This window comes from Paenibacillus favisporus (assembly GCF_040545415.1).
Taxonomy (GTDB): domain Bacteria; phylum Bacillota; class Bacilli; order Paenibacillales; family Paenibacillaceae; genus Paenibacillus_AQ; species Paenibacillus_AQ favisporus.
Genome location: NZ_JBEPLV010000001.1, coordinates 57672 through 115342 on the forward strand (window position 1 = coordinate 57672; position 57671 = coordinate 115342).

Annotated in this window: 53 protein-coding genes and 1 pseudogene (2 of these 54 cut by a window edge); 36 read left to right on the forward strand and 18 right to left on the reverse strand. The window is 55.3% G+C overall.

The genetic code is table 11. From position 1 onward, the window contains the following. The 6 genes from ABID47_RS00320 to ABID47_RS00345 all read left to right on the forward strand — a co-directional run. Positions 1-772: the 3' portion of an aminopeptidase gene (locus ABID47_RS00320; protein ID WP_354494430.1), read on the forward strand. The gene continues 179 nt to the left of window position 1, outside the view; 772 of the gene's 951 nt are visible here — the last part of the coding sequence; its start codon lies off the left edge, out of view; its stop codon occupies positions 770-772. A 47-nt stretch (positions 773-819) separates the two neighbouring features. Further along, the gene (locus ABID47_RS00325) at positions 820-1680 is read left to right on the forward strand and encodes an NADPH-dependent oxidoreductase (protein WP_354494432.1); all 861 of its coding nucleotides are present in this window, start codon (positions 820-822) and stop codon (positions 1678-1680) included. A 19-nt stretch (positions 1681-1699) separates the two neighbouring features. Next, positions 1700-2221, forward strand: coding sequence for a nitroreductase family protein (locus ABID47_RS00330; RefSeq protein ID WP_354494434.1), 522 nt, complete (start codon positions 1700-1702; stop codon positions 2219-2221). Then, positions 2202-2525: a DUF6092 family protein gene (locus tag ABID47_RS00335; RefSeq protein ID WP_354494436.1), complete on the forward strand. Its 324-nt coding sequence runs from the start codon at positions 2202-2204 to the stop codon at positions 2523-2525. The genes ABID47_RS00330 and ABID47_RS00335 overlap by 20 nt, the downstream gene beginning before the upstream one ends. A 140-nt stretch (positions 2526-2665) precedes the next feature. Continuing rightward, positions 2666-3229: a GNAT family N-acetyltransferase gene (locus ABID47_RS00340; protein ID WP_354494438.1), complete on the forward strand. Its 564-nt coding sequence runs from the start codon at positions 2666-2668 to the stop codon at positions 3227-3229. 122 nt (positions 3230-3351) lie between these two features. Beyond that, a complete protein-coding gene (locus tag ABID47_RS00345) occupies positions 3352-4662 on the forward strand; it encodes a replication-associated recombination protein A (RefSeq protein ID WP_116229383.1) in 1311 nt (436 codons plus the stop codon). Positions 4663-4811: 149 nt separating this feature from the next. On the opposite strand, the gene mnmA is transcribed toward ABID47_RS00345, so the two are convergent. Beyond that, a complete protein-coding gene (mnmA, locus tag ABID47_RS00350; protein WP_341013333.1) occupies positions 4812-5936 on the reverse strand; it encodes a tRNA 2-thiouridine(34) synthase MnmA in 1125 nt (374 codons plus the stop codon). Between the two features lie 402 nt (positions 5937-6338). On the opposite strand from mnmA, the gene cymR reads away from it, so the two are divergent. Beyond that, positions 6339-6758 (forward strand): cysteine metabolism transcriptional regulator CymR, encoded by a 420-nt coding sequence (gene cymR / locus ABID47_RS00355; protein ID WP_076169637.1) that lies wholly within the window; start codon positions 6339-6341, stop codon positions 6756-6758. A gap of 163 nt (positions 6759-6921) precedes the next feature. Here the strand turns inward: cymR and ABID47_RS00360 are convergent, their stop codons facing one another. Next, entirely contained in the window at positions 6922-7257 is a 336-nt protein-coding gene (locus tag ABID47_RS00360) for an AMP-dependent synthetase and ligase (protein WP_116229384.1), read from the reverse strand. Positions 7258-7425: 168 nt separating this feature from the next. Between ABID47_RS00360 and ABID47_RS00365 the strand changes: the two genes are divergently transcribed. From ABID47_RS00365 to ABID47_RS00415, 11 genes are all read left to right on the forward strand, one after another. After that, entirely contained in the window at positions 7426-8568 is a 1143-nt protein-coding gene (locus ABID47_RS00365) for a cysteine desulfurase family protein (protein ID WP_354494441.1), read from the forward strand. A 160-nt stretch (positions 8569-8728) separates the two neighbouring features. Next, positions 8729-9250: a PRC-barrel domain-containing protein gene (locus tag ABID47_RS00370; protein ID WP_076169640.1), complete on the forward strand. Its 522-nt coding sequence runs from the start codon at positions 8729-8731 to the stop codon at positions 9248-9250. A gap of 13 nt (positions 9251-9263) precedes the next feature. Beyond that, positions 9264-9470, forward strand: coding sequence for a hypothetical protein (locus ABID47_RS00375; RefSeq protein WP_076169641.1), 207 nt, complete (start codon positions 9264-9266; stop codon positions 9468-9470). Between the two features lie 415 nt (positions 9471-9885). Continuing rightward, positions 9886-10917 (forward strand): AI-2E family transporter, encoded by a 1032-nt coding sequence (locus ABID47_RS00380; protein ID WP_397334147.1) that lies wholly within the window; start codon positions 9886-9888, stop codon positions 10915-10917. Between the two features lie 396 nt (positions 10918-11313). Continuing rightward, positions 11314-13938: an alanine--tRNA ligase gene (gene alaS / locus ABID47_RS00385; RefSeq protein ID WP_354494444.1), complete on the forward strand. Its 2625-nt coding sequence runs from the start codon at positions 11314-11316 to the stop codon at positions 13936-13938. A gap of 203 nt (positions 13939-14141) precedes the next feature. Further along, positions 14142-14402 carry an IreB family regulatory phosphoprotein gene (locus ABID47_RS00390; RefSeq protein ID WP_076169644.1) on the forward strand — a complete coding sequence of 87 codons (261 nt, stop codon included), beginning with the start codon at positions 14142-14144 and terminating at the stop codon, positions 14400-14402. A 9-nt stretch (positions 14403-14411) separates the two neighbouring features. Next, positions 14412-14828 carry a Holliday junction resolvase RuvX gene (gene ruvX, locus ABID47_RS00395; RefSeq protein WP_354494446.1) on the forward strand — a complete coding sequence of 139 codons (417 nt, stop codon included), beginning with the start codon at positions 14412-14414 and terminating at the stop codon, positions 14826-14828. A gap of 11 nt (positions 14829-14839) precedes the next feature. Beyond that, positions 14840-15151 (forward strand): DUF1292 domain-containing protein, encoded by a 312-nt coding sequence (locus ABID47_RS00400; RefSeq protein WP_076169646.1) that lies wholly within the window; start codon positions 14840-14842, stop codon positions 15149-15151. Continuing rightward, entirely contained in the window at positions 15144-15455 is a 312-nt protein-coding gene (locus ABID47_RS00405) for a DUF1292 domain-containing protein (protein WP_116229388.1), read from the forward strand. Before ABID47_RS00400 ends, ABID47_RS00405 begins: the two co-directional genes overlap by 8 nt. A 111-nt stretch (positions 15456-15566) precedes the next feature. After that, on the forward strand, positions 15567-16634 hold the full coding sequence (gene mltG, locus ABID47_RS00410) for an endolytic transglycosylase MltG (RefSeq protein WP_354494449.1): 1068 nt from the start codon (positions 15567-15569) through the stop codon (positions 16632-16634). A 176-nt stretch (positions 16635-16810) separates the two neighbouring features. Continuing rightward, entirely contained in the window at positions 16811-17413 is a 603-nt protein-coding gene (locus tag ABID47_RS00415) for a DUF1349 domain-containing protein (protein WP_354494451.1), read from the forward strand. A gap of 170 nt (positions 17414-17583) precedes the next feature. On the opposite strand, the gene ABID47_RS00420 is transcribed toward ABID47_RS00415, so the two are convergent. From ABID47_RS00420 to ABID47_RS00435, 4 genes are all read right to left on the reverse strand, one after another. Further along, positions 17584-18309 (reverse strand): HAD family hydrolase, encoded by a 726-nt coding sequence (locus ABID47_RS00420; protein WP_354494453.1) that lies wholly within the window; start codon positions 18307-18309, stop codon positions 17584-17586. 44 nt (positions 18310-18353) lie between these two features. Continuing rightward, entirely contained in the window at positions 18354-19391 is a 1038-nt protein-coding gene (locus ABID47_RS00425) for a zinc-dependent alcohol dehydrogenase (protein WP_354494455.1), read from the reverse strand. A gap of 56 nt (positions 19392-19447) precedes the next feature. After that, entirely contained in the window at positions 19448-20686 is a 1239-nt protein-coding gene (locus ABID47_RS00430) for an aspartate aminotransferase family protein (RefSeq protein WP_354494457.1), read from the reverse strand. Positions 20687-20784: 98 nt separating this feature from the next. Continuing rightward, positions 20785-21984, reverse strand: coding sequence for an MFS transporter (locus ABID47_RS00435; protein WP_354494459.1), 1200 nt, complete (start codon positions 21982-21984; stop codon positions 20785-20787). A 456-nt stretch (positions 21985-22440) separates the two neighbouring features. Here ABID47_RS00435 and ABID47_RS00440 point away from each other — a divergent pair, with 456 nt between their 5' ends. Both ABID47_RS00440 and ABID47_RS00445 read left to right on the forward strand, forming a co-directional pair. Further along, positions 22441-24615: a methyl-accepting chemotaxis protein gene (locus ABID47_RS00440; RefSeq protein ID WP_354494461.1), complete on the forward strand. Its 2175-nt coding sequence runs from the start codon at positions 22441-22443 to the stop codon at positions 24613-24615. A 227-nt stretch (positions 24616-24842) separates the two neighbouring features. Continuing rightward, positions 24843-26621, forward strand: a complete 1779-nt coding sequence (locus ABID47_RS00445) for a peptidoglycan D,D-transpeptidase FtsI family protein (protein ID WP_354494463.1) — start codon at positions 24843-24845, stop codon at positions 26619-26621. On the opposite strand, the gene ABID47_RS00450 is transcribed toward ABID47_RS00445, so the two are convergent. Further along, the gene (locus tag ABID47_RS00450) at positions 26587-27744 is read right to left on the reverse strand and encodes an AI-2E family transporter (protein ID WP_076169654.1); all 1158 of its coding nucleotides are present in this window, start codon (positions 27742-27744) and stop codon (positions 26587-26589) included. The genes ABID47_RS00445 and ABID47_RS00450 overlap by 35 nt on opposite strands. Positions 27745-27940: 196 nt before the next feature. Between ABID47_RS00450 and ABID47_RS00455 the strand changes: the two genes are divergently transcribed. Beyond that, positions 27941-29353: a polysaccharide deacetylase family protein gene (locus tag ABID47_RS00455; protein ID WP_354494465.1), complete on the forward strand. Its 1413-nt coding sequence runs from the start codon at positions 27941-27943 to the stop codon at positions 29351-29353. A gap of 210 nt (positions 29354-29563) precedes the next feature. On the opposite strand, the gene ilvD is transcribed toward ABID47_RS00455, so the two are convergent. Beyond that, on the reverse strand, positions 29564-31249 hold the full coding sequence (gene ilvD, locus ABID47_RS00460; protein ID WP_181152987.1) for a dihydroxy-acid dehydratase: 1686 nt from the start codon (positions 31247-31249) through the stop codon (positions 29564-29566). Positions 31250-31509: 260 nt separating this feature from the next. After that, a pseudogene (locus ABID47_RS00465) lies at positions 31510-31755 on the reverse strand (KGG domain-containing protein); the annotation flags it as partial. Positions 31756-32127: 372 nt separating this feature from the next. Here ABID47_RS00465 and ABID47_RS00470 point away from each other — a divergent pair. From ABID47_RS00470 to mgrA, 4 genes are all read left to right on the forward strand, one after another. Continuing rightward, positions 32128-33096: a sugar kinase gene (locus ABID47_RS00470; protein ID WP_145023339.1), complete on the forward strand. Its 969-nt coding sequence runs from the start codon at positions 32128-32130 to the stop codon at positions 33094-33096. Between the two features lie 77 nt (positions 33097-33173). After that, positions 33174-33842: a bifunctional 2-keto-4-hydroxyglutarate aldolase/2-keto-3-deoxy-6-phosphogluconate aldolase gene (locus ABID47_RS00475; protein WP_116229394.1), complete on the forward strand. Its 669-nt coding sequence runs from the start codon at positions 33174-33176 to the stop codon at positions 33840-33842. Between the two features lie 199 nt (positions 33843-34041). Continuing rightward, the gene (locus ABID47_RS00480) at positions 34042-34785 is read left to right on the forward strand and encodes an NAD-dependent protein deacylase (protein WP_354494468.1); all 744 of its coding nucleotides are present in this window, start codon (positions 34042-34044) and stop codon (positions 34783-34785) included. A 179-nt stretch (positions 34786-34964) separates the two neighbouring features. After that, positions 34965-35969 (forward strand): L-glyceraldehyde 3-phosphate reductase, encoded by a 1005-nt coding sequence (mgrA, locus tag ABID47_RS00485; protein ID WP_116229396.1) that lies wholly within the window; start codon positions 34965-34967, stop codon positions 35967-35969. Positions 35970-36235: 266 nt separating this feature from the next. On the opposite strand, the gene ABID47_RS00490 is transcribed toward mgrA, so the two are convergent. Then, positions 36236-37132 (reverse strand): AraC family transcriptional regulator, encoded by an 897-nt coding sequence (locus ABID47_RS00490; RefSeq protein ID WP_251677349.1) that lies wholly within the window; start codon positions 37130-37132, stop codon positions 36236-36238. 173 nt (positions 37133-37305) lie between these two features. Here ABID47_RS00490 and ABID47_RS00495 point away from each other — a divergent pair, with 173 nt between their 5' ends. The 4 genes from ABID47_RS00495 to ABID47_RS00510 all read left to right on the forward strand — a co-directional run bounded on the left by ABID47_RS00495 (position 37306) and on the right by ABID47_RS00510 (position 42377). Next, positions 37306-38484, forward strand: coding sequence for a galactokinase (locus ABID47_RS00495; protein WP_354494470.1), 1179 nt, complete (start codon positions 37306-37308; stop codon positions 38482-38484). Between the two features lies 1 nt (position 38485). Further along, positions 38486-39475: a UDP-glucose 4-epimerase GalE gene (gene galE / locus ABID47_RS00500; RefSeq protein WP_089548310.1), complete on the forward strand. Its 990-nt coding sequence runs from the start codon at positions 38486-38488 to the stop codon at positions 39473-39475. A 12-nt stretch (positions 39476-39487) separates the two neighbouring features. Further along, positions 39488-41077 (forward strand): UDP-glucose--hexose-1-phosphate uridylyltransferase, encoded by a 1590-nt coding sequence (locus tag ABID47_RS00505; protein WP_354494471.1) that lies wholly within the window; start codon positions 39488-39490, stop codon positions 41075-41077. A 136-nt stretch (positions 41078-41213) separates the two neighbouring features. Continuing rightward, positions 41214-42377 (forward strand): iron-containing alcohol dehydrogenase, encoded by a 1164-nt coding sequence (locus ABID47_RS00510; RefSeq protein WP_354494473.1) that lies wholly within the window; start codon positions 41214-41216, stop codon positions 42375-42377. Between the two features lie 170 nt (positions 42378-42547). Here ABID47_RS00510 and ABID47_RS00515 read toward each other — a convergent pair whose 3' ends face one another. The 4 genes from ABID47_RS00515 to ABID47_RS00530 all read right to left on the reverse strand — a co-directional run bounded on the left by ABID47_RS00515 (position 42548) and on the right by ABID47_RS00530 (position 46186). Beyond that, complete coding sequence (locus tag ABID47_RS00515; RefSeq protein WP_354494475.1) at positions 42548-43783, reverse strand: MFS transporter; 1236 nt, start codon at positions 43781-43783, stop codon at positions 42548-42550. A gap of 100 nt (positions 43784-43883) precedes the next feature. Continuing rightward, positions 43884-44765 carry a helix-turn-helix transcriptional regulator gene (locus ABID47_RS00520; RefSeq protein ID WP_354494477.1) on the reverse strand — a complete coding sequence of 294 codons (882 nt, stop codon included), beginning with the start codon at positions 44763-44765 and terminating at the stop codon, positions 43884-43886. Positions 44766-44935: 170 nt separating this feature from the next. Beyond that, positions 44936-45118 (reverse strand): hypothetical protein, encoded by a 183-nt coding sequence (locus ABID47_RS00525; RefSeq protein ID WP_152398537.1) that lies wholly within the window; start codon positions 45116-45118, stop codon positions 44936-44938. A 222-nt stretch (positions 45119-45340) separates the two neighbouring features. Continuing rightward, the gene (locus ABID47_RS00530) at positions 45341-46186 is read right to left on the reverse strand and encodes an SDR family NAD(P)-dependent oxidoreductase (protein ID WP_354494480.1); all 846 of its coding nucleotides are present in this window, start codon (positions 46184-46186) and stop codon (positions 45341-45343) included. A gap of 171 nt (positions 46187-46357) precedes the next feature. Between ABID47_RS00530 and ABID47_RS00535 the strand changes: the two genes are divergently transcribed. The 3 genes from ABID47_RS00535 (at position 46358) to ABID47_RS00545 (ending at position 48989) form a co-directional block, all read left to right on the forward strand. Further along, positions 46358-46777: a MerR family transcriptional regulator gene (locus ABID47_RS00535; protein WP_354494482.1), complete on the forward strand. Its 420-nt coding sequence runs from the start codon at positions 46358-46360 to the stop codon at positions 46775-46777. Positions 46778-46917: 140 nt separating this feature from the next. Next, positions 46918-47454, forward strand: a complete 537-nt coding sequence (locus ABID47_RS00540) for a protease (protein WP_354494484.1) — start codon at positions 46918-46920, stop codon at positions 47452-47454. After that, positions 47454-48989: a flotillin family protein gene (locus ABID47_RS00545; protein WP_354494486.1), complete on the forward strand. Its 1536-nt coding sequence runs from the start codon at positions 47454-47456 to the stop codon at positions 48987-48989. Before ABID47_RS00540 ends, ABID47_RS00545 begins: the two co-directional genes overlap by 1 nt. 186 nt (positions 48990-49175) lie before the next feature. On the opposite strand, the gene ABID47_RS00550 is transcribed toward ABID47_RS00545, so the two are convergent. Together ABID47_RS00550 and ABID47_RS00555 are read right to left on the reverse strand one after the other, a co-directional pair. Further along, positions 49176-49943, reverse strand: coding sequence for a sulfite exporter TauE/SafE family protein (locus tag ABID47_RS00550; RefSeq protein ID WP_263882185.1), 768 nt, complete (start codon positions 49941-49943; stop codon positions 49176-49178). Beyond that, on the reverse strand, positions 49940-51412 hold the full coding sequence (locus tag ABID47_RS00555) for a carboxylesterase/lipase family protein (protein ID WP_354494488.1): 1473 nt from the start codon (positions 51410-51412) through the stop codon (positions 49940-49942). Before ABID47_RS00555 ends, ABID47_RS00550 begins: the two co-directional genes overlap by 4 nt. Before the next feature lie 129 nt (positions 51413-51541). On the opposite strand from ABID47_RS00555, the gene ABID47_RS00560 reads away from it, so the two are divergent. The 4 genes from ABID47_RS00560 (at position 51542) to ptsP (ending at position 55707) form a co-directional block, all read left to right on the forward strand. Further along, the gene (locus tag ABID47_RS00560; protein WP_354494490.1) at positions 51542-52444 is read left to right on the forward strand and encodes a LysR family transcriptional regulator; all 903 of its coding nucleotides are present in this window, start codon (positions 51542-51544) and stop codon (positions 52442-52444) included. A 117-nt stretch (positions 52445-52561) separates the two neighbouring features. After that, on the forward strand, positions 52562-53416 hold the full coding sequence (gene glcT, locus ABID47_RS00565) for a glucose PTS transporter transcription antiterminator GlcT (protein WP_145023363.1): 855 nt from the start codon (positions 52562-52564) through the stop codon (positions 53414-53416). A gap of 313 nt (positions 53417-53729) precedes the next feature. Beyond that, the gene (locus ABID47_RS00570) at positions 53730-54005 is read left to right on the forward strand and encodes an HPr family phosphocarrier protein (RefSeq protein WP_076169674.1); all 276 of its coding nucleotides are present in this window, start codon (positions 53730-53732) and stop codon (positions 54003-54005) included. Next, positions 53998-55707, forward strand: coding sequence for a phosphoenolpyruvate--protein phosphotransferase (gene ptsP, locus ABID47_RS00575; protein ID WP_354494493.1), 1710 nt, complete (start codon positions 53998-54000; stop codon positions 55705-55707). The genes ABID47_RS00570 and ptsP overlap by 8 nt, the downstream gene beginning before the upstream one ends. Before the next feature lie 292 nt (positions 55708-55999). On the opposite strand, the gene gcvPB is transcribed toward ptsP, so the two are convergent. Together gcvPB and gcvPA are read right to left on the reverse strand one after the other, a co-directional pair. Next, a complete protein-coding gene (gene gcvPB, locus ABID47_RS00580) occupies positions 56000-57457 on the reverse strand; it encodes an aminomethyl-transferring glycine dehydrogenase subunit GcvPB (RefSeq protein WP_354494495.1) in 1458 nt (485 codons plus the stop codon). Next, positions 57454-57671, reverse strand: the 3' end of a protein-coding gene (gene gcvPA / locus ABID47_RS00585; protein WP_354494497.1) for an aminomethyl-transferring glycine dehydrogenase subunit GcvPA. Its footprint extends 1135 nt past the window's final position; 218 of the gene's 1353 nt are visible here — the last part of the coding sequence; its start codon lies off the right edge, out of view — the gene reads right to left on this strand; it ends in the stop codon at positions 57454-57456. The genes gcvPB and gcvPA overlap by 4 nt, the downstream gene beginning before the upstream one ends.

The window sequence follows — 57671 nt, forward strand, 5'->3', positions numbered from 1 at the left end:
GAAGTCGGGAGAGGAGCCGCCTGAGGCGATTGCGGCCGCAATGGCCAAAGCGCAGGTCGTGGTTTGCATTACGAAGCACTCGCTGACGCATACACAGGCCCGCAAGCAGGCGGCTGCTGCCGGAGCGCGTCTGGCTACCATGCCAGGCATCACCGAGGACATGTTTCTGGAAGGCGCCATTGCCGCCGATTATACGCAGGTCAAAGCGCTGACCGAGAAAGTGACGGATATGCTGACAGGCGCCCAAACGGTGCGCATCGAGAAGGACGGCCGTTCGCTGGAGTTTACCATCCAGGGGCGGGACGGGGTGCCCAGCACGGGCATGTACCTGGAGCCGGGGCAATCCGGTAACCTGCCTTCGGGTGAAGCCTATATCGCTCCGGTCGAAGGAACGGCCGAAGGTCAAATCGTCGTTGACGGCTCCATTGCCGGCATCGGCAAGCTGTCGGGCCCGATCGTGCTGACCGTGGAAAAGGGACGCCTGACCGCGGCCGAAGGCGGACCGGAGGGAGAGAAGCTGCTGCAGATGCTTGGCGATGGGGACGGCCGTCTGCTTGGCGAGTTCGGCATCGGCACGAACGAGAAGGCCCGGATCACCGGCGTCGTGCTGGAAGACGAGAAGGTGTACGGCACCATCCACGTGGCCTTTGGCAGCAACAACACGTTCGGCGGCGTCGTCGCCGCAGGCGTGCATATCGATTGCGTCGTCGGCAAGCCGGATGTGTATCTGGACGGTCGTCAAATCATGAAGAATGGGGAATTGAACGGCTGAACCCTATGATGTTCTAGTGGAATGCCTATTGCTTGAGGGGGAGAAACATGGGACGGAACATGATACGCAACCGCTTCGAGCTGGAGGGAAGCGTGCCGGACGAAATGCATCTGAACGGGACGATCCAGGTTCTGACCAGCCATGAGTCCGTCCGGGGCTTTATGCCGGAGGAGGTGCCGCCGGCCGCGCTTGAAGCGATCCTGACGTCCGCCAGAAGCGCACCTACTTCCTCCAACCTGCAGGCTTACAGCATCATCGTTGTCCGGGACGCGGACCGGAAATCGCGAATTTCGGCACTGTCGGGCCACCAGGGATTTATTCAGGAAGCGCCGGTGATGCTGGTTTTCTGCGCGGACATCCATCGGCTGAAATATGTAACGCAGCGGCAGGGCTACGACTTTAAGGCGGACACGCTGGAAATGTTCCTGCTGTCTTCCGTCGATGCCGCGCTGGCGATGCAGAACGCCCTGGTCGCTGCCGAAGCGCTCGGTTATGGCGCCGTCCCGGTCGGGTCCGTCCGCAACCATCCGGAGGAGCTGGCGCTTGTGCTCGGCCTTCCCGAGGGGATGTTTGCCGTGGTTGGTCTGGCGGTCGGCCGGGAGCGTGAAGGGGTGCGCAGAGGGGTAAAGCCCCGCCTGCCGCGGAGCGTTACGGTTCATGAAGAACGGTATTCGGCCGCTTCATTGAACGAAGGGCTGAAGGCGTACGATGAGCAAATGATATCACGCCGTTCGTATGACGGCCGCCGGGTCTCGATTGCCGGCGAGCCGGAGAAGGAAGGATCGGATTATGGCTGGTGTGAGCACACCGCCAGACGCTGCACGCGACCGGAGACGATCGCGGCATCGTCAAGCTTGAGAGAGAATTTACGGGAAGTTTTGATGCGGAGAGGATTTTCCTTGCGTTAGGCGAGAGGGGGTTAATACCATGGATGTACTGGAAACCATCAAGGCAAGGCGCAGCGCGCGTTCTTTTGCCGACCAGCGGCTTGAGCCGCATATCGTGGAGGCGATCGAGGAAGCCATTCTTCACAGCCCGTCGGCAAGCAATGCGCAGGAATCGCATTTTGTCATCGTTCAGGACGAAATGCAGATCCGCCATATCAAGCGGTTTGCGCAGGGGCTGTCGGGGCAGCCGGCAGCGGTGGTCGTTCTCTGCAGCAACCATCAGGAGGCGCTGGCACGGGGCGGAGCAGACAGTGCCGACACGCTTAGGTTCATTAATTTGGGGGTCGCCGCTTCCGCGATCATGCTCACCGCTCAATCGCTCGGCGCGTCCAGCTGTCCGGTTCGGTCGTTCCACGCCCCGTCCATTGCGGCCATCACCGGTTTGCCGGAGGAAGTGAAGCCCGAGTTGCTGATCAGCCTCGGCTACGCCGACAAGCCGCCACGTCCGAAAATGTCCAAGCCGCCGAAGGAGATGATTTCATTTGAACGTTACGGAAACTAACCCGGGTGCAGGGGATATGCGGGAGCGAATGCTGGATTTTGCGGCCTATGTGCTGACCAGCGCCCGCGCCCTCTACCGTGAGCCCCAGTCCTACGGGCCGATGCGGCTCGCGGATACGCTGGAGAAGGGGCTGGAGCTGCTGCAATCCGCCGGGATCCGGGACGAGACGGTGGAGCAAGCCATGGCAGCTGTCCGCGAATCCCGGCCGGTGGCGATGACGGACCCTGAAGGCTTCGCCAAAGCCTTGGACCGGGCGATCGCCGTGCTGGTCCAAGCGACGCTGGAGGGGAAGCCCGAAGCTTAGCAGCTCGCCGCAACGAAGAGAGCCGTTGTTCATATTACACCGCAGTCCGGCTGGCCGGCTCTGCGGTGTTTTTCGTCATGCGGGCCATTATAATAAAGGCATGACCATCCATTTTCTACAAAGAAGGAGAACAACGAACGATGCAGCATCAGGTGACGGAACATTGGGACGAAGCGATGTGGCAGCAGGCGGAGCCGGTTTATGAGGAGGCTTTTCCGGAGCATGGGCGAAAAACGAAAGCGATCATCATGCGCATGTTTGAAAGGGGACTGTGTGCACTGCACGTCTGGAGCGAAGGCCAAACCGCAGCGGCCATGGCCCTGACGGGGACGGATGCCAAGGAAAACCTGCTGGTCATCGATTATATTGCGGTACGGGGAAGTTCAAGGGGACAAGGGGCCGGACTTGCCTGCCTCCGGGATTTGCGTGAATGGGCCGGCGGCAGGGGCTTCAGAGGTATCGTGATCGAAGCGGAAGCCGATCCGTCGGAAGAAAACGCCGGCAGAATCGCCTTTTGGAAAAAGGCCGGTTTTACGCCGACGGCGTACGTGCATTCGTACATTTGGGTGCCTGAAACGTACCGGGCGATGTACCTCAGCCTCGATCCCGAGCATCCCGTCGAATCGCATGACGGCGGCGAGGAGCTGTTTCAGTCGATCCTGCGCTTTCACGAAAAGGCCTACCGCCGTCCGAGCAAGTCATGAGCGCACCTCCTGTTCGCCCGGAATCAGAAGGGAATGAACTCTCCCGGCCGGGTATGGTATGATAGAAGAACAGCTTTGGTCCGCAGGGACAAGCATTTTAGACTTTCAAGGACGTGAATCGAATGGACTTATTCTCTTTCCAGCAGGACGCGAATCCGGGCGCACGGCTCTTGGCCGACCGGATGCGGCCGACCACGCTGGATGAATATATTGGGCAGGAGCATATCGTAGGTCCGGGCAAGCTGCTCCGCAGGGCGATCGAAGCCGACCAGGTATCCTCGATCCTCCTCTACGGGCCTCCGGGATGCGGCAAGACGACGCTCGCCCATATTATTTCGCAGCATACGCAGGCGGACTTCGTCCGGCTGAACGCGGTTGACGCTTCCGTCAAGGATGTCCGCGAGGTGATCGACCAGGCCCAGACCAATAAATCGATGTACGGAACGAAAACGATCCTCTTTCTGGACGAGGTGCATCGTTTTAACAGCTCGCGCCAGGACGCGCTGCTGCCTGCGGTGGAGAAGGGGACGATTATTTTTATCGGAGCGACGACGGAGAACCCGTTCCATTATGTGAACGGCGCCTTGATGAGCCGCTCGACACTGTTCCAGCTTCATCCGCTTACGAAGGAGCATTCCATGCTGGCAATGAAGCGGGCGCTGCAGGATCCGGACAAGGGGCTCGGCTTCATGAACCTGAAGGTTGACGAGGAAGCTCTGGATCATATTGCGACGATGGCGAACGGGGATATCCGGCGCGCGCTGAATGCGCTGGAATTGGCGGCATTGACGACGCCTCCAGAGGCGGACGGAACCGTCCATATCACGCTCGAAGTGGCGGAGGAGTCAATCCGCCGGCCGATCGTGCGTGCGGACGAGTCGACCCAGTATGACGTGCTTTCGGCGTTTCATAAGAGCATCCGCGGATCAAGCGATGCCGCGCTGTTCTGGTTCCTCTACGCGGTGGAGAAGCTGGGCATGGACCCGATGGTGTTCATCCGCCGGCTGATTGCCGCCAGCAGCGAGGATATCGGGCTGGCAAACCCGCAGGCGATGGTTCAGGCCGTCAGCGCGCTGGACGCTTACCGGAACAACGGCTGGCCGGAGGCGAAGCTGAACATCGCGCAGGCGATCCTGTTCGCGGTGGAGAGCCCGAAATCGAACAGGGTCTATACGGCGATTTCGAATGCGATGTCCGCCATGGACGAGATCAAATCCGCGGAAGTGCCGCTTCACTTGCGGGATACGCACTATAAGGGCGCCGTCAAGCTGGGCCATGAAGGGTACAAATACCCGCATAATTATCCCGGCCATTATGTGAAGCAGGACTACCTGCCGAAGGAAATCGCCGGTCGGGTATTCTATGAAGCGTCGGAGCAGGGCAACGAGGCGAAAATCCGGCATAACCAGCAGCTTCGGAAGGATCAGTCTTAAACTGCCAATGCCTGGGAACATACTTCGATTGGGGATTAGTTTTGCGATGACAGCAGGATAATAATGATGGCGGGGAGAATCTTTAAGGACGGCATGCAAAAAACCGCCGGCCCTCGGAAGAGCCGGCGGTTTGCACATATGCTTTGCGTTTAGATGGCAGCTTCGTATTGAACTTTTTCCACCTTGTCGATCGTTCCGCCGCCCAGGCACACATCGTCCTGGTAGAACACGACGGCTTGGCCGGGTGTAATGGCCTTTTGCTTCTCGGCAAACGTAACGTGGACGCTGCCGTCCGGCAGCCATTCCAGTGTAACCTTCTGGTCGGGCTGGCGGTAGCGGAACTTGGCGGTGCATTGGAAGGGCTCTTTGGGCACGGCCCCTTGTCCCGCGATCCAGTTCACGCCTGAAGCGATGAGCCCGGTGGAGTACAGGCTGGGATGCTGATCCCCTTGCACGACGTACAAAATGTTCTTCTCCAGATCCTTGTCGGCGACGAACCACGGTTCGCCCGAGCCGGAACCGCCGATACCAAGGCCTTGGCGCTGTCCGAGCGTGTAGTACATGAGGCCGTCATGGCGGCCTTTGACTTCGCCGGTGGCGATATCGACCATTTGGCCGGATTGGGCAGGCAGGTATTGGCTCAGGAACTCTTTGAAGTTGCGTTCTCCGATAAAGCATACCCCGGTGCTGTCCTTTTTCTTGGCAGTGTAGAGCCCGGCTTCCTCCGCAATTCGGCGGACCTCCGGCTTAGGCAGATGTCCGATTGGGAACATCGCCTTCGACAGCTGCTGCTGATTGAGCGCGTTCAGGAAGTAGGTCTGATCCTTGTTGCTGTCCACGCCGCGCAGCAGCGTATAGACGCCGTCCTGCTCGACAACACGGGCATAATGGCCGGTGGCTACATATTGGGCGCCCAGATTCAGCGCTTTCGTCAGAAATTCGCCGAATTTAATCTCGCGGTTGCACATGACATCGGGATTTGGTGTGCGGCCCAACTTATATTCATCGAGAAAATAGGAAAATACTTTATCGTAATATTCCTTTTCGAAGTTCACCGTGTAATAAGGAATGCCGATCTGCTCGCAGACGCGGCGGACGTCTTCGGCGTCGTCTTCCGCGGTGCAGTTGCCGAATTCATCGGTGTCATCCCAGTTTTTCATAAAAATGCCGATGACGTCGTAGCCCTGCTGCTTCAGAAGCAGCGCGGTGACGGATGAGTCGACACCGCCGGACATCCCGACGACGACACGTATATTTTGATTATCTGTAGACAAAAGTCATCACCATTTTCATATGAGATTGTGCCCATAGCCTCTATTTTAACACATTTGTCCACAGATCACACCACATAGGTTGTCCACCGGTCGCGAACATTTCTTTGTTTTGTCATTGTTTTTTAAACCAAAACGGAGCCGGATATGTTAACATAGGCTAGGGAAATGATCGGAATACGCAGATATGGAAAAGCTTACATAAGCTGTATTCTCTTGGATTCACCACCCGCATGTTGAACCAAAACCATTGATAACGATCCATGAATAAGAGCTAAATAGATGCAACTCAAGTTTCGAAATTTGAATCCCCTGTTGTAATAGGCTTATCCAAGCCCTTCAACATGAAGTTTTTGAGTTCATTCTATATAGATACCATGAATTTACTTGAGAGAGGTGCCACCTTTGAAAATATCGACAAAAGGCCGTTACGGCTTGACAATCATGATGGAGCTTGCTGCCAAATACGGCGAAGGGCCGACATCCCTAAAGAGCATTGCCGAGAAAAACCAACTTTCCGAGCACTATCTGGAGCAGCTGATCGCTCCGCTCCGGAACGCCGGACTCGTTAAGAGCATCCGCGGTGCTTATGGCGGTTACATCTTATCGCGTGAAGCTTCCGAGATTACAGCCGGTGATGTCATTCGCGTGCTCGAGGGGCCGATTTCGCCGGTCGATTTTACAGAAGAGGATGATCCGGCCAAACGTAATCTTTGGCTGCGGATCCGTGACGGAATCGCCAACGTGCTGGATTCGACGACGCTTGCCGACTTGATTTCCTACCAGGAGAAAGAGACGTCCGAGAACTACATGTTCTACATCTAGACTACAAGCTGCAGCCACTCGCCCCTTGCGAGTGGCATTCGGCTTTGCAAACGGCGTACCTTTTGGGTGTACCTTCTGTAAGGATCGTCAACTTCCAAAGTTTTGTAAGTAAATGTTTTCCAAATTAAAAACAGACCCGCTTCGGCGAGTCTGTTTCCGGTTGTTACTGTTGACGGAACTGGTTGTTGAACCCCGTTTGGAAGCCTTGCGGCTGCTGCGTTTCCATATATCCCGATACCGGCTGGGAAACGGAGCTCACCATTTGCTGGGCCAGGCTGGAGATTTGCTGTAGCTGTTGAATGGCGCGCTGGTGGCCTTGAAGAGCGGTTTGGATCATTTGCGACGTTTGCTGCTCACGCTGAGCGAGCTGCTCCAGCTGCATCGCATTTTGCTGCTCCTGCTTCAGCATTTGCTGGTAAGCCATAGAAGCTTGTTGAGTTTGCTGCGTCAGCTGATGAATGATTTGGTTGATTTGCTGGGATTGGGAATACGGGTTCATGTCGTTACCTCCATATCGGGATTGGATTACCGACATATTATGACTGCCCGGAAACCGTTCTATCCGAGCCAAACCCTGTATGAACAGGCTCGAAATTCCTGATTTGAATACAACAATTTCACTAGACATCATAAGCGAAATACTACACATGACCAAGGTGGTGTAATCATGAAATCAATCTATTTGGACCATGCGGCCTCCACTCCGGTACATCCGGAAGTGGCGGAAGAAATGATGCGTGTCATGACCGGACAATACGGCAATGCCTCCAGCGTTCACGCATTCGGCCGTGCGGCCAAGCGCACCGTCAGCGGGGCAAGGGACCGGATCGCCAAGTTTCTCGGCTGCCTGCCCGATGAGATCGTCTTTACCGCCGGGGGCACGGAAAGCGACAACCTCGCTTTATTCGGCGCAGCCTCCATGCGCAGGTCTAAGGGGAACCACATCATTACGTCGTCCATCGAGCATCATGCTGTGCTTCACGCCTGCGAAGAGCTGGAGAAGGAAGGTTTCCGTGTCACCTACCTGCCGGTAGACCACACCGGACGGGTTCGGCCCGAGGATCTGGAGGCGGCATTGTCGGAGGATACGATTCTGATCAGCATCATGTATGCGAACAACGAGGTAGGAACGATTCAGCCGATTGAAGAAATCGGGAGAATCGCCCAAAGCAGAGACATACTTTTTCATGTGGACGCCGTTCAGGCTCTTGGAGCGCTGCCCATCAACTGCCATGAGCTTCCGGTCGACATGATGAGCTTTTCCGCGCACAAAATCAACGGACCTCAAGGTGTAGGAGCGCTGTACGTCCGCAAAGGACTGGTCATCGCACCGCGCCTTCACGGCGGACTCCAAGAGAAAAAGCGGCGCGCCGGAACGGAAAATATGGCCGGAATCGCCGGCTTCGGCAAAGCCGTGGAGATTGCTTCCCGCCAGATGGAGCAGCGAAGAGAGCATGATCTTCGTTTGCGCCAGACCTTGATCAGCACGCTGGAGCAGGGGATCGGCAGGGACGCTTTTGTAATCAACGGCCACCAAGAGGAGTGCCTTCCCCACATCGTGAACATCAGCTTCCCGCAGACAGATACGGAGACGCTTCTGATGAATCTCGACATGGAGGGCATCGCCGCCGCAAGCGGTTCGGCATGCACTTCAGGCTCGCTGGAGTTGTCCCATGTGCTGGAGGCCATGCAGCTGCCTCAAAATGTTTTGCGTTCGGCGATTCGATTCAGCTTTGGTTTGGGTAATACTACTGAAGATATGGAGTACACAGCCCAAAAAATTGAAACCATTCTGCGTCGTCTTACGTAAGAAAGGTAGGGATTCTCCATGGATGGAGAGGGAGGGATGAGTGCTCCATACCGTTCGCGAGACAAATCGACCTGCGCGTGCCGCATTGGATTGGCTGACTTCGGTGGTAACGTGAAGGGGTTAGTTTCAATTTTGAAGAGGGTAAGGTGGGATCCTGGCCATGAAATTCCAAGAGATGATCGGACTTGCCGTATTTGATGTGGAAGAAGGCAAGGAGATCGGCAAAATATACGATATTATCATCACCGAAGATTGGAAAATTCAAGGTCTTGAGCTGGAAGGCAAAGGGTTGTTCTCCAACACAGCGAAGACGGTGTCCTGGGAGGACGTCGTTGCTTATGGCGAAGATGCTGTGATGATTCGTAATAAACAGGCTGTTCGCAAGACGGATGCCGACGACATACAATACACCTATCTTTTGGGTAAAAATAAATTAAAGGATCTGGACGTGCTTACTGAGGACGGTACGATGCTCGGTAAAGTGACGGACGTTTATTTTGACCAGGAAATGGGAAATACAATATTAGGTCTCGAAATAAGCGACGGATTTGTTTCGGATTTGATTGAGGGGCGGAAATGGCTGCCTTGCACCACGGAAATGTCCATAGGGGAGAATGCGGTCATGGTTCCGCCTATGAGCGAACAGCGTTTGGAAAAAGCCATTAATTCTGTTAACGGATAGGTGATCAATGAATATGAGATGTCCTAACTGCAATTCCAAAGATATAGGAAAAATCGGTTCCCACCAATTTTACTGCTGGGGCTGCTTTATTGAACTGACGGTGAACGGGGAGAAAATGTCCGTATACCAGGTAGAAGAGGACGGTACGCTCAGCTCGCTGGACGATTTGTTCTTTGAGGAGATTCCTCAGGATTTTCCTCATCTGCACGCTTCCTCTTAAACAATATGCATGTACCGGTCAGAACATTTCCGCAGACTCTCGGGTCCTAACGAATATTTTTCTGATTTATGCTGCGTAAATGGAGCCGCCCCTTCCGCTAATTGTGGTTTGTCTTCAGTTTGCCACGGCCCGCAAGGGGGATTCACCCCGGCAGCTTCATTCCTTTTATTGGTTACATAGCATCTATAGCGGAAGAACGATACACGGTCTTATTGCCGTCATCTTGGAAACCCGTACCCGTTTTTGCCTTCATGGCGGACGCCGGTATCCGGGTTTCTTTGCGTTTGCCTATATATCTCCTCCTAAGGCCGCCAATAGGTTAAATTCGAATTTCGGGACATATACTAACTTGACAGCACGTCCGGAAGGAGGAGACAAGGTGGATAAACTGACGGCCAATAAATGGTTCCGGGGGATGATTTGGGTCCTGCTCGGTCTGATTATTCTGTATTTCGTTTGGCTGCTGCGGCCGATGTTCATGAATATCTATCAATTTCTGAAAGCGATCCTTGCCCCCTTTGTCGTGGCGATGATCATTTCCTATGTACTCAATCCGGTCGTATGCATGCTGGCTGCGCGGAAAATGCCGAGGGGAATCGCCGTGCTGCTCATTTACGCCGTCTTTCTGACCTGCCTTGCGGTGATTCTGATCAATCTGATCCCGATGCTGATCGAGCAGATGGAGGAACTGAACGAGCATTTGCCGGAGATGACGATGCATGCCCAGAACATCATGAACAACCTGGATAATCGAGGCGTTCCGGTGGGGATCAAGGAGGGCGTGGATCAGTGGCTGCTGCAGTGGGAGGACCGGCTGGCCAAAGGCATTTCCAATTTCATGGACCATATCGGCAGTACCATTAACATCGTGCTGAACATTTTCATCATCCCGTTTTTGATTTTCTACATATTAAAGGACTTCGACGTTTTTGAGCGGGCGGTCGTATCGCTGCTGCCGCGCACGCGGCGCAAGGCTTCCGTCAGATTGCTGAAGGAGATCGATGAGGCGCTCGGCAATTATGTCCGCGGGCAGTTCCTGGTGTGTCTCATCGTCGGCATTCTGGCCTATATCGGATATATGATCGTCGGCATGCCGTATGCCCTCTTGATGGCGAGCATCGTCGCGGTATTCAACATCGTGCCCTATCTCGGACCGTTCCTAGGCGCGGCGCCTGCGGTGGTCATGGCTTCGACGATATCCTGGAAAATGGTGCTGATGGTCATCATCGTGAACTGGCTGTGCCAGCTCCTGGAGAGCAATATCGTATCGCCCCAGGTCGTGGGAAAGAAGCTGCATTTGCACCCGATGCTGATTATTTTTGCCCTTCTGGTCGGCGGAGAGATTGCAGGGGTCGTCGGACTCATTCTGGCGGTGCCTTTATTCGCGGTGCTCAAGGTCATCATTCAGCACTTTTTTGCCTATTACGTCAAGCGGAAGACGACGTAGAGCGGTTTGACAAGCGTCCGCGCTATCGGATATAATTCAGACAATACTATGCAAAAATGGACAAAACGGCGATGAAATGAAGTACGGCAGTTCCTCCTTGTTCAGAGAAGGGCTCCTTCACGGTGAGCGTGACGGCTGCAAGAGCCCCCAAGCGATACTGTCCGGAAAGCTGATTTCGGAGTGTGACAAAATTCACCGGCTGGCCCCGTTAACGGCCTTAACAAGGCGATCGCCTGATCATTCAAGCTGGCAGCCGGCGTATGGCGCCCGGCAGTCGTTCAGGCGGTAACCAGGGTGGTACCGCGAATTCATTCGTCCCTGATCTGATCAGGGGCGTTTTTTACGTTTAACCGTCCATTTGCATGCAATTTACGAGAGAGCTGGAGGCTGTTTACTATGAAAGCAAGTGAAATTCGTTCCAAATGGCTTGAATTTTTCGCAAGCAAGGGACACCAGATCGAGCCGAGCGCTTCGCTCGTGCCGCATAACGATCCCTCCCTGCTGTGGATCAACGCGGGTATGGCCCCGCTGAAGCCGTATTTTGACGGACGCATCAGTCCCGAAAATCCCCGGCTCACGAACTCGCAGAAGTGTATCCGTACCAACGATATCGAAAATGTAGGCAAGACCCGCCGGCATCACACCTTCTTTGAAATGCTCGGCAACTTCTCCATCGGCGACTACTTCAAGGAAGAGGCTATTACATGGGCATGGGAATTTCTGACCAGCAAGGAATGGATCGGATTCGACCCTGAACGTCTGTCCGTTACGGTTTATCCGGAGGATGAAGAAGCCTTTAAGCTCTGGAACGAAAAGATCGGCCTGCCGGCCGAGCGGATCGTGAAGCTGGAGGATAACTTCTGGGACATCGGCGAAGGCCCTTGCGGTCCTTGTACGGAAATTTTCTATGACCGCGGCGAAGCCTATGGTGACCTGTCTGATCCGGAAATGTACCCGGGCGGAGAAAACGAACGCTTCCTGGAAGTGTGGAACCTCGTCTTCTCGCAGTTCAACCACAACAAGGACGGCTCCTACACGCCGCTTCCCAACAAGAACATCGATACCGGAGCGGGCCTGGAACGCTTTGCATCCATTTTGCAAAACGTCGACTCCAACTTCGACACCGACCTGTTCCAGCCGATCATTCAAAAAACGGCAGAGCTGGCCGGCGTTAAATACAATGCCAGCGTAGAGGGCGACATCGCGCTGAAGGTCATCGCCGACCATGTGCGTACCGTTACGTTTGCGGTGGCCGACGGCGTGCTTCCGTCAAATGAAGGCCGCGGCTACATCATCCGCCGTTTGCTGCGCCGCGCCGTACGTTACGGCAAAGTGCTGGGTCTTGACCGTCCGTTCCTGTACAGCCTGGTGGAAACCGTCGGCGACATTATGGGCGTATACTACCCGAACGTGATGGAGAAACGCGAATTCATCGAGAAGGTGATCTCCACGGAGGAAGAACGTTTCCATGAGACACTGTCCGACGGCCTGGCGATCCTCGAGGAAATCAGCAAGCAGGCGCTGGAGCAGGGAACGAAGCAGATCGGCGGCAGCGACGCGTTCAAGCTGTACGATACGTACGGTTTCCCGTTCGACCTGACGGAAGACTATGCGGCAGAGCATGGGCTGACCGTTGACCGCGAAGGCTTTGACGCAGCGATGCAGGAGCAGCGCGACCGCGCGCGTGCAGCACGTCAGGAGAGCGGCGGCATGAAGGTTCAGGGCGGCGTCCTGTCCGATTATACGGTTAAAAGTGAATTTGTTGGATATAATGACACGGTAACCGAGTCGAAAATTGTGGCGATCATTGTCGATGATGCCATGGTGGACATCGCCGGGGAAGGACAGAGCGCACAGGTGGTGCTTGACGTCACTCCGTTCTATGCGGAGAGCGGCGGCCAGGTCAGCGACCAGGGTCTGCTGCGCGGCGGATCGGTGACGGCCAGAGTGGAGGGCCTCTTCAAGGCGCCGCACGGACAGCCTGTGCACCAGGTGACGGTGGAAGCCGGGGAGCTCAAAGTCGGCGAGACTGTCAAGGCGGAGGTCGATCATGACAAACGCAGGGACATCGAGAAGAACCATACGGCGACCCACCTCCTTCATAAAGCGCTGAAGGAAGTACTCGGTACCCACGTCAATCAGGCCGGATCGCTCGTTGAGCCGCAGCGCCTGCGCTTCGACTTCTCGCATTTCGGCAGCATTACGCCGGAAGAACTGGCGGATATCGAACGCCGCGTGAATGAACAAATTTGGAAGGGTACTAATGTAACAATTGAATATAAATCGCTCGACGAAGCCAAAGCGATGGGCGCCATGGCGCTGTTCGGCGAGAAGTACGGCAGCATCGTCCGCGTCGTGCAGGTCGGCGATTACAGCTTGGAGCTGTGCGGCGGATGCCACGTGAACAACACGTCCGAGATCGGAATCTTCAAGCTGGTCAGCGAAAGCGGCATCGGCTCGGGGGTACGCCGGATCGAGGCGGTAACCGGCCGCATGGCATACGAATTCCTGGAAGGCCAGCTGTCGCTGCTGAAGCAGTCCGCAGAGCTTCTTAAATCGAATCTGCACGACGTGCCGAGACGGATTGAAGCGCTGCACGGCCAGCTGAAAGAGCTGGGACGCGAGAACGAGTCGCTTCAGAGCAAGCTGAGCACGATCGAAGCCGGCCAGCTCACCGAACAGGTGAAGCAGGTGAACGGAAGAGAGCTGCTCGCTGTCCGCGTCAATGCCGGAAGCATGGACGGCCTGCGCTCGATTGCCGACGAACTGAAGGGCAAGCTCCCGAATGCCGTGCTGGTGCTCGGCGCAGCGATGGACGAGAAGGTGAACTTCGTCGTTTCCGTTCCGCAGGAGCTCGTGAAGTCGGGGCTTCATGCAGGCAAGCTGGTGAAGGAGATCGCGGCAGTCTGCGGCGGCGGAGGCGGCGGACGTCCCGATATGGCCCAGGCCGGCGGCAAGGACGCCAGCAAGCTCGAAGACGCTTTGAAGCTGGCTGAACAATTGGTTGGATCTGGAATTTAGGCATATCATCTATGCCTTCTGCATCCAATACATTGTAAAGACTCCGGCGGCTATCCGGGACTTTGTAAAATTTTTGTTTTTTATTTCCGTGGAATTTCCTTCGGCGCGGCCCGGTATGGTATGATAGAAAAAGTAGGAAACCTTAAAGATTCAATTCGTCAAAACATGCATGGACATGTTTTTGAAGAAGCGAGGTGTCACAAATGGATTCCATGGATAAGACAGTCAAGTTTAACGTGAAGGGTGATGAGAAGGAGGCCTCCGCGAAGGATATCCTTCTGACGGTATACGACGCGCTGGTGGAGAAGGATTATAACCCGATCAACCAGATCGTCGGCTACCTGATATCCGGAGACCCCGCTTATATACCGCGCCAGAACAACGCGAGAAGCCTGGTTCGAAAAAAAGAGCGTGATGAGTTGATTGAAGAGCTGGTCCGGTTCTATCTAGCCAATCACCGATAGGAGAGTTTTATGAGAATTATGGGACTCGATTACGGGGACCGCAAAATCGGGGTGGCCGTGAGCGATATGTTCGGCTGGACCGCCCAGGGGCTTGAAGTGGTCGAACGCCGCCGCGACGGGGCGGAAATGCAGCGAATTGCGGATCTGGTCTGCGAGCAGGAAGTGGAAGAAATCGTGGTTGGCCTCCCGAAGAACATGAACGGCAGCATTGGTCCGCGCGGCGAAATCTGCATTGCGTTTGCAGACCAGCTGAGAGACATGCTGAACTTGCCGGTTCATCTGTGGGATGAGCGGTTGACGACGGTATCCGCCGAAAGGACGCTGCTTGAAGCGGATGTCAGCCGGAAGAAACGCAGGCAGGTCGTGGATAAAATGGCTGCCAGCTTGATTTTGCAAAACTATTTGGACTCTAAGAGTAAAAGGTGAGGGTGATACAAATGGCTAATGACCGTAATCGTATGGAAGAAGAAGAACCGGAAATTATTTATATTCCCGATGACGAAGGCAATGAAGAGGAGTTTGAAGTCATCATGAAATTCGAGGTCGACGGCTCGGACTCCAAGTATATGATGGTCGTTCCGCTTGACTCCGAGGATGATGACTCCGACGAGGTCTATGCCTTCCGCTATGAGGAGGACGGAGACGATCTGAAGCTGTATATGATCGAGGACGACGAAGAGTGGGAAATCGTCGAGGAAACGTTCAATACGCTGGTTGCCGAACTTGATGGAGGGAATGAACATGAATGATTTCTCTGCAGATCAGGCCGTATGGACTTCCAAACTGAAGGAAGCCTTTGGTCCAACTGTGGAACTGGAAGATGAGGACGGAGTCACTTCCGTCTACGATCTTACAGCTGAGTTTGAAATCAACGGTCAGAGCTATGCTGTGCTCCAAAAGCCAGGAGATCAAAGCGGAGAATTCGATATCCTGAAAGTAGTCTCCTCGCCTGAAGGAACTCTTGGGCTTGTCACCATAGATGATGACGATGAATGGGAAAATATCAGCGAGCTGTACGACGAAATGACCTTTCCTGAGGACAGCGAAGATTAATCGGGCACAAGGTTTGATCAAGTACCAAAATTGATAACTCCGGAGTCCCCGCAAAGACAGCGGAATGCGTGAAACGGAGCATTGCGCTGCTTTGTGGGGATTTTTTTGGTTATGGAGGGTTGGATCGGTTTGAAAGCTGCCAAAAAGGCTCTGGTGGTGCTGGTGATCGTCTTGGTGATCATTGCCGGCGGGGCCTATTACGTCTGGAACGGCATGCAGCCGGTGAAGGCTTCGCAGAATGCCGTCAAGTTTACCATTGAGCAGGGAATGGGAACTTCGCAAATTGCCGGGGTTCTTAAGCAAAGTGGACTCATTAAAAACGATATGTTCTTTAAAATCTACTTGAAATGGAAAAACCAGGGCTCCCGTTTTCAGGCGGGAACCTATGAGGCGAAGCCGGGGGTAACCTACGACCAGCTGATTGCCAAGCTGAACAGCGGCGAAGTGGTGAAGGCGGAAATGATCCGCATTACGATTCCGGAAGGCTATACGCTGGAGCAGATCGCAAAGACGGTGGGAGAAGCAAGCCAGAGTGATCCGGCCGCGTTCGTAAAGCTGGCGGATACCGGCGGTCAGACGGACGTACCGGCCTTTAAGGAAATCCCCGCGGATACTTCGTTAAAGCATAAGGCGGAGGGGTACCTATTCCCGGACACGTACGAATTTAAAAAAGGAACCGGGCAGGAAGAGATCCTGACCCGAATGCTGCAGCAAATGCAGAGCAAGCTGGATCAGATCCCTGATCTGGAGCAGAAGCTGAAGGCTCATGGCCTTACATTGCACGAGATGCTGACGGTGGCTTCGCTCATCGAACGGGAGGTTGTGGTCGACAAGGAGCGTCCGCTTGTTGCGGGTGTCATTTACAACCGCTTGCACAAGGAGATGAAGCTAGAAATCGACGCTACAGTGCAGTACGCTTTGAAGGAGCCTAAGGAACGGCTGCTGTATAAGGACCTGAAGGTGGACAGTCCATATAACACGTATTTGCATCCGGGGCTCCCGCCAGGACCAATCTGCAGTCCGAGCATCGCTTCGATCGAAGCCGCATTATCGCCGGAAGCTTCCGATTATTTGTATTACGTGACCAAGAAGGACGGCTCGCATGAGCATTTATTTGCGAAGACGTACCAGGAGCATTTGAACAACATCAAGAAAAGCAACAGCAATGCGAAGCAGTAGCTGCGGGGCAAGTATCGCCCAGAATCCATTTGCCGCTGCGAGCACCAAAGCACCTTAGACTCTGCCGGAGACACGCGCTTCCGCCGGGTCCGGGGTGCTTTTTAAGTACTGTGGTTCTGCCTGGAAATTAATCGTTCAAAATGGTGAAATTCGTTTGGGGAGAGGGTGGCATGAATATGACTAAACAAGTGATACCGTGGACTAGCGGCCGCTGGTCGACGGAACCGGCTGCTTGTGAAGAGAAGGACGGGGAGCTGCTCGTTGAAGCGTGCCAGGGCAGTGATTATTGGCAAACGACCATGTACGGATTTGAACGGGACAACGGCCACTCGCTTCTGCTGCCATGGGATGGGGAAGAAGCGGTAGAGGTAACCTTTCGTTTGACCGCCTTCGATCATTTGTATGACCAGGCAGGGCTGATGTTATGGAGCCATGGGCAGCAGTGGATCAAAGCCGGAATCGAGATGAATGACGGCGTCCCTCATCTCGGAGCGGTCGTGACCCACGGCTATTCGGATTGGTCGCTTGCGCCCGTCCCGGAGTGGATGGAGAAGATGGTGACGATCCGGGCGTCCCGTCTGAAAGATGCGGTTATTATCAGAGCCCGGACGGAAGGGGAAGACTGGAGAACCGTCCGCGTATGCCGGCTTACTCCGGATGAATGGCAAGCGGGACCGTATTTGTGCGCGCCGACGAGTGCTGGGCTCAAAGTGGCTTTTACCCGATGGGCAACGGCCCAACCGGATGCGGATGTGCATGAACAGCCGCCGGAGTTGTAAGGACGGCCATGCCTGACGGCTGAGCCTGCCCTTCGTTGGAACAGGTCGACTTCATCGGCGAAAAAGGCTGCAGACTCTTGTCCGAACCCGGACGGAGGCTGCAGCCTTTTGGTGGTTGAATTTAAATCGGTTGTTTCTTAAAGCCGGGCCGTATCAAACAGCCGCCAGCGTTATGCCTGCAAATCCAAAGGGACTGGAGTGAGCCGTTCGATGGACAGCATGTCCCGGATCGCTTCCATTTCAAGGTAGCTGGTGATGACATGGTCCGCCTGGGACAAATCCTGCCGGCCGGATCCGGGGTTAAGGTACCCGATGCAGCGCATGCCTGCGCTCTTTGCGGCCTTGACCCCATTGCGAGAGTCCTCGATAACCAGGCATGATGAGGGCTCGGCTCCCAGCAGCTTGGCGGCCTGTAGAAAAATATCGGGTGCCGGTTTGCCGGACTTCACTTCTTCCCCGGAAAGCCGCACGCTGAAGAAGGCTCCAAGTCCGGTACGTTCCATGATGAGCCGGATCAGGGACGGAGGCGAGGAAGAAGCTACCGCAAGCGGCACCTGACGGCTGCGCAGCCAATCCAGCCAAGGCGTTACGTGGGGAATCGGCTGCAGTTCGGGGTGTGCTGCCATGATGTCCAGCACGTTGTTCTGATGATAGGCGAGCACTTCTTCCAGCGGGAAGGAGAGCTTATGCTTCTCCAGCACCTGCCTCCACATGGACTCCAGCGTTACCCCCACGTAGCCGTGATGCTCCTCTTCCGTTACGGGAGCGCCGAAGTGGGCGAAAGAGCTGCGCTCAATCTCAAAATAGATCGGTTCGCTGTTTACGAGCACGCCGTCCATATCAAAAATAACGGCCTTTACCGGCGGGGCCTGCCATTCCTGCTTCTGCAATGTCATACGCTTAACGCTCCTTTGTCGGTATTTTTCGCACCTAAACGGCTTCAGACCGATTGCAGAATGACCTTGATCGCCTGGGACGAAGGGCTCAGCGAACGCCCGTCCAGATCACAGCCCAGGGCTTGAAAGGCTTCCCGGTATCGGGCCAAGGGATAGGTGTGGGTTATGATTTTTTGCGCGGGAATAATTTGGCGCTCGATCATGTAATGGGCGGTGGAAAAGGTGCCCAGGGAATCGATCGAGCCGATGATTTTGAGGCTCCGGTCGACGACCTCTTTGGGATTAAAGGTGCTGACGCCGTCTCTTAAGCCGACAAGCATGAGGTAACCGCCGTTTGCCAGGCTTGGTAGCACCTGCGTTCCGACCACGCCGGTCGTATCGACGATAAGATCCACCTGTCCGCCGCCGGATGAAGCCTCCGCTACCGCCGTTTCGAACGAATCGTAAGTTCTCCAGCGTTCCGGGGCGATACCCCCGGCGATGGCGAGCCTTTCTTTGGAGATGTCCACAATGCTTCCCGTTACGCCTTTGGAAGCCAGGGCATAGCTGTACAGAATGCCGATGGGCCCGGCGCCGAGAACGACTGTTCGAAAATTCGGCAGGAGCCGGATTTGGTTGATTCCTGTCAGGATGCAGCTTAGCGGCTCCGTTAAGGTGGCCTCCTCGTAGCTGACATGATCTTTTAATGGATATAAAAAGCGGTCTTCGGTAACGTAATAATCGGTAAAGGTTCCGTTGGCGCTGACTCCGGTTTCCGTCACAGACTTATGGATGCAGTGATTTTGCCGGCCAGTTCGGCACATCTCACAGTGCCCGCAGTAATAAGTCGGGTCGATCACGACCCGGTCGCCTGGCTTCAGCGTTGTGACTCCCCTGCCGACGCTGACGACATCTCCTGCCGATTCGTGACCGAGGATGACGGACGATACCGCATGATATTTGCCGCTCACAATGCCCAGATCGGTCCCGCACACGCCGGTGGCGCGAATGCGGACGAGAACCTGATGTTCCTCTGTAATGGACGGCTCCGGCCGTTCCTCAAGCGTTACGTCCCATGCCGATTTATATACCAATGCCTGCATCACGTATTACCTCCTTGGATATGGATATTTGACTTTTGAGAACATTTGCAGACCTGTTAACCGACGCTGGCCAGAACCGCGTCCAGTCTTTCCACGATCGTTACGATCTCATCCGTCGTTACGGTCAGGGACGGTCTGACCTTGACCACGTTTCCGAATCCGTATCTGGACCCGCGGAGGATCAGATGCTGATCGGCAAAGGCGCGATCGATGACCGCGTTGGTCTTGGCGACATCCGGTGCCCCGTCCTCGTCCACGATTTCCAAACCCCACATCAGCCCGACGCCGCGTGCTTCGCCGATGCAGTCGTATTTAGTCTCAAGCTCATGCAGCAGGTCGCCGAGTATTTCGCCTTTCAGTTTGACTTCATCCAAAAATCCAGTCTCGGATACGACCTCCAGAGTGGACTTGGCCGCCGTAACGGATATCAGATTGCTGCCTGAGGTGAAGGAGTGCTCGTGCTTCTCCAGCACATCCAGGCGGGATTGCATCAGCACGGCCGCCACCGGAACGCCGATACCGCCCAAGCCTTTGGCAAGGGTGATCATGTCCGGCTGAATGTCGAACCGTTCGCTGGCGAACATGTAACCGGTCCGCCCGATCCCGGTCTGAACCTCGTCGGCGATCAGAAGCAGCCCGTGTTCGTCGCAAAGCTTGCGCAGAAGCTTGAAATATCCTTCGGGTGGAACGATATTCCCTCCGTTGCCGAGGATCGGCTCGATGATGATGCAGGCGACCGATCCGGAGCTTGCGTATTCGAGGTGGTCATGGATCGATTCGATGCATTGAAAGCCGCAGTTCGGGCGGGAGGCGTTAAAGGGACAGCGGTAGCAGTAAGGAGCGGGAACGTGTACGCTGTTCGCGGCAGTCGAGTTGGGGAAGTGCTTGCGCCGGAAGGCGTTGCCGGAGATGGCGGTGGCAAACTGGGTTTGGCCGTGATGGGACAGAAACAGGCTGATGATGTCGGTGGCTTGCGTATATTTTTGCGCGATCTTGGTCGCGCATTCGTTGGCCGTGGATCCGGTAATATCCCGCATCCAGCCGGTATCGATCCCATTCGGGGCGTGCTCGGTCAATTGGTCCAGCACTTCGTTCACATACGGTTCGGTAAAAGTGGAGGACATGTGAGTCAGGCGTCCCACCTGCTCCTGAACCTTTTCGACGACATGCGGATGGTTGTAGCCGAGCGAAAGATTGAACGTTCCGGACACGCCGTCCAAATACTCCGTGCCTGCATCATCGACCAACGTAATCCCTTTTCCAAACTTGAAACGGTTTGTGGTTAAGGTTTGCATCCGTCTTCCCTCCAAAGGTTAATTTTAATTTCGTTAATTCGTTGTTATAAGAATAAATTTTTTCCGTATGGACATTGGATTTCCCCAAAAGGGGGCCATCATCCCTCGTGGCCGTGCCCCAGAAGGCTTCCACCCAGCTTATGTTTCCTGGACTGCTGCTGCTTGGTCAGGATCAGGGACGCAAGAAGGATCAAGCTGAATCCGGCAAGGATCCAGACGGCCATTCCGGCCGACCATTGATCCATCGACCAGCCGATCAGATACTGCAGCACCGCGCCGCCGATCCCGCCGGATGCGATCAGGATGCTGGTGGTTGTCTCCGTCATTCCCGGAATGAGCACGTTGGCATACACGAGGGCGATGGAAAACAGCCCGGACATCGAGACGCCGACTCCAAAGACGAGCAGGTAGGCTGTCCATTCGTTCGCCCATAAAGCGAACCCGATCGTAAAGGCGAGGGTAGCCGCCGTGCTCCAGACCAAAAACGGGATATACCTTACCGTTTCCGCGATTCTACCCACGAACAGCCGCCCGATGACCATAGCAATCCACAGGATGGTGACGCCAAGGGAAGCGAGTGAATCTTTAACGTGCACCTTCTCGATCAGAATGGAGGGCAGAAAATTCATCAGCCCCAGCTCAAGACCCATATATACAAAGAAAAAGATGATGAATATACCCAGCAGCCCGGCGTATCTACCCCGGTAGCGGCTTTTCTCCGGAGAACCAGCGGATACCGCCTTGTCCAGCCGTGCGGAGCTCTCTGCCGGCATGGCCAGCCACAGGATCAACAGGATCAGCGATACCAGGGCAACCGTAAAAAAGGTGAGGAACCAGGCGTCCATCGTAAGAAACAGGCTGACCGCCGCAGGAATAAGGAGCGCGCCCAGACCGAAGTAAACGTCGAGCTTGGTCATGGCGACCGCTTTCTGTTCTTCGGCAAATTCAATCGTAAACGCGCCGATCGAAGACTCAATGATGCCGGAACCGAAACCGACGAGCAGGGTCATCAGAATGATCCAGGTCCAGGACGGAAGGCTTCCCATGACAATGCAGGCTGCGGTGACGCAGGCCAAGGAAACAGCAAGCATCCGCTTTCGGCCGAGCTGGGCCGACATGAAAGGCGAAGCCGTAACTCCGGCGAGAAAACCGAGAAACTGCAGGAAGAGCAGCGTACCGCCGTCACCGTAATCCTTATGGTAATGGGCAAGGAGGACGGGAAGCATGGCGCCAAGCACCACGCTGGTGATTCCGATCAGCAGGTAAAATCCGCAGCTTAAGGCAAACAACCTCCGCAAGAATTCACGCTCCTTTGTCGATATTTTGGGAGATCTCCAAATCTATCAGCTGATGTAATACAATTTATACCATATTAGCCATAAAATAAATATGTTATTTTGTAAAATAATATTTTAAATGTAAAAAATATGTAATTAGAAGGAGAACGCACCATCCGCATGGTTCCTTTCTCATATGAAAGAGAAAGAAGAGGCTTGACTGTTTTCGTCGAATAATAAGGTCTTCCGCCTCTGGCAGCCTCTGTTTCAACATCTTTAATGGGCATTCCCATGTATAGTTCAATAGAATTATGAGGTTTAGGAAAAAAGTTATAAAAAAATTGCCAAAAAAGCAAAGGTTCGAGATGGAAAATGTCGAAGAATAAAGTAGGCATTCGTTTTTTAAACTTACATACGACGTAATGCAAGAAATTGAAACGGCGGTGAGTGAGAGTGGGATGGATTCGAAAGAAAGATATGGGGGAAGAAAAACAGAAACAGAATAGCTCCAGCTCAAAGGAGCGAAGCGGCAGCAAGCGGAAGGCTTCAGCAGCATCAGGAGGGCCGGGAGATCCGAAAAAGCCGTCACGGTTCGCCAGCCTGCCGGGCATCAGCGGGGCACAGCTGCAAAATTTAAACCCGTTCAAGTCGGTGGGCGTGAAGCTGTTCCTGATTTTTTTCGTGGCGATAGCGGCGATCGTGCTGACCCTGGGTCTAACATCCTATAGCAAAGCCAAAAGCACCATCAAGAACAATACGGCGCTGGCGAACAGCCAGACGATCCAGCAAACTCAGGAAAAATTGGATATCATTCTGAAGCAGTATGAAGATATGGCGATGCAGATGTTTTTTGATCCGGAAATGCAGAGCGTCATCGACGAGCTGGCACGGAACCGGCAGGATGAATACCAGAACTTCGTGCTTACGGATCAGATCAACAAAAAATTGTCAAACCAGCTGAACAGCAACTCTTCAATCAAAGCGATTTATCTGGTTCCGCCCGAAGAGTCGCAGCGGATCATCTCTTCCGGTTCAGGCGGCCTGGACATCAATACGATCCGCGAAGCCGACTGGTTTAAAAATGCGAAGAAAACAAATCAGACATCATGGGTTCCTTCTTCAAAGGGTAAGGATGGAAGCGTTTCCTTCGAGCTGGTCCGCTCGCTGCAGAGCTTGTCCCGCGGCGGAGCCTACGTTATTATCGTGGAGCTTAAGACCGATGTCATCGAAAACCAGCTCAACGGAATCAGCCTGGGTGACGGCAGCAAGCTGCAGGTGGGCGATGCGAACGGTCAAGTCGTTGCCTCTACCGTGAACAGCGAAGCAGGATCCAAGTCCATACTTTCGTTCATGCAGGGCCAGAAAGAACCGGCCAAAACCCTGGAAACGCAGGATAACGAAGGGAATGAAATCCTTGCCGTATACAACACGCTCGAGACGACCGGTTGGAAGCTGGTAGGAACCGTTCCGGTCGAAATGCTGGTCAAGGACGCCAAGGGAATTCTGGTATTGACCATGGGAATGGCCGTTGGAGCGATCGTGGTCGCCATCCTGATCGGGTTCTGGATGGCCCGGATGATCGCAACCCCGCTCAGCAAGCTGAAAGATCTAATGCTGGAGGGGGCCAAGGGCAACCTGAACGTGCGGACGCAGCATAAGTCTAAGGATGAAATCGGTCAGCTGGGACAGGCTTTCAATCTGATGGTGGACCAAATTACGAAGCTTGTTCAGCAGACGAATACGACGGCCCAGCTCGTGCTTGAAACGGCGGGCGAGCTGACCGATGCTTCCAAGAAGACGGCGATCTCGGCCAAAGAAATTGCCATTGCGACCGAGGAAATCGCCAACGGGGCAAGCAGTCTGGCTACCGAGGCGGAGCGCGGAAACGAGATGACCGAGCATATGGCCAAGCAGATGGGATTGGTGATCACGGCCAATGAGGAAATGGGCAGCGCCGCGCGGCATGTTGAACAATCCAGCCAGTACGGAACCAAACAGCTGAACGAGCTGCTGGACAAAACGCATCAAACGGAAGAAATGACGCGTGAGCTGATGCACAAGGTGGATGCCTTGAAGCAGACGGCAAGCTCTGTCAACAAAGTGCTGGTCGTGCTGCAAAATATTACGAAGCAGACGAATATTCTGTCCCTGAACGCAACGATCGAAGCGGCGCGGGCCGGGGCGGCCGGACGAGGCTTCATGGTTGTGGCAGACGAAATTCGCCAGCTTGCGGACCAGTCCAGACAATCGATTGACATGGTAGGGCAGATCACCGGTCAAATCATGTCCGAGATGAATGAAACGGTCGAAGCGCTGTCGGACGCTTATCCGCTGTTCCAGCACCAAATGAATGCGGTGAAGGAAACGAACGAAATTTTCGTATCGGTTCAGGAACAGATGGGCGATTTCACGCAGCGGCTGCAATCCGTAACCGAATCGATATCAGCGCTGCATGATTCGCACAGCGTTCTTTCGGAAGGCATGAGCAACGTCAGCGCGGTAGCAGAGGAATCTTCGGCGACCTCCGAGGAAGTCGCCTCGCTCAGCAATGAGCAGCAAAGCGTGGGCGATCATCTCGTTGAGCTCTCCGCCAAGCTGGAAAATGTATCGATTCAGCTGAAGGAATCGCTGTCCCGGTTTACGCTGAACTAAAGGAATCATAAGGAAGCATGATCAAAACTTAGCTTTATTCGCATGCAGCAACGTTGGCAGTGTAGTGCCAACCCAATAAACAGTTTTCACAGTGAGCCAACGTGTCCTCCGCTCGGGGATGCGTTGGCTTTCTGGTTCTCCGGGAAATGGGCTGGCCTAAGCTTGACGGGTTGGACATGCCTGCTGAAGGATATACTGAGTGGAAAAGGCATAAAGAGGGGTTCTTCTTGAGCGTAAAACATAAGCAGCGCATTTTCTATGTGCTGGTCATCCTTTCGTTTATGATGACAGTACTCATATTGAGGTTAGCCTACATCCAGCTCGTTATGAGGGTGTCGGAGCTGCCCGGAAGCCGGTTTACGATGCAGGAAATGTCGGTGCTGCAGCGGGAGCGCGGCGTCGTTTTGGACTCCGGGCGGGGCAAGTTTTACGACAGAAACGGCGAGCCCTTAACAGGGAAGACGGTTTCCGCCGTCGTGTTGTTCCCGGTTTCCGGTTCCATCCGGCAAGAGGCGAAGGACAAGCTGAATGCGATCACCCGGGTCCTGAAGACGGATCAGGCCGCCTTCCTAAAGGTATGGGACCACTTGAGCGTCCCCCTCGTGTGGCCGGCTTCCCGCAAGAGCGATCCGCTGGCGTTGAAGGACAGCGAAGCGAAACAGGTAAGGACGGCCGGAATCAGCGGCATCGAAGTGCTGCCTTATACTACGCGGTATAAGGATGCTTCCAGCGGGATGCAGTGGCTCGGCTATTTAACGGAGCAGCCCGGGCAGAAGCATCTGATCCACACGGGGTATGCCTTCCAGGAAGGGGCGGCCGGGCTGGAAAAGACGCTGGAGCCGCTCCTGCGCGGGATGGGTCCGACGACCGCCTATTATACCGTCGATGGAAGCGATCAGCCCATTCCGGGTACGGGTATCCGGATTAAGGGACCAGGTAACGCCTATTATCCGCTCAAATTCCGCACCACGGTGGACCTGGAGCTGCAGCGGCAGATCGAGCAGCTGGCCAAGGAATCGGGGATGAAGGAGGGAGCCGTTGTCCTCCTTGATGCACAGACGGCCGATGTGGTTGCCATGGTATCGTTGCCGTTCTACAATCCTTTGGACGTCAATCCGCAGCAAAGGGCATGGAATAACCGCGCTTTGCAGGCAGCCGTGCCTGGTTCCATATTCAAGACGGTCATCGCGGCAGCGGCACTAGAGGCAGGCGTCACTTCTCCGGATGAAACCTTTACGTGCACCGGTGCATACGGTAAATATGGACTTTCCTGCCCCAAAGAGCATGGCGTGATTACGCTCGCGGAGGCTTATGCCGAATCGTGCAACGCCGTGTTTGCCGAACTGGCGGAGCGGCTGTCAGCGGGCGAAATCGAAGCGGCCGCTCATAAGCTGGGCCTGGGCAGAACGGTGGGCTGGGAGGAAAAGGACATCCTGGGCCTGCCTCTTCTGCGCCCGTTCGACCATGAGGACAGCGGAAAAATCTTTGCCGATCCGGATAAGGCCGATCGGGACGGGGGGATCAGCGCACAGACCGGCATCGGTCAGCGCGATGTACAGGTGACCCCGCTGCAGGCCGCCAACATGATCGTGACGCTTCTTCAGCAGGGACAAGTCCATGCGCCACGAATTCTGGAGAGCGTTTCGTATGCCAACGGCCAGCTGATGAAAGAGCTAAAGCCCCATTTGGCCCCGTCGTCCCTTGGTACCGTCCAGCCGGCAACTGCGGATTTGATTACCGGCTGGATGGAAAAGGTGGTCACCGAAGGAACGGGTCAGTCGATCCGCGGCGCGGCATGGCCGCTGGCCGGCAAATCGGGAACGGCCCAGGTGAACATAAACGGGCAGCCGCGTAATCATCAGTGGTTCATCGGGTACGGACCCGTGAACCAACCGAAATACGCGGCTGCGGTACTGTATCAAAATATGTCGCCGTCCTCCCGGAACCAGGCGACGGTGCTGTTCGGACGCATTATGAACCTGCTTGCGGCTCATCCGGCGGCGTAGCATCCGGCGTGCGGGTGGTCATATCAAAGGGCGAGACGTCGAACTCTTCCTTCGGAAGGCGGATCCAGCTCTGCAAATATCCCTGCTGGAGCAGTTCCTTGATCAGGATCAGCAGCACGGGAGAGAGGATCAGTCCGGCGATGCCAAAGATCGACAGGGAGATGATCATGAACGAGAGCATCAGGAATGCCGACGACACGCCGATCGAATTGCCTGTAATCCGCGGTTCGAGCAGCTGGCGGGTGAGAAGCACCACGACGAGCAGGACGGAAAGGCCGATCGCCAGACTGAGATTGCCGACAATAAACAAATAAATGATCCATGGGATCAGGATAACCGGAACCCCGACGAGCGGCAGAATATCAAATACGGCACAAACCAAGGCTAGTGCAAGCTCGTTGCCTGTGCGCAGAATCAACAGCCCGGCATATACGAGCACAAGGGTGATGAGCACCATGATCAGCTGGGCCTTGATGTAGGAACCGATGGCTTTCAGGACATACGTCTTCAGAAATGTGTAGGCGTTCTTCAGCGTCTTCGGCGACTTGTCCCGCATCACTTTTCTCCAGCTGCCGATTTCGGTGCTGAGGAAAAACGCCAGGATGATGGCGATGCCGAAGTTGCCCATAAAGGACGAGAACGAACTGAACAGTCCGACCATATATTTAAAGAAAGCGGTGGCCCACCCGCTGGCATAATCCGTTAACGTCGTAAAATACTCGTTCATTTTTGCGGTGACATTTGGCGGCAAGGCTGCGATTTTTTCCTGAAGAAATTGCGTCAGCTTGGTAAATTCCGTTTGAATCATATGCGTGTATTTGGGCAAATTATCTTGGACCTGGGCGAACTGGGAAACGACGATCAGGCCGACCCCGAACAGGATCCCCAAGATCACCAGAATAAACACCAGTACGGAAATGGCGGAAGCGAACGGTTTGGGCATGCCCCTCTTGTGCAAAAACTTGGCCAGCGGTTCGATCATAAAGAAGACGACGAACGATAAAAATACGGGCGCGGCGATTTGGTACAGCTTGCTGAATATGTACATGACGAGGAAAACGGTAAGTACGATGAACCCGATATCCACAAAGGTTCGCCAGTATTTTTTGTACAATGGAAGCATCGCGGGCGGATCTCTCCTTTTCACAACAGATTATTTTTCATTGTACACGATTTATAAAAAAACGCCTATTTCTTCAGTCACTGTGATAAAATAAGAGGTAGCGATTTTTATAGGGTGCCTATGAAAATCAAAGTTATCAAATAACACATGCCTTTCGGCAAGTCAAAGTCAATACAGAGAAAAGTGGGGATATGACATGCAGACTTTGCTGCTTTGGTTATTTTACATCTCATCGTTTTACGCGTTTATTCCCGGCTTGATCACCCGGATATTCGGTTTCCGCGTATTTCGCAGAGGGATCACGGAGCATGAATACGCGCTGACCTTCGATGACGGTCCCGATTCGGTGTACACTCCGAAATTGCTGGACCTGCTGAAAAAATACAACGCCAAGGCCACCTTCTTCGTCGTCGGCTCGCACGCGGAGCAGCATCCCGAAATCGTCAAGCGGATCTATGACGAAGGCCATCTGATCGGCATTCATAATTACGTCCATAAATCGAACTGGCTGATGCGGCCCGGAACGGTCAAGAAACAGATTATGAAGACCGACAAGGTGATTCATACGATTACCGGCGAGCGCAGTTCTTATTACCGTCCGCCGTGGGGAATCGTGAATCTGTTCGATTTTGCCAAGCGGAGCCAGTTCAAGATCGTCCTGTGGTCGTCCATGTTCGGCGACTGGCGGGAACGCATCGGCGCGGACCGGCTGACCGAGCGGATGCTGAACAAGCTTCAGCCCGGAGAAGTGATGCTGCTTCATGATTGCGGCCTCACGGCCGGAGCTAACCCGGACGCGCCGCAGCAGATGCTGATCGCTTTGGAGCGGGTGCTGGAGGAAGCGGAGCGCCGCGGAATGAGAGCCATCCGGATCGACGAGATGATCGAAGCGAAGGAGAAAGCGCCGGAGCGAAAGCTGCCGCGGCTGAAACGGGCTTCGGTCAAAGTTTGGCTGCTGTGGGAAACGCTGTTTCATGCGATGTTCCGGTTGAAATCCATCCGGCCTTATGATCCTTTCATCCATTACCGGCTGCGCACCTATAAGGGACAAACGGTGGAGATGAATGACGGCGCCACGCTGTCCAAGGGAGATAAAGTGATCGAGCTGCACTTCGATAACGAGAAGCTGTTCCGGCTCGGTGTCCGGTCCAGATCGATGGTTCACCTGGCCATACAAATGATCCGCGCCACCGAAGATCAGTTCCCGGAACTGGCCCGGATCATCCTGAGCGACCCTGAACTGCAGCAGGCGAAGGCCATATACGGAGTCACGATGATTAACCGGGGGCCAAAGAACTTCGGCTTCAAAATCGTCGATTTGAAAGACGGCTTATTCGCCAGATCGACGACGATGTATTTGAAGTTCCTGCTGCGGATCATTAATCCGTCCGGACAGGAACGGCTGAAGGACCATGCGGAACAGATGGTTCCGAAACTGCTGGTCATGTCTGTCGCTCAGCTAGTCGAGCGGTTTTCCGAGAGCGGATCTCACCGCCGGCAGCAAGTGAAGGAGCCCTCCGATCCGCAAGAGGAGAAGAAGGGCGAGCTGCTTGACCTGAATCTGGTTGCTTCGTCGCAGGGGATCGGCAGCACGCCGCCTGCTATGTAAATCAAACAGCACTTATACGAAAATATGGATCGGGGCTGTCCCGGCTGTGGTAAAGACCGCAGCTGGAGACAGCCCTTTTGTTGTTGAGCCGGAAACCGAATGAAGCAGCGTTACTCTTTAAAGCTTTATGCTTTATATAAAAAAGGTGCTTCATAAGTCGGAGCGACTTATGAAGCACCTCGGATGCATCTCACTTCGATGCAGAGTGGATTAGATTTTCATGACGCCGCCTTGGCTGGCGTTGGTGACGAGCTTGGAGTAACGGGCGAGATAGCCTGTTTTCACTTTCGGCTCGAAGCCTTTCCAATGGGTGCGGCGCTCGGCCAGCACTTCGTCGCTGACAAGAAGCTCGATTTTGCGGTTGTTCAGGTCGAGCTCGATGATGTCTCCGTCTTCGACGAAGGCGATCGGACCGCCCTCAGCCGCTTCCGGAGAGATGTGGCCGATACTGATCCCGCGGGATGCGCCGGAGAAGCGTCCGTCCGTGATCAGGCCGACTTTGGCTCCAAGGCCCATGCCGACGATTTGGGACGTAGGCGCCAGCATTTCCGGCATGCCTGGGCCGCCTTTAGGTCCTTCGTAACGAATAACGACGACGTGGCCTTCTTTAACCTTGCCGTTCGCGATGCCTTCCAGCGCCTCTTCCTGGGAGTCGAAGCAGATGGCAGGACCTTTATGATAGCCGCCGACGGATGGATCCACGGCGCCGACTTTGATGATGGATCCTTCCGGAGCCAGGTTGCCGTAGAGCACCGCCAGGCCTCCACGCTCGGAGTATGGCTGGTCGATCGGATGGATGACGTTCTTGTCCTGGATTTCGCAGCCGGCCACGTTCTCGGCCAGTGTCTTGCCGGTAACCGTCATGCAGTCGCCGTACAATGCGCCCGGCTTCTTGAGAAGCTCGTTCAGTACGGCGCTTACGCCGCCTGCGGTATGAACGTCTTCGATGAAGTAATCCGAAGCCGGTGCGAGCTTGGAGATGTGCGGCACGCGGTTGGCGACTTCATTGATCCGCTCCAGCGGATAGTCGATGCCGGCTTCCTGAGCGAGAGCCAGGGTGTGAAGCACGGTGTTCGTGGAGCCGCCCATGGCCATGTCGAGCGCAAAGGCGTTGTCGATGGATTCCTTGGTCACGATGTCACGCGGCTTCAGGTCCATCTTCACGAGTTCCATCAGCTGGCGTGCGGATTGCTTGACGAACTCTCTGCGTTCTTCGGCTACCGCCAGAATCGTGCCGTTGCCCGGCATTGCCAGTCCAAGGGCTTCCGCCAGACAGTTCATGGAGTTCGCGGTGAACATGCCCGAACAGGAACCGCAGGTAGGACAGCCGTATTGTTCGAGCTCCAGCAGATCGTCGTCGCTGATTTTGCCGACTTGGTGGGCACCGACGCCTTCGAATACGGATGTCAGGGACAGGCGGCGTCCTTTGCTGTCTACGCCAGCCTTCATCGGACCGCCGCTGACGAAGATCGTAGGGATGTTGACGCGCAGCGCGCCCATCAGCATGCCCGGCGTAATTTTGTCACAGTTCGGAATGCAGACCATACCGTCGAACCAGTGGGCGGAGACGACGGTTTCGAGCGAGTCGGCGATGATTTCGCGGCTCGGCAGGGAATAACGCATGCCGATGTGCCCCATGGCAATGCCATCATCAACGCCGATCGTGTTGAATTCAAACGGAACGCCTCCGGCTTCGCGGATGGCCTCTTTGACCAATTTGCCGAATTCCTGAAGGTGGACGTGGCCGGGAACGATATCGATGTATGAGTTGCACACGGCGATAAACGGCTTGCCGAAATCCTCCTCTTTCACGCCCGCCGCGCGGAGCAAGCTGCGGTGAGGCGCGCGGTCAAAGCCCTTCTTGATCATGTCAGAGCGCATTTTATTAGCTGCCATGATGTCTTTTTCCCCCTAACTGTAAGTATCGCGCTTTAGCGCGGTTAACTATGAAAGTGCCCGTATAAAACGAAACGGTTTTAAATGAGTCTATCACAAAATGAAAGCTTTTTCTAGCAATGGTTCGAAAGATTCGGGGAACTTTAGGCCCAGGCAGGCGAACAGGAAAAGGCACCTTCCATTCGCTGGGAATGAAGGTGCCTTTTGGCTTATGTCAATCAATCACTCGTTGTTGGCTGATGGTCAGGCAGGAATTAGTTTTTACCGCCCTTGCGGCCGATTTCTTTGTAGAACTCCTTATCGTGAGACTCGGAAGTGGCTTCGCCGCCTTTTTGGCCGATCTCCTGATAGAATTCACGGTCATGGTTTTTGGAAGTGGCTTCGCCGCCCTTGCGGCCGATTTCCTGATAAAATTCCTTGTCATGATTTTTGGCCGTTGCTTCCCCGCCCATACGACCTGCTTCTTCTCTGCTCATTTTACCGTTATTATCGTTGTTACGTGCCATTTCAAATCACTCCTTGGAAAGTATTTTTGATTGATATAGATTGAACTAAAGTGTACCTCCGGACCCGAAGTCCGTACCCGCCTTCCGGAGAAAGCGCGGATGACGTTAGCCTTAGTTCACTCTATATTAGTTGCGCGCATCCTTTACTTACCACGGCTTTTTTGGATTGAAACAATTAAATTATGAAATCATTGGTAAATAACTTGCTTGGATACAGCCCTGTCGGAAGGAGGCCTATCAGATCAGCCCTAGCGGATAAGCTCGTGGAGAGGAGGAGACAAATACGGCTCCGCTTCTATTGTTACATATTGACAACCCTTCATCCTCCGCTGACAATAGGGACAGACCAAGTAACGGAAAGGGGAAGAAAACATGCAGGATAGTAACCTACCTGGATCACCCGAGCTTGTCACGTTCGGAGAAAGCATGGGGCTGTTCACGGCGCAGGATTCCCGCGGCCTGGAGTATGCTTCCACCTTACATAAATCCTTTGGCGGAGCGGAGAGCAATGTGGCCATCGGCGTCGCCCGTCTGGGTCACACCTCAGGCTGGTTCGGGGCGCTGGGAAAGGATCCTCTCGGGGACATGATTTACAAGTCAATCCGCGGCGAAGGCGTAGACGTGTCGCAAACGGTCCGCGGCGTTGACGCGCCAACAGGCATGATGATCCGTGAAAATACGGCCGGCCGCACATCGGTGTACTATTACCGGAAAGGCTCCGCGGCAAGCCGGATGCAGCCGGATCAGCTGAATGCTTCCTATATTGCCGGGGCCAAAATTTTGCACGTGACCGGCATTACAGCGGCGATCAGCCCGTCCGGTCTGGCCTGCGTCGAAGCGGCTATAGACATCGCAGCGGCAGCCGGCGTCAAAATCAGCTTTGACCCCAATCTCCGCCTGAAGCTGTGGAGCCTGGAAGAGGCGCGGGGCGTGCTGCTGCGTCTGGCCGAAAAGGCAGATTACTTTTTACCGGGCCTCGACGAGCTGAAGCTGCTGTACGATACGGACGATGACGCGGCGATTTTTGCAAGCCTTTCCAAACTGAAAGCCGTATCGATCGTCAAAGGCGGTCCCGACCTGACTTATGTGCTGGAGCAGGGGAACGTAACGGAGGTTCCGTACTTCAAAGCCGACAACGTACTGGATACCGTCGGAGCGGGTGACGGCTTCTGTGCCGGCTTTATCGCCGGGCTATTGAAGGGCGAAAGCGCCGTGGAAGCGACCCGTCTGGGGAATCTAACCGGATCCATGGTTATTCAGGCCGTGGGTGATTGGGAAGCGCTTCCGACATGGGAGCAGGTCGAGGCGAAGCTCGGCAACAAGGCGCATATTGAGAGATAAGGCGAAAGTTTGTGGGGGACTCTGGAAATAGACATCTTTCAAGCTTTTCCATATAATGAACAAAAGGAGCGGTCATTGTGAAAAAAATCCAGCTTTTGCAAAAAATTATCGATAACGGCGTCGTTGCCGTTCTGCGCGGAGATTCGGCCGATCAGGTGTTTGACATGGCGGAGGCGGCGATTGCCGGCGGGATCAAGGTCATCGAGGTTACGCTGACCGTGCCGGGAGCGCTGCATGCGATCGAGAAGCTCAGCCGGATGTACAGCTGGGAAACGAGCGACCCGGACAAATTCGCCATCATCGGAGCGGGAACGGTACTGGAGCCTCAGACGGCGCGCGCTTCCATCATGGCCGGAGCCCAGTTTGTCGTCGGTCCTTCGCTGAATCCCGACACGGTTAAGCTGTGCAATTTGTACCGCGTGCCGATTCTGCCTGGCGTCATGACGATCGCCGAAGTGCAGCAGGCACTCGAGCTCGGGGTCGACATCGTGAAGCTGTTCCCTGGCAGCCTGTACGATCCGTCCATCATCAAGACGATGAAGGGGCCTCTGCCTCAAGCGGACTTTATGCCGACAGGCGGCGTATCGCTGTCCAATCTCGGCGACTGGATCAAAGGCGGAGCGGTGGCCGTGGGCATCGGCTCGGACCTGACCAACGAGGCTGTCAAGACTGGGGATTTAAGCCATGTCCGCACGAAAGCGGAGCAGTACATGGAGGCTTACCGCAAGGCAAAGGCGGAGCTGTAAGCCGGCCGGAATGTTGTGAGTGGAATCATTGTATCATAAGTAAAACCCAAGCATTGTGAATCAAACCCGATCGTAACGGGTACTACACCATACAGCCTGCCGTCCCGCATGTGGAGGCGGGCTGGTCCCTTATTCCATATGAAGCGAGAAGCCGCGGATCGGATCAAAAGGACCAACACTTGTGGAGGTGCACCATATCGTGCAGAACATAGATACGCTTACCTCTTGGATTGAACAAAGCGGCAATATCGTTTTTTTCGGTGGAGCGGGAACGTCGACGGAAAGCGGCATTCCCGACTTCCGTTCCGCCGCCGGGCTGTATCAGACCGAACAGCATCTGCCATACCCGCCGGAGCAAATGCTGAGCCGGTCCTTTTTTATGAAGCTTCCCGAGGTGTTCTTTGATTTTTACCGCAGCAAAATGCTGCATCCCGATGCGGCTCCGAACGGCTGCCACCGGATGCTGGCCAAGCTGGAGCAAGCCGGCAAGCTGAAGGCTGTCGTAACCCAGAACATCGATGGATTGCATCAGAAGGCGGGAAGCAAAGAGGTGCTGGAGCTGCACGGTTCTGTTCACCGGAACTACTGCATGGGCTGCGGGGCGTTTTACGACCTGGAGCACATCATGGCGACGAACAAGCTCGTTCCGCGCTGCCCAAGCTGCAGCGGGATCATCAAGCCCGACGTCGTCCTGTACGAGGAGCCGCTGGACCAGCAGGTGCTCTTTGGTGCGGTGGAGGCGATCTCCCAGGCGGATCTGCTCATCATCGGCGGCACCTCTCTGACAGTTCAGCCGGCAGCGGACCTGGTGTCCTATTTTCAAGGAAGCCGTACCGTCCTCCTGAATATGGACCCCACTCCTTATGACCGCAAAGCGGATCTGCTGATCGCTGATAAAATCGGCGAAGTGATGGAGCAGGTGGAGCGGAAACTGGGTATTTAATGGGTGGCAGATGTTCATAGCGCGGTAAGCAAGGTAACAGCTTAGTCCATCCCTTTTTTACTGGAAGGATATCAGCCGGGACCTCCAGCCCGTGTAATCGGTTTCTTGTCAAATGCCTTGCCGAGGATTTATGATGGTTCTAGTAGTCTATTAACCGTGAGAGAGAAGGGCGGATATCAATGGCATATACACCAAGCGAATCACGTTATGAAGAGATGACTTATAACCGCTGTGGCCGTTCGGGACTGAAGCTCCCGGCCATATCGCTGGGACTCTGGCATAATTTTGGCGGAATCAATACGTACGAAAATGCGCGGAACATGATCACCCGCTCGTTTGATTTAGGAATTACCCACTTCGATCTGGCTAACAACTACGGTCCTCCACCAGGCTCGGCGGAAGAAACGTTTGGCCGGATTCTGGCCCAAGACCTGAAGAGCCACCGGGATGAACTGATTATCTCGTCCAAAGCCGGGTATTACATGTGGCCTGGTCCTTACGGGGAGTGGGGATCACGTAAGTATCTCGTCTCCAGCCTGGATCAAAGCTTAAAGCGGATGGGTCTCGATTATGTCGACATTTTTTATTCGCACCGCTTTGACCCGGATACTCCACTGGAAGAAACGATGATGGCGCTTGACCATATTGTGCGTTCCGGTAAAGCACTGTACGTCGGCATTTCGAATTATTCGGCGGAGCAGACGGCGGAAGCCGCCGCGATCCTGAAGCAGCTGGGAACGCCGCTCTTGATCCACCAGCCAAGCTATTCCATGCTGAACCGCTGGATCGAGAACGGCCTGCAGGACGTGCTGGATGAGCAGGGGATCGGCACGATTGCCTTTACCCCGCTGGCTCAAGGGCTGCTAACGAACAAATACTTGAACGGCATTCCGGAAGATTCGCGTGCCGCGAGCCCGTCGGTCTTCCTGAACGAGAGCAACATTACGCCGGATGTGCTTCGCAAAATTCGGGCGCTGAACCAGCTTGCCGCCGCCCGCGGCCAAAGCCTGGCCCAACTGGCGCTGGCCTGGGTGCTGCGCGGAGGGCGCGTGACTTCAGCCCTGATCGGAGCCAGCCGCGTCAGCCAGATCGAAGACAACGTGGCTGCACTGAAGAATCAGGAATTCAGCAAGGAAGAGCTGGACCGGATCGAAGCGATTTTGAAAACGGAAAGCGAATCCTGATCCTGTGTATATCCTGCGGATCGATGAGAGGCAAATTCCGGTGACGGAAACTTAAGTCCATATTAGCGACCATCCTGCGGTTGACCTTGCGCGTATATCAGGTGTATGACCGGCTTGGATTAATTTTACGCACATCTTACGCGTTACGCGGAAAAACTCACTTGTCTGGCTCTTAATCGGAATAACCCGCTTGTCATGAGCCTAACTCACAATAACCCGCTTGTCTGCCGGAGGGCAGGGCATGCGGGTTATTGTGTGCCTGGCGCTTAGGATCCGCGCTGCGAGTCCGGCCGGGCGGAAGCGACAAGGTCCGGAGCCGTTACAACGGCGCGGTACGCCGTCGGGGACTGCCCGCACAGCCGCTTGAATTGGCGGGAAAAATATAGGGCGTCCGTCAGCCCGACGGAGGCGGCCACCTGCTCGATCGACAGCTCCGGCCGTTCGCGCAGCAGCTGGCGCGACTTATCAATGCGGAGCTTAAGCAAATAGGTCACCGGCGAGCAGCCGGTTTCCTTCTTGAAAATCCGCGACAGATAGGCCCGGTTATAACCGAGGCTGTCGCACATTTGCTCAATGGAGACCGGATGGGCGTACTGTGCCGACATGTAGTGGATCATCTGCTTGACGGTCCGCTGTACCTGCGATTCCGTTCCCGTCAGCCGGGAATGGCTGGATAGGATATGCTGCGCTTCCGAGAAGATCAGGTACAGATAGCCGAGCGACGCCAGATCGGCGCTTTCCTGCTTCGTATAGAACGCCTCCTGCATCCGTTCAATAGAGCCGGGGATCATGGTGTCCCCGTCGGTAAAGAGCACCGGATGCAGCGGGTCGAAGCCGGCGTTCGCCAGGAGCCCCTGCGCCTCCCTGCCGGAGAAGGCGGTCCAGCGGTAGCGCCAAGGCTCGCCGGCGTCGGAGGCGTAGCTGACCAGCTGGCCGGGATGAATGAGAAAGCAGCTCCCTTGTCCGAGCTCATAGGTGCGCTGCTCGGTTCGGAACGTCCCTTTTCCCTCTTCTACATAATGAAGCAGATAGTAATCATAAATTTTTGGCCCGACGGCATGCACGGGCCTGGTCTGGCTCTCTCCCGCAAACAGCACATGCAGCGGGCCGTCGTCATGATAGACGGGATTTGAAGCAACGGAGTAGGTCTCCTGCGGAATCATGGATTCATCGATCCTTTCACAAACATCAAAATAAATGCGGTCCTTATTACACCATTATATTCTCCAAGGTCACATAAATCCATATCCAGTCAACATAATTGCATTAACGCGGACAGGAAGTACTTTTATAATGAAAGAGCAGAACCATAAGGAAAGGATGGGTGCATATCCCTATGACATCGGAAACTTTATTACAGCAATTCATGACGAAATACGGTGACAGCAGCGAGGAAGTACGTGTGTTTCATGCTCCGGGCCGGGTTAACCTGATTGGGGAGCATATCGATTATAACGGAGGTTACGTCCTTCCCGCAGCGCTGGAGTTCGGCACGACGCTGCTCATTCGGGAGCGCGGGGACGATGTGATTCAGCTGGCCTCCACAAATTTGCCTTATGAATACAAACTAGCCGTCAAGGAAATCGGCAGCCACAAAACGGGCGAGTGGGTGGATTATGCCGTCGGCGTCATGGTCGAGAACGCGAATATCGGCTGTCCGGTTACGAAAGGCTATGACATCCTTTACCACGGCGATATTCCGAACGGCGCCGGATTGTCTTCTTCCGCCTCAATCGAAGTGGTCACTTCGTACGCACTTCAGTCGATGGAAGGGTGCAGTACGGATACGGTGCAGATTGCGCTCCTGTCGCAAAAGGCCGAGAACCAGTACGTCGGCGTCAACTGCGGCATCATGGACCAGTTCGCCGTCGCGAACGGGAAGAAGGACCACGCGATCCTGCTCATGTGCGACACGCTCGAATACAAGCATGTTCCGTTCCAGACCGGGGTCTACAAGCTGGTTATCAGCAATACGAACAAGCGCAGAGGCTTGGTTGATTCGGCTTACAACGAACGCCGCTCGCAGTGCGAAGCGGCCTTGGCCCAGCTTCAGGCAAAGATGCCTTCGCTGCAGTATTTGGCTGGCCTGACACCGGATCAGTTCGAATCGCTGAAGGAAGCTATCGCCGATGAGACGGTCGCAAGACGCGCCCGGCACGTGGTCGAAGAAAACCAGCGCGTACTGGATTCCGTGGAAGCGTTGAAGCAGAACGATTTGCATACCTTCGGACAGCTGATGAACGCTTCGCACGCATCGCTGCGTGACCTGTACGAGGTCAGCTGCGAAGAGCTGGACGTTATGGTCGAAGAAGCGCAGCGGATCGAAGGCACGCTGGGCTCGCGGATGACCGGAGCCGGCTTTGGGGGCTGCACCGTGTCGCTCGTGCATGAAGATGCGGTGGAACGGTTCATTCAGCAGGTCGGCGAAGCGTACCAGGCGAGAACGGGCCTCAAGGCCGATTTCTATGTGTGCAGCGCAGGCGACGGAGTCAAAGAACTGAAGGGGGATCACTAACATGGCTATTCTCGTAACGGGTGGAGCAGGATATATCGGGTCGCATACGGTAGCGGCTCTTCTGGAGCGCGGCGAGGAGGTTGTCGTGCTGGACAATTTGCAAACGGGGCACCGCGGGGCGCTGCTCGGCGGCAAGCTGTACGAAGGGGATCTGCGGGACAAGGAGCTGCTGGCGAAGCTGTTCGCCGAGAACGAGATCGACGCGGTGATCCATTTCGCGGCGAATTCCCTCGTTGGCGAAAGTATGCAGAAGCCGGTGAAGTACTATGATAACAACGTCTACGGCACGCTCTGCCTGCTGGAAGCGATGGACGCGGCGAACGTGCGCCGGATCGTCTTTTCCTCCACAGCGGCGACTTACGGTGAACCGGAACGCGTGCCGATTGTCGAGAGCGACCGTACGCAGCCTACGAACGTGTACGGGGAGACCAAATTGATGATGGAGCGTATGATGTCCTGGTTCGACCAGGTGCTCGGCATCAAATACGTAGCCTTGCGTTATTTCAATGCGGCAGGGGCCCATGACAGCGGCAAAATCGGCGAGGACCACCGTCCTGAAAGCCATCTCATTCCGCTGGTGTTGCAAACCGCGCTGAAGCAGCGCGAGAGCATTGCCGTCTTCGGCGACGACTATCCGACGGCAGACGGATCCTGCGTCAGAGACTACATCCACGTGAGCGACCTGGCGGATGCGCACTTGCGGGCGGTCGATTATTTGCGCAAGGGTGAGGCCAGCAACGTGTTTAACCTGGGGATCGGGGAAGGCTTCTCCGTGAAGGAAGTGATCGAGACGGCTAAGAAGGTCACCGGGCTGGACATTCCGGTGGTCGTGCAGGCCCGCCGTGCCGGCGATCCCGCTGTGCTCGTTGCATCTTCTGAAAAAGCCCGCACCGTGCTCGGATGGAACCCTTCGCGCACCAAGCTGGAGGACATTATCGAGAGCGCCTGGAGCTGGCATCAAAGCCATCCTGACGGATACGGCAAAGAATAAGGGGGAAGCGCATTGAATTCACAAACCGACACCACGAATCCCTTGAAAGAGCAAGCCTTGCTGGCGATCGACCGCCTCGTGCGTTTCGCCTTGGATCACCGGCTCATTCAGGCTGAAGACGCCGACTACAGCCGCAACCTGCTGCTGAATCTGTTCGGCGCAAGCGAGCCTTCGCTAAGCGAAGCTGAGCCGGAGGCCGCGGACAGTCCGCAGCCGATGATCGACACGCTGCTGGATTACGCGTTTGAGATCGGACTGATGCCCGAGAACACCGACACCTACCGCGACCTGCTCGACGCCAAAATTATGGGCCTGCTCATGGCGCGGCCTTCGGAAGTGATTGCGGAGTTTGAGCGCACGGCACAGGAGCAGGGAATCGAAGCGGCGACCGACCGGTTTTACCGGCTGTCGATCGATTCGAATTACATCCGGATGGACCGGGTCAGCAAAAACGTATACTGGACGTATCCTTCGGAATACGGCGACATCGAAATGACCATCAACTTGTCCAAGCCGGAGAAAAGTCCGAAGGAAATCGCCATGGCCAAGCTGCTGCCGCCGCCGGTCTACCCCAAATGCCAGCTGTGCCGTGAGAACGTCGGTTATGCCGGCCGGGTCAACCATCCCGCACGCCAAAACCTGCGGATCATTCCGCTTGAGATGAACAACGAAAACTGGTTTTTCCAGTATTCGCCTTATGTGTACTACAACGAGCACTGCATCGTGTTCCACCACGATCACGTGCCGATGAAGCTGACGAAGGACAGCCTACGCCGCCTGCTCGCTTTTGTAGACGTCTTCCCGCATTATTTTATCGGCTCGAATGCCGATCTGCCGATCGTGGGCGGGTCCATTCTAACCCACGACCACTTCCAGGGCGGGCGCCATACGTTCCCGATCCAGAACGCGCCGAAGGAAGCCTCCTTCGCTCACCCGCAGTTCCCGGGCGTCATGGTCAGCATCGTCAAATGGCCGATGTCTGTGCTGCGGCTTGCGTCGGCGGACAGTGCCGTCCTGCTGGAATGCGCTGATTCCATCTACGAAGCCTGGAAGCAGTACAGCGATCCGGAAGCCGAGATTTATGCTTTTACAGAAGAAGGCGGGCAGCGGGTGCCGCATAACACGGTGACCCCGATCGTCACTCGGACGCCGGACGGCGCTTACGAAATGGACTTGGTGCTGCGCAACAACCGGACCAGCGAGGAGCATCCGGCGGGGATTTTCCATCCGCATGCCGAAATGCACCATATCAAGAAGGAAAACATCGGCCTCATTGAGGTGATGGGCCTGGCGATTCTGCCGGGACGGCTGAAGGAAGAGTTGGATCAGGTCGCGGATATTCTGTCCGGAAACCGCGGGCTGTATGAAGCGCTGCTTCAGGACGACAACCATCCGCTCCAGGTCCACAAACCGTGGATCACCCGCTTGGTGGAAGAACAGGGCATGGAGCGGGACAAAGCTGCCGCCGAGGAATGGGTCCGCGAGGAGGTTGGACGCATTTTCGTGGAAATTTTGGGCCACGCCGGCGTCTACAAACGGACGGAGGCCGGGCAGCAGGCGTTCCGCCGCTTCCTTGCTTCGATGGGTTATACCGAGGCTTAATTTCTCATATCCGGGGGATGCGCCCCTTCCTTACAAACCGCTTATTCCCTGCATGGGAAGGGCGGTTTGTTTCTTCTGCGGCCGGAGGGTTATAATATTTAGGGCAACTTATTACATCATGGAGGCGAATCCGACAATGAAAGCATTTGAATTTCATAACCCGACCAAGCTGATTTTCGGCCAAGGTCAGCTGGATAAATTAAAAACCGAGGTTCCGAAATACGGGAAAAAGGTGCTGCTGGTCTACGGCGGCGGAAGCATCAAGCGATCCGGCCTGTATGACAACGTGCTTGCGCTTCTCAAGGAAATCGGCGCCGAGGTGACCGAGCTGGGGGGCGTAGAGCCGAATCCGCGCTTATCAACTGTACATAAAGGGGTGGACCTGTGCCGGACGAACGGCATTGAGCTGATCCTTGCGGTTGGCGGCGGCAGCGTCCTGGACTGCTCCAAGGCGATTGCGGTCGGCGCCAAATATGACGGCGATATGTGGGACTTTGTGGAACGCAAAGCCGCTCCGCAGGCTGCCCTTCCGCTCGGCACGGTGCTGACGATGGCGGCGACGGGCTCGGAAATGAACGGAGGCTCGGTCATTACGAACGAGCAAACGAAAGAAAAGATGGGCTGGGGCAGCCCGTATGCTTTCCCGGCATTTTCCATCCTGGATCCGGTGAACACATACTCCCTGCCGAAAGACCAAACCGTTTACGGTATGGTAGACATGATGTCCCACGTGCTGGAGCATTACTTCCACCAGGAGACCAACACGCCGGTTCAGGACGGATTCTGTGAAACGGTCCTTCGTACCGTCATCGAAACCGCGCCGAAGCTGATTAACGATCTGGAAAACTACGAGTACCGTTCTACGATCATGTACTGCGGCACGATGGCGCTGAACGGGGTGCTGAACATGGGCATGTCCGGCGACTGGGCGACCCACAACATTGAACACGCCGTATCGGCCGTGTATGACATTCCGCACGGCGGCGGATTGGCCATCCTGTTTCCGAACTGGATGAAATATAACCTGAGCGTGGATCCAGGCCGCTTCAAGCGCCTTGCCGTCAACGTGTTTAACGTGGATCCGGCCGGCAAGAGCGACGAGCAGGTCGGGGAAGAGGGCATCCAAGCGCTTCGCGATTTCTGGAGCTCCATCGGTGCGCCGGCCAGTCTTGCCGATTACGACATCGACGACAGCACGATCGAAGTGATGGCTGAGAAGTCGGTGCGCTTCGGTCCGTTTGGCAACTTCCGCAAGTTGAACAAGGAAGACGTCATCGAAATTTACAAAATGTCGCTGTAAGGCGTAAGCGCGATCGGGGGCAGGAACTTTCCTTCCTCTCACAAACATAGCTAAGGGGCTTTCCCAAAGGTCGATCCGACCTGGGAGAGCCCCTTTTGCCGTTCTGCTGCTTTTCCTGCGTTGAAAATACGGGTTGATGTTGCCCAGCCTTAGCTTACTGAACTTAAGGCTTACTTTATGCCTCCTGATCCTGCTTGAGCCTCTCGGCCTTCCATAAGGTCGGTCTCATGATGGCCCAGTCTCTTTCGGGAGCGTGCCAGCATCACTAAGCCCAGGAGGGCCGTCAGAACGGCAATCATGACCATAGGGCTGTATCGGTTGACCTGATAGAGAGTAGTGCTTGCAATAGGGGCGATAATGGCGGAAATCCCCTGCATGGCTGCAACCATGCCGGCAACGCCTCCTTGCTGTTCATGACTTACCGACAGAGAAGCGCCTGCCATAAATCCGGTCATCATAAGCCCAGCTCCTAAACCAAACACCAAAAACGCCAAATAGAAAAAAGGAAGCTGAATGGCAAAAAGGAATAGGAACATGCTTGCGACGAGAATCAAAGATCCGAGCAGGATCATCGCCCGTGGTCCCCATTTCAGCCATTTGGACTGAACGACTTGTGAGATGAGCATAGCCAGGCCCGTAAACATGAGCCCGAAGGAAACGACCCCTGCCAACCGGTCCGACGGGAGACCGAGCTGATCCTGCAAATAAAACCCGCCGACGACCTGAATCGTGACGAGCCCGATCATCGTCACTAACGCTGCGATTAAATATTGCCGTAAGCCGGATTGAAACGGACTGACTTTTACGGCCCCTTCCCGTTTTGCCGGCTTCGCTGCAGGCATCAGCAGCAGAGTGACGGCAAAGGCGACAGCTGCCAACGCGATGCCGAAATATAAAGGCCACAATAAACCAATGATGGTGAAGATGCCGGCAACGGCCGGCCCCAGAACAAGCCCAAGCCCATTCGCAGCGCTGATGATCGCCATACCGCTTCCTCTATTTTTCCCCTCAGTCACATCGCCGATATAAGCCTGTGAGGAGGACAGGATGGCCGGAATGAAGAAACCGACCAGGCTGCGGGCACCAATCATAAGAGACAGCAGCAGCCCGCCGCTAAGCCAGTGGTGGAGACCGGCATAAAAGACGGCCGTCAACAATAAAGTACTGATGCACATGCCGATAAACCCGATCAGTATAACCGGTTTCCGTCCTTTCGCGTCACTGATATTCCCCCATACCGGAGCCATGACGGCCATCATGACCGATCCGCTGGAAATCAGGATTCCGGAGTAAATTTCCTTGAGCCCTAATTCCCGTATTAGTGACGGTGTGATTGGAGCAAGAAGCATAAGCCCTAACATCGCTACAAAAACGCTGAAAAAGACGCTTCCCTTGATTTTATTCATTCGCTGCACTCCTTTTCTCAAATGGATCATTTGAGTAGGAGTATAAGCAAAGCGGGCTGTGTGTTCTCCCTCGTTACGGATGGAACTGCGGTCAAACGGATTAAAATTGTTTTTTGACCTCGGAAGGCTTCATGCCGTATCTCCGAAAAAACTGCTCGGAAAATGCGCTAACGTTGCTGTACCCTACGGTCATCGCAGCCTTGGTCACATTGGCGGCCCGGTTTCGCAAAAGGCTCATCGCATGGTCGAGGCGAATCTGTCTTACATATTCGAACACGGTCAAGCCGAAGCATGCCTTGAATCCCATCTTCAGTTTAAAGTCGTTTAACTCGACCATCTTTGCCAATGCCAACAGCGAAGGAGGGTCTGCCATACACGATTCAAGGATTTGCTTTGCCTGGTGCAATTTTTGGACATCCCCTTTAGACAAACCGCTCGGAATAGGCGTCACAACAAATAGTTGATGCATATGCCGGTTCAGCAGCTCCAATGCAGCTGCTTCCATCATTAGCGGGGATCTGTCGGCATTTTTTAAATCCGAGATTAATTGCTTTATCAATATCATGCTTCTCGCATCGGGTTCAACATCAAAAGACCGGAATGTTTGCCCTTGCAGGAGCCGGTTAAAATCCAAATGGTTGTTTGGCGACGCTGCCGATGGATTAGCCGCATAATCGAATAGAGCTACCGGGATAGCCAGTGATAGTGAAATATACGGCTCTTCAGCCGATGGATAAAACTGGGCTTGAAAGTCCTGAACGAAGGCAAGCGTACCCCGCCCGACCGGAGTTTCGTGTTCCCGGCCCGATACCACCACCTGCCGTTGACCGGACAGAGTGAACTGAAGTTCAACCATGCGCCCTTTTGAGGCAAAACGAAAAGGATACGGCTTGTGATAGTGAACCTCATGGTATACGATTTCGATCCCGCTGTAAGTCGTGACCTTGTATGCTATGCCAGTGCCGACTTCGGATCGAAGCATATAAGAGATTCCGTTGTTTTGGCCGAATAAGGTTTCACCGAAATATCGCTGACAAATGGAAGTCAACGGTTCCACAATCATCACCTCTGACGACGATTATACCGGACGTTTGCATGCGTATCGAGGGGATGATTCCTATCACGCAATCACTCGGGGATAAAACGCGGCTCTCAATGGTTAATGTGACGGTTCCGCCGCACCCCATAATGAAGCCGGACCAACCAAATCGTCTTCATCATTCCTTTCAGTGCCAGAAGGATGGTTACGATCTTCAGCCAAAGGATGACGTCCGGCTGATAAATTTCTGCAATATGCCATACCGGCACGACCTGAGTCATACTCAATATGAGCACAATAAACAACCCTGCGAATTCCAGAACGATGTTGGCTATCACTTTGAAAGATTTTGCGGACGAGGGGGAAGGGTCAGGTCTCCATGGTCCAAGGCAGCGCCTGGCGGTTCGAGCGACCGTGTATAACCACGCGCTGAGTATGATCATGATTCCGCTAACAAGCAGAAAGATGCTGATGACCCCGGTTGCGATGTGGGTCGTCGTGTTATTCCCGTCTCATAATCATTGTGCTCGTGCGGCATACTCGTTTTTGTAAATGCCCTGAACAAGTTCCAGCACTGGTTTGCCGGCTTCGGCATACTTCAACTCCGCGGGCTCGTTGTTTGACAGATATACCCCATTCAGCATCTTATGCTTGCCGAAAGCCGCCTCATACAGAAGCGAAGCGCCCTTTGAAGGAGGACTCATGACCAGCTTCATGGCTATCTTTATATACCAGGGCAGCCCGGAATTTTTTCCTTTCCGCATTGTATTGTTACCCCCTGGGTCGGCGCTGCGGATCGTCAAACCTTCAGCTGCAGCCAAGGGGGCGATTTCGCGGGTCCACAGCGACAACGCCAGCTTCGTAGAGGCGTAAGGGCCGAACAGCTTCTTGAACGTCTGCGGAGATGCGAGCTCTGCCGGCTCGAAGCGGCGGACCATTTTCATCGTCGAGGACGAGGTGTTGATGATCGTTTTGAAGGAACCTCGCTTCATCAAATCTTTCAGCTCCCTGAAGATGATATAGGGAACTACGGTTTGCAGCTCGAAGTGCATCTCCCGCCCCTGCTTGGAATACACAAGCTCAGGGAAGCTGCCTCCGGCGTTGTTAAACAGCACGTCGATTTTCTCCTCCTTGCTCTTGATCTCGTCCAGCGCCCGCTTTAAGGCGGAGAAATCAGCGAGATCGGCTTTATATAGACGAAGCTGCCGGTTGGAGAGAGCTTTCTGGATCAAGGTGTCGTCGCTGGGGAAAGCGGAACGGACCAAGGCAAGGACGGTCCAGCCTTCACCCAGCAGTCTGCGGGTCAGCTCCAGGCCGATGCCGTTGTTTGCCCCGGTAATCAGTGCAATTGAGTTGGTTTTCATATGTGCCTCCTAGAAGATGAATAGGTTTTTGTATTTGCGGTAAAGCCACTTTACAACTTGTAGTCAGCTACAAGTCAATCCCCATTTTCGAAAAATCTACCGGACTTGACCTGGAGTCAGCTCCAAGTTGTATGATGGTATGAACAGACCAGAACGAAAGGGAAGAAAGCCATGACTAATGCATATACGATCAAAGAAGCCGCAGAGCAAACCGGCATCCCCGAAGAAACGATTCGCTATTACGAACGGATCGGGATTCTGCCGCGCGCAGAGCGCAAACCAAACCGCCACCGGGTGTACCGGCCAAAGGATTTGGAGACGATGAAGCTGGTCACCTGCCTGAAGAAGACAGGTATGCCGCTGGAGGAGATGAAGCCGTTTTTGAAACTGTCGGTCGGTGATGACATCAGCGAGCATCCGGAGCTGCACGGTTTGATTTTGGAGCACCGGGCGAAAATCAGGGAACAGATGGACTCTCTTCAGCAGATCCTGGATTTCATTGATTCTCAGGTGATTGGAACAGCGCCTGAAGCGGAGTGTGGTTTGGCCGACCAGCCGAAACGATTCGGCTTCCTGAGCTTGAAACCGTGAGCCAGCCGGAAGGAAAAGGAGGATTTTGGCGGAAAATTCCCGGAATTCTAACGAAAAAGGAAAATTTTGAAACAATTTAGGCGCTTCTAACGTATACCCTTATATAGACAGTCAGGAATACACGCAGGGGGGAACGGAGGATGGAAACGCTTTATTGGAGCTGCCTGGCAGGCGGGGTTATTTTTGCGGTGGTCAGCGTGGTGCTCGGCGATATTTTGAGCCATGCGCTGGATGGGCTTCTCGATTTTTTGTCCGTTGATGTGCTGAAGCCGATGGTGATTGCGACGGCGGTGACCGTATTCGGTGGCGCAGGCATTCTGCTGCTGCGTTACACCAGTTTGCACCAGGGCTTAAGCGCACTCATTGCTGGAATCGGTGCCGTTGCTATGGCGGGTGTCGTCTATGTGGCGTATGTCAGGCCGATGGAGAACAGCGAGAATTCCACGGGATATTCCATCCGCGAGCTTGAAGGCCGCATCGGTGAAGTGACGATTCCCATTCCGCCGGAAGGGTTCGGTGAGGTGATGGTGAGGCTGGGGGCAGGCAACACGCTGCACATCGCCTCCAGTCTGGAGCGCCTTCCGCTGCCCGCCGGAACCCGCGTCGTCGTCGTGGATGTGCTGGACGGCGTCCTGCGCGTGACCGGACTTGAAGAGAGAAAAGGAGATGTGGTTTGATGACAGTGCCTGAATACCTGGTAATACCGCTGATCGTCATAGGGGTAATCGTCGTGCTTGGCTTGGCATTCTGGGCCCGTTACAAAACGGTGGGACCGGATGAAGCCATGATCGTGACGGGATCGTTTCTGGGAAGCAAAAACATATCGGAAGATGAATCCGGACGGAAAATCAAAATCGTTCGGGGCGGAGGGGCTTTTATCCTGCCCGTCTTCCAGCAGTCGGAGTTCATATCGCTGCTCTCCCACAAGCTGGATGTGTCTACGCCGGAGGTATACACGGAGCAGGGCGTGCCCGTCATCGCTGACGGCGTGGCCATCATCAAAGTAGGCAGCTCGATTGAGGACGTCGCGACCGCGGCGGAGCAGTTCATCGGCAAGCCGATTGAAGCCTTGAAGGGCGAGGCGCAGGAAGTGCTGGAAGGGCATCTGCGGGCCATTCTCGGTTCGATGACCGTGGAAGAGGTGTACCGGAACCGCGACAAGTTTGCCCAGGAGGTTCAGGGCGTGGCGGCAAGAGATTTGAAAAAAATGGGCCTGCAGATCGTCTCCTTTACGATCAAGGACGTACGCGACAAGCAGGGGTACCTCGATGCGCTCGGCAAGCCGCGGATTGCAGCGGTGAAACGGGACGCGGAGATCGCCGAGGCGGAAGCGATGCGCGATGCGCGGATCCAGAAGGCGAACGCCGAGGAGCAGGGGCAGAAGGCCGAGCTGCTGCGCGATACGAATATCGCCGAAGCGACGAAGGCGAAGGAATTGAAGATAGCTTCTTTTAAGAAGGAACAGGACACTGCCAAGGCGGAAGCCGACCAGGCGTATCACATACAGGAAGCCCGCGCCAAGCAGACGATGGTGGAAGAGCAGATGAAGGTAGAGCTCGTTCGCAAGGAGCGGGAGATCGACCTGCAGGAGAAGGAAATTCTGGTGCGGCAGAAGCAGTATGATGCCGAAGTGAAGAAAAAAGCGGACGCCGACCGGTATGCAGTCGAAGTCGCGGCCGAAGCCGACAAGGCGAGAAAAATGCTGGAGGCCGAGGCGCTGCAGTACTCCATCGAAACCCAGGCGAAGGCATCGGCCGAGCAAAAGCGGCTGGACGGCCAGGCCATTGCCGACGCAGAACGTGCCAAAGGTACCGCCGAGGCGGAAGTCATCCGCCTGCGGGGTCTTGCGGAAGCCGATGCGAAAGAGAAGCTGGCTGAAGCCTTCCAGAAGTTCGGCGAAGCGGCCATCCTCGATATTATCGTGAAAATGCTGCCGGACCTGGCGGGCAAAATCGCCGAGCCGATCGCTTCCATCGACAAGCTGACGGTGGTGGACACCGGCAAGGGAGAGGGCGCGGCACGCGTGAGCAATTACGTCACCGAGCTGATGTCGACGGCTCCGGAAATGCTCAAGAACGTGTCCGGCATCGACGTGGAGAGCCTCATCCAAGGCTTGACCGGACGGAAAACGCCTCCGGCTGCATCCGCGGCGCCTGCGGCCGCGCAGCAGGATTTGGTTACCCTGGAAGCAGGGGCAACGAAGGAATCATAGAACTCTACGCGGGATAACCGGCGCTCGCAAGCCGAATGATCGGCATGCGAAGCGGACGACGGGGTATCCCGATCCTCGATCAAACAGTAACAGAATTATAGTTTAAACGGCGGCTTGCTTTGGGTGTTTTTCCAAAGTGAAGCCGCCGTTTTTGTTCGAGGGATTAACCATCAGCATGGATTCACATTACAGCAGCAGTATCGCCGCACCCATCATCGGGGTGATGACCATACATGTTTTCAGCCAACGGGCGGGAACACGCTTCGTAAACTTCGCCCCGACGTAAGAGCCGACCATCGTTCCGCACACCACCGCAATGAGCAGCCGGAAATCCAGGTACCCGATCGTAAAATAGCCTGCTCCGCCAGCCAGCGCGATCGGAATGATGACCATCATCGTCGTTCCTGCCGCATAGCGCATCGGCATGCCAAGCAGCAGCATGAGCCCCAGCTGGATGAACGGCGTGGAACCGATGCCGAACAGGCCGGACAGCATGCCGGTAACGACGCCGATCAGCAGCGCGAATGACCAATACCGCAGCCCCTTGGCGGCAGGCGGAGCCTGGTTAACGGACGCACCCGGCCGACGCGAAACGACGGCCATCCGCAGCCACAAGGCGAGCCCCGAGGCGAACAGCATGCCGGAAGTCATCCAGCCCAGTTTATCCTCCGGAATGAGCGTTGACCAGCTGGAGCTGACCCACGCCCCCGCCGCTCCGGCCAAACCGACGACCGCGCCCGACTTCAGCAGCATATTTCCTTCGCGGTAATGGCTGACCGAACCGGAAAGGGACGAGAAGAACATCGCCGCCAGCGCGGTTCCCAGCGCGATATGAATCGGATATCCGAACACAACGGTCAAGATCGAGATGATAAAACCGGAGCCGCCCGCGCCCACGAAGCCCAGGAGCAGACCGAGCAGAATCATAACGGCAGAGATATCGATCAGCTTCATCGGTCCACCCTCCACACCTGATGGGGAACGCCGATTCCAGCCGGTTCCGGCAGGTCATCAGCAACGCGGCTGGTAGTGTCCAGCACCATGATGGCCGGTTTTGTCCCATAGACCGGCCATGCAGGCAGCGCATCGATATTGGGATCCCCGCTTCGTATGAACGCGACCCAGGCTTCCCGCATACTTCTTGCGAGCGGGTATTGCTCGGCGGGTACAGCGTACGGATCGCCGGTTGCAAGGGCAGCTGAAGGCTGCGTTTCCGGATCCCAATGAATAAGGCTGCCCTCATAGCCGTGCGTCGCTCCGAGAGCGCTGCCAGCGCGAAGCCGGTACATCCATACCGGCGTTCCTGAGGAAGCGAGGGCCTGTGCGAACTGCAGAGCCCCAATTGTGTACAGATGCTCGGTTAACGTTGTACACCATGCATCAGGCGGGGACATCGCCTCGGCATAATGCTGATAGGCATCCCATACAGCGGGAGCATGGCTTCCAAAAAATCTGTCGAGCAGTTCCATGCCTGGGGACTGGAGCGTGAAATCGTCCCGGATGAAGATCGACGCTTCGTTTTCGTTCGTGCCGATCAGAAGCGGCGGCAGGCTGGAACTCGCGGCAATGCCGGCCAAAGGGTCCAAGGGAATGACCCGACCGTCCGCCACCGGGCCGAACATGTGCAGGCTGCGCGATGTATCCGATCCGACGGCGGACTGCGCTGCGATGAGCTGCTCGAACGGAAGCTCCAGCAGCGGGCTTGGATCTGCACCGGACAAGCCCAGCTCCTCGAGGATCCGGAGGGTGGTGACGTTGGCGGTGCGCCGATCCCGGATCGCTTGGGTGGCGCCGCTTTGTGCCACGGCCCGGTGGAATAAACCTCGTGCTGCTTCCATGGCATAAAGCGAAGCGGTGCACTTGGCACCGGCGGAATTCCCGATAACAGTCACGCGGGCCGGATCGCCGCCAAAAGCGGAAATGTTACGCTGAACCCACTGGAGCGCGGCCGCAATATCGAGCAGACCGTTGTTTCCCGAGGCTGCATACGCCTCGCCCAGCACCTCGCCCAAGTAGAGGAAGCCTAACGCGCCAAGGCGGTAATTGATCGATACGTAGACGATGCCATCCTCCGCCGCATGCCGCAAACCGTCGCAGTCCGCGCCGGTGCCCGATACGAATCCGCCGCCATGAATATACACCAATACGGGCATCGATTCTTTTTCGCATCCCCGGGTCCACACGTTCAAATACAAACAATCTTCGGACTGGATACGTGTAGTTCCACCTGAAGGATCGGTTTGCTGGGGGGCGAGCGGACCGAAGTGATCGCATTTTCTTACGCCGGGCCATGGTTGCGGAGGCGCCGGAGGCTGGAACCTCCGTTTGCCCGTCGGCGGCGCTGCATAAGGAATGCCCCGAAATACATAGGCCCCTTGTAAAGGGACTCCTGAAACTTTGCCTGATGTGGTTTGTACGATCAAGGTGCTCGTCTCCTATTCCTATTGATTTGTGAACTATTATAACTTGTTTATTCCATGAACTATAATATATATTGAATTATATTTATCATAACTTATAGGTTATGTTAGAGATCGAAAGAGGGATATGGAATGGAACTGCTGCAGCTAAAATATTTTCAGGTTGCCGCCCGGATGCAGCATATGACCCAGGCGGCCCGCAGCCTGCATATTTCGCAGCCGGCGCTCAGCAAAATGATCGCCTCGCTGGAAGCCGAGCTGGGGACGAAGCTGTTTGAGCGGGAGCCCAAAAGCATACGGCTGAACGAGCACGGCAAGTTATTTTTGCACCAGGTAGATATCGCCCTGCAGGCCCTTGAGGACGGCAAGCTGCAGCTGCAGGACCTCGGCGGCTCTGCTTCTCCCGCCGTCTCGCTCGACGTCCGCGTTTCCTCGCATTTACTGCCGGACCTGCTGGCCGATTTCCGCAAAGAATGCCCGGCCGCCGAGTTCCATTTGCTGCAGCATTCGACGTTCGAAGGGGCGGCGAGCTTCGACCTTTGCCTTTCGGACGGGGCTGAACTGCCGCCGGGAACAACGTCGCTTACTTTGCTGGAAGAAGAAATTTTCGTTGCGGTTCCCGCGGACCATCCGCTCGCTGACCGAACGCAAATCGGCTTGAAGGAGCTGAGGGAGGAGAGCTTCATCTCGCTGCCCCCGGGCAAATCGCTGCGCGAAACGACGGATGCTTTTTGCCGCCTAGCCGGTTTTACTCCGCGTATCCGGTTTGAGAGCGACGACCCGGCCATGGTTCGCGGTTTGATCCGGGCGGGTCAAGGCGTTGCCTTCCTGCCGGCTATTACTTGGGGCGGCTCAACCGGGCCGGACGTCGTTCTGCTGCGGCTCGAAGAAAGCTGGTGCAAACGCTCGATTGCCTTGTCCTGGCCGCAGGAACGGTATTTGACGCAAACGGCTGCGACATTTCGCGATTTTGCCGTGAACTATTTTGCCAGGCTGGCTGCATCGCATCATCAAGATAGTGGCCTAGGCGATTAAAACAGGGAATTCACGGTTTCATGTCCGCTCGGTTTGACGAATCGGCAGATTTCTGATATTTTTTCTGTCTGTCAGAGATGATAAACTTATCAGGCGTCAGCAAACGAGGTGCATAGTGTGAGCAGTCTGCAAGTGAGCAAGGTGTTAAACAACAATGTCATCATTGCCGAGCATCCCCAGCACGGCGAAGTGGTGGTCATCGGCAAAGGGATCGGCTTTAATCGGAAGTCCGGGCAGGCCATTCCGCTGGCTGAGGTAGAGAAGATGTTTATTTTGACCAAGCCGGAGGAGCAGGAGCAGTACAAGCAGCTGCTGCCCCAGGTCGACGAGAAACTGATTGAAGCGGTCAACGAAATATTGCTGCATGCCGACCAGACAAGCTCAGGGGCCTTGAACGAGCATGTCCATATCGCCCTGACGGATCACATCGCATTTGCGATCAAGCGCATGCAGCAGGGCATTCATATCCATAATCCCTTTTTGTACGAGACCAAAGAAATGTACCCCGAGGAGTTTCGAATGGCGGAGTTCGCCGTCCGGTTGATTCATCAGAAGCTTGGCGTGGATCTGGGTGAAGAGGAAGCCGGATTTATCGCCCTGCATATCCACGGCGCGTTGACCAACCAGCATATTTCCGAAGTGCGCAAGCATTCCGAGCTGATCAGCGATCTGGTCCACATCGTAGAGACGGAGATGGACTTCCGGGTCCCGCGGGATTCGCTGGACTACTCGCGCCTGATTACGCACCTCCGCTTTGCTTTGGAGCGGATCCGCAGAGGCGAGGCCGTAGAGGAAACAGACACGCTCGACGCCTTGATGCAGCGGGAATATCCGGATACGTACCGACTCGCTCAAAAGCTGACCGGAGTGATGGAGGAGCGCCTCGGCCGGCCCGTATATCCGGCGGAAGTGGGATATCTGACGATCCATCTCCAGCGTCTGGTTCACAAAAAGCAGGGGCGCGTGGATTGATCGATTGCGGGTGTGGCGCCTTTGATTGTGTATGGTCCCGCCGCTTTCACTGTGGAAGGAGCGCAGGCGCCTTTTTCGAATATCAAGCGCTTGCAACTTGGCGGGATGGGTGCTACAATACTGACTGTAATGAACCCAATTGAACATGCATACGTGTTACTGATACGATCAGGCATGAGTAAACCTGTAGATCTTGGTTGTTTTCCCCATTACTGGGGCAATCTAACGCTTAGCGGTAGAGACCAGGATCCCGAGCGGATACTCATGCCTTTTTGGTATTTACAAAATCTCAGCAGAAAGCAGGATGATCCTCATGCAGCAAACGTTTAAAATTATCGATGAAGACGGAATCCATGCGCGTCCGGCGACAGCGCTTGTCAATACAGCTACCAAATTCAAGGATACGGAGTGCTTTGCCGAATCCGGCGGGAAGAAGGTCACTTTAAAATCGATTTTGGGCGTTCTGTCTCTGGATCTGGAGCAGGGCGACATCATTTCGCTGATCGCGGAAGGCGGCGATGAGCGCGCAGCGCTGGAAGCGCTTGAGCAGGTTATGGTTGGCGAGGGGCTGGGCGAGATTCATGAATAAGATCAAGGGAATCGCGGCATCGGCGGGAATTGCGATCGCCCGCGCATTCATCTTGGAGCATCCGGATTACACGGTAACCCGCAAGCAGGCGGATGACGTTCAGGCCGAGCTTGCGAAGCTGGATGATGCGCTGGCCAAGTCGCGGGCGGAGCTTGAGGCGATCAAGGCGCGGACGCTGGCGGAATTGGGCGAGAAAAAAGCGGAAATTTTCGAGTCGCATCTGCTTATTTTAAGCGATCCCGAGCTTATTGACCCGGTGAAGGACAAAATCCGGAGCGAATCGGTCAATGCGGAATATGCCCTGGATGAGACGGCAGCGCAGTTCATCCGGATGTTCGAAAATATGAAAAGCGCTTATCTTCAGGAACGCGCCGCGGATATGCGGGACGTGACCAAGCGCATTCTGAAGCATTTGCTCGGCCTTCAATACGTGAGCCCGTCGGAGATCGATGAGGAAGTCATCGTGATCGCCGAGGACCTGACTCCATCGGACACGGCAGGCTTAAACCGCAAGTTCGTGAAAGGCTTTACGACGAATATCGGCGGTCGAACGTCGCACTCGGCCATCATGGCCCGTTCGCTCGAAATTCCGGCGGTGGTCGGCACGAAAAGCGTTCTAAGCTCCGTGCAGAGCGGCGAGCTGGTGATCGTGGACGGGATGGAAGGTGATGTCATCATCCATCCGACCGAAGAGGTGATCGCCGAGTACACGGCAAAGCAGCAGGCCTATGCGAAGCAGATGGAGGAGTGGAAGCAGCTCCGTACGGAACCGACCGTCTCGAAGGACGGGGTTCATGTGGAGCTGGCGGCCAACATCGGTACGCCGAACGACGTGGCGGGCGTTCTTGACAACGGCGGCGAAGCGGTCGGATTGTACCGGACCGAGTTCCTCTACATGGGCCGCGACAAGCTTCCTTCGGAGAATGTTCAGTACAACGCCTACAAAACCGTGCTGGAGCAGATGGAAGGCAAGCCGGTGGTCGTTCGCACGCTGGACATCGGCGGCGACAAGGAGCTGCCTTACCTGGACCTGCCGAAGGAAATGAATCCGTTTCTCGGATTCCGCGCGATTCGCCTCTGCCTGGACCGGCAGGACATCTTCCGGATCCAGCTGCGGGCTCTGCTGCGGGCCAGCGTGCACGGCAACCTCCGCATCATGTTCCCGATGATCGCCACGCTTGCCGAGTTCCGGGCAGCCAAGGCCGTTCTTCTGGAAGAGAAGGACAAGCTGTCGGCGGAAGGCATCCCCGTTGCAGACGACATCCAGATCGGGATCATGGTCGAAATTCCGTCGACAGTCGTCCTGGCGGACGTATTCGCCAAGGAAGTGGATTTCTTCAGCATCGGCACCAATGACCTGATCCAGTACACGATGGCAGCCGACCGGATGAACGAACAGGTATCATACCTGTATCAGCCCTATAATCCGGCGATCCTTCGTCTGGTCAAAATGGTCATCGACGCCGCACACCGCGAGGGCAAATGGGTCGGCATGTGCGGCGAAATGGCCGGGGACGCCGTGGCCATCCCGATTCTGCTCGGCCTCGGGCTCGACGAGTTCAGCATGAGCGCCTCGTCCATTCTTCCGGCGCGCAGTCAGATCTCCAAGCTGTCCCGGGCGGACATGGAGCGGCTCGCCGAACAGGCGCTGCAGCTCGGCACGGCGGAGGAAGTGACGCAGCTGGTACTGAGCCTTCAGTAGCGGATGGTTCTGCTGGTGACCAGCGGGGATTTAGAAAGGCATCACGAGTTATAACCCTCAGTTATCAACCTGAGCTTAGCTAAGCTTTGCACGCATAACGCATATCTTTATCCGAGCTTGGCCGGTATTCTATAGAATGCCGGTCTTTTTTCATGTGGGTATGTCTCGGGTTTACAGAAAATATATAAAAAAAGAACACCCTGAAAAGGGTGCTCCTGGGTATTCTCTCCAATATCTGAATCCGCATTGAACCCGCATTGAATCCGAATTATATCGAATCCAAATCCGAAAATCAGCTGCAGGCGCAGTTCAGCACCGGCTTGCGTGCCGCGGTCGTTTCGTCCAGCCGCGTCACAGGCGTATCGTATGGTGCGTTCAGCAGCAGCTCCGGCTGTTCCTCTGCTTCCTTCGCGATGCGGATCATCGTATCGATAAAGGCGTCGAGCGTGTCCTTGCTCTCCGTTTCGGTCGGCTCGATCATAATGCACTCATCCACGTTCAGCGGGAAGTAAATGGTCGGCGGGTGATAGCCGAAATCGAGAAGGCGCTTCGCCACGTCCAGCGTACGGATGCCGTACTGCTTGAGCGGGGAGCCCGACATGACGAACTCGTGCTTGCAGACGCCCGGATACGGAATGTCGAAGTATGGCGCGAGCCGGCTCATCATATAGTTGGCGTTCAGCACGGCGCACTCCGATACGCGGCGGAGACCTTCCGGGCCGTAGCTGCGGATGTAGGTGTAAGCGCGGACGAGAATGCCGAAGTTGCCGTAGTACGCCTTGACCCGCCCGATGGACTGGTCGCTGCCGCCTTCGAGCGTATATTTGCCTTCAGTCGTTTTCGACACGAGCGGGCGGGGCAGGAACGGGATCAGGCGGCTCTTCACGCCGACCGGACCGGCTCCCGGACCGCCGCCGCCGTGCGGCGTGCTCATCGTTTTATGCAAATTCAGGTGGACGACGTCAAAGCCCATGTCTCCCGGGCGGGTGATGCCCATGATCGCATTGGAGTTGGCTCCGTCGTAGTACAGCAGGCCCCCTGCCTCGTGGACGATAGCGGCAATTTCCTGGATCTGCTCCTCAAACAGGCCGAGCGTGTTCGGATTGGTGAGCATCAGCGCCGCGGTGTCGCTGCCGACGGCGGCACGCAGGGCGTCAAGGTCGACGAGGCCTTTGTCGGTCGACGGGATCGTAATCGTCTTCAGCCCCGCGACGGTGGCGCTGGCCGGATTGGTGCCGTGCGAGGAATCTGGCACGATGACCTTGTCGCGCTGCTCGCCGCGGCTTTCGTGGTAGGCGCGGATCATCATGAGGCCGGTCCATTCGCCATGCGCGCCGGCGGCCGGCTGCAGGGTCACGGCGTCCATGCCGGTCAGACCGGCCAAATCGTCCTGCAGGCGGTATAGCAGCTCAAGCGCGCCCTGAATGCTGTCCTCTGGCTGATACGGATGGATTTTGGCAAAGCCAGGATAACGGGCGACATCTTCGTTTACTTTCGGATTATATTTCATCGTGCAGGAGCCGAGAGGATAGAAGCCGTTGTCCACCCCGAAATTGCGGCGGGACAGCTCGGTATAGTGACGGATGACGTCCACTTCATACACTTCAGGCAGCGCGGCCGGCTCCGACCGCAGCATCGAGCTTGGGATCAGCTCTTCGGTTTCCTCAACAGGGACGTCAAACTCCGGTAAAGAGTAGGCAATCCGTCCGGGATGGCTCAACTCGAAAATCAACGCTTTTTCCTGAATCATATGCAGCCCTCCAGCGCTTGAGCGAATTGGTCGATCTGTTCTTTGGTGCGGCGTTCCGTGACAGCAATCAGCATATGTCCTTCCAGTTCGGAATAAGCTCTGCCGAGGTCGTAGCCGCCGAGGATGCCTTTCTGCAGCAGCTTCGCATTGACTTCGGCCACGCGGGTTCCTTCCGGCAGCTTAATGACAAATTCGTTAAAATACGGGGACGTGA

What these genes read in the sequence shown, in the direction of transcription:
- ABID47_RS00325 (WP_354494432.1), top strand. Translation starts at nt 820, where the DNA reads ATGGGACGGAACATGATACGCAACCGCTTCGAGCTGGAGGGAAGCGTG.
- ABID47_RS00330 (WP_354494434.1), top strand. Translation starts at nt 1,700, where the DNA reads ATGGATGTACTGGAAACCATCAAGGCAAGGCGCAGCGCGCGTTCTTTT.
- ABID47_RS00340 (WP_354494438.1), top strand. Translation starts at nt 2,666, where the DNA reads ATGCAGCATCAGGTGACGGAACATTGGGACGAAGCGATGTGGCAGCAG.
- ABID47_RS00345 (WP_116229383.1), top strand. Translation starts at nt 3,352, where the DNA reads ATGGACTTATTCTCTTTCCAGCAGGACGCGAATCCGGGCGCACGGCTC.
- ABID47_RS00360 (WP_116229384.1), bottom strand. Translation starts at nt 7,257, where the DNA reads ATGAACCCGTATTCCCAATCCCAGCAAATCAACCAAATCATTCATCAG.
- ABID47_RS00365 (WP_354494441.1), top strand. Translation starts at nt 7,426, where the DNA reads ATGAAATCAATCTATTTGGACCATGCGGCCTCCACTCCGGTACATCCG.
- ABID47_RS00370 (WP_076169640.1), top strand. Translation starts at nt 8,729, where the DNA reads ATGAAATTCCAAGAGATGATCGGACTTGCCGTATTTGATGTGGAAGAA.
- ABID47_RS00375 (WP_076169641.1), top strand. Translation starts at nt 9,264, where the DNA reads ATGAGATGTCCTAACTGCAATTCCAAAGATATAGGAAAAATCGGTTCC.
- ABID47_RS00380 (WP_397334147.1), top strand. Translation starts at nt 9,886, where the DNA reads ATGATTTGGGTCCTGCTCGGTCTGATTATTCTGTATTTCGTTTGGCTG.
- alaS (WP_354494444.1), top strand. Translation starts at nt 11,314, where the DNA reads ATGAAAGCAAGTGAAATTCGTTCCAAATGGCTTGAATTTTTCGCAAGC.
- ABID47_RS00390 (WP_076169644.1), top strand. Translation starts at nt 14,142, where the DNA reads ATGGATTCCATGGATAAGACAGTCAAGTTTAACGTGAAGGGTGATGAG.
- ruvX (WP_354494446.1), top strand. Translation starts at nt 14,412, where the DNA reads ATGAGAATTATGGGACTCGATTACGGGGACCGCAAAATCGGGGTGGCC.
- ABID47_RS00400 (WP_076169646.1), top strand. Translation starts at nt 14,840, where the DNA reads ATGGCTAATGACCGTAATCGTATGGAAGAAGAAGAACCGGAAATTATT.
- ABID47_RS00405 (WP_116229388.1), top strand. Translation starts at nt 15,144, where the DNA reads ATGAATGATTTCTCTGCAGATCAGGCCGTATGGACTTCCAAACTGAAG.
- mltG (WP_354494449.1), top strand. Translation starts at nt 15,567, where the DNA reads ATGGAGGGTTGGATCGGTTTGAAAGCTGCCAAAAAGGCTCTGGTGGTG.
- ABID47_RS00415 (WP_354494451.1), top strand. Translation starts at nt 16,811, where the DNA reads ATGACTAAACAAGTGATACCGTGGACTAGCGGCCGCTGGTCGACGGAA.
- ABID47_RS00420 (WP_354494453.1), bottom strand. Translation starts at nt 18,309, where the DNA reads ATGACATTGCAGAAGCAGGAATGGCAGGCCCCGCCGGTAAAGGCCGTT.
- ABID47_RS00425 (WP_354494455.1), bottom strand. Translation starts at nt 19,391, where the DNA reads ATGCAGGCATTGGTATATAAATCGGCATGGGACGTAACGCTTGAGGAA.
- ABID47_RS00430 (WP_354494457.1), bottom strand. Translation starts at nt 20,686, where the DNA reads ATGCAAACCTTAACCACAAACCGTTTCAAGTTTGGAAAAGGGATTACG.
- ABID47_RS00440 (WP_354494461.1), top strand. Translation starts at nt 22,441, where the DNA reads ATGGGGGAAGAAAAACAGAAACAGAATAGCTCCAGCTCAAAGGAGCGA.
- ABID47_RS00450 (WP_076169654.1), bottom strand. Translation starts at nt 27,744, where the DNA reads ATGCTTCCATTGTACAAAAAATACTGGCGAACCTTTGTGGATATCGGG.
- ABID47_RS00455 (WP_354494465.1), top strand. Translation starts at nt 27,941, where the DNA reads ATGCAGACTTTGCTGCTTTGGTTATTTTACATCTCATCGTTTTACGCG.
- ilvD (WP_181152987.1), bottom strand. Translation starts at nt 31,249, where the DNA reads ATGGCAGCTAATAAAATGCGCTCTGACATGATCAAGAAGGGCTTTGAC.
- ABID47_RS00470 (WP_145023339.1), top strand. Translation starts at nt 32,128, where the DNA reads ATGCAGGATAGTAACCTACCTGGATCACCCGAGCTTGTCACGTTCGGA.
- mgrA (WP_116229396.1), top strand. Translation starts at nt 34,965, where the DNA reads ATGGCATATACACCAAGCGAATCACGTTATGAAGAGATGACTTATAAC.
- ABID47_RS00490 (WP_251677349.1), bottom strand. Translation starts at nt 37,132, where the DNA reads ATGATTCCGCAGGAGACCTACTCCGTTGCTTCAAATCCCGTCTATCAT.
- ABID47_RS00495 (WP_354494470.1), top strand. Translation starts at nt 37,306, where the DNA reads ATGACATCGGAAACTTTATTACAGCAATTCATGACGAAATACGGTGAC.
- galE (WP_089548310.1), top strand. Translation starts at nt 38,486, where the DNA reads ATGGCTATTCTCGTAACGGGTGGAGCAGGATATATCGGGTCGCATACG.
- ABID47_RS00510 (WP_354494473.1), top strand. Translation starts at nt 41,214, where the DNA reads ATGAAAGCATTTGAATTTCATAACCCGACCAAGCTGATTTTCGGCCAA.
- ABID47_RS00515 (WP_354494475.1), bottom strand. Translation starts at nt 43,783, where the DNA reads ATGAATAAAATCAAGGGAAGCGTCTTTTTCAGCGTTTTTGTAGCGATG.
- ABID47_RS00520 (WP_354494477.1), bottom strand. Translation starts at nt 44,765, where the DNA reads ATGCTTCGATCCGAAGTCGGCACTGGCATAGCATACAAGGTCACGACT.
- ABID47_RS00530 (WP_354494480.1), bottom strand. Translation starts at nt 46,186, where the DNA reads ATGAAAACCAACTCAATTGCACTGATTACCGGGGCAAACAACGGCATC.
- ABID47_RS00535 (WP_354494482.1), top strand. Translation starts at nt 46,358, where the DNA reads ATGACTAATGCATATACGATCAAAGAAGCCGCAGAGCAAACCGGCATC.
- ABID47_RS00540 (WP_354494484.1), top strand. Translation starts at nt 46,918, where the DNA reads ATGGAAACGCTTTATTGGAGCTGCCTGGCAGGCGGGGTTATTTTTGCG.
- ABID47_RS00545 (WP_354494486.1), top strand. Translation starts at nt 47,454, where the DNA reads ATGACAGTGCCTGAATACCTGGTAATACCGCTGATCGTCATAGGGGTA.
- ABID47_RS00550 (WP_263882185.1), bottom strand. Translation starts at nt 49,943, where the DNA reads ATGAAGCTGATCGATATCTCTGCCGTTATGATTCTGCTCGGTCTGCTC.
- ABID47_RS00560 (WP_354494490.1), top strand. Translation starts at nt 51,542, where the DNA reads ATGGAACTGCTGCAGCTAAAATATTTTCAGGTTGCCGCCCGGATGCAG.
- ABID47_RS00570 (WP_076169674.1), top strand. Translation starts at nt 53,730, where the DNA reads ATGCAGCAAACGTTTAAAATTATCGATGAAGACGGAATCCATGCGCGT.
- ptsP (WP_354494493.1), top strand. Translation starts at nt 53,998, where the DNA reads ATGAATAAGATCAAGGGAATCGCGGCATCGGCGGGAATTGCGATCGCC.
- gcvPB (WP_354494495.1), bottom strand. Translation starts at nt 57,457, where the DNA reads ATGATTCAGGAAAAAGCGTTGATTTTCGAGTTGAGCCATCCCGGACGG.